The 56,422-nt window shown below is 62.3% G+C and carries 54 protein-coding genes, 1 tRNA gene and 1 riboswitch (1 of these 56 cut by a window edge); of the genes, 35 read left to right on the top strand and 20 right to left on the bottom strand.

Translation table 11 applies throughout. From position 1 onward, the window contains the following. From ppsA to dnaB, 7 genes are all read left to right on the top strand, one after another. On the top strand, window positions 1–2,004 hold the 3' portion of the coding sequence (gene ppsA, locus QN397_RS16495) for a phosphoenolpyruvate synthase (protein ID WP_323496303.1). Its footprint begins 390 nt before the window's first position; only the last 2,004 of its 2,394 coding nucleotides appear in the window; its start codon lies off the left edge, out of view; its stop codon occupies window positions 2,002–2,004. A 203-nt stretch (window positions 2,005–2,207) separates the two neighbouring features. Continuing rightward, window positions 2,208–2,771 carry a hypothetical protein gene (locus tag QN397_RS16490; RefSeq protein ID WP_323496304.1) on the top strand — a complete coding sequence of 188 codons (564 nt, stop codon included), beginning with the start codon at window positions 2,208–2,210 and terminating at the stop codon, window positions 2,769–2,771. A gap of 126 nt (window positions 2,772–2,897) precedes the next feature. After that, on the top strand, window positions 2,898–3,272 hold the full coding sequence (gene rpsF, locus QN397_RS16485; protein ID WP_323496305.1) for a 30S ribosomal protein S6: 375 nt from the start codon (window positions 2,898–2,900) through the stop codon (window positions 3,270–3,272). 10 nt (window positions 3,273–3,282) lie between these two features. Beyond that, on the top strand, window positions 3,283–3,591 hold the full coding sequence (priB, locus tag QN397_RS16480) for a primosomal replication protein N (protein WP_323501425.1): 309 nt from the start codon (window positions 3,283–3,285) through the stop codon (window positions 3,589–3,591). Window positions 3,592–3,609: 18 nt separating this feature from the next. Beyond that, on the top strand, window positions 3,610–3,891 hold the full coding sequence (rpsR, locus tag QN397_RS16475) for a 30S ribosomal protein S18 (RefSeq protein ID WP_068632397.1): 282 nt from the start codon (window positions 3,610–3,612) through the stop codon (window positions 3,889–3,891). A gap of 13 nt (window positions 3,892–3,904) precedes the next feature. After that, complete coding sequence (rplI, locus tag QN397_RS16470) at window positions 3,905–4,357, top strand: 50S ribosomal protein L9 (RefSeq protein WP_323496306.1); 453 nt, start codon at window positions 3,905–3,907, stop codon at window positions 4,355–4,357. Window positions 4,358–4,580: 223 nt separating this feature from the next. Next, window positions 4,581–5,984 (top strand): replicative DNA helicase, encoded by a 1,404-nt coding sequence (gene dnaB / locus QN397_RS16465; RefSeq protein WP_323496307.1) that lies wholly within the window; start codon window positions 4,581–4,583, stop codon window positions 5,982–5,984. A 159-nt stretch (window positions 5,985–6,143) separates the two neighbouring features. Here dnaB and QN397_RS16460 read toward each other — a convergent pair whose 3' ends face one another. The 3 genes from QN397_RS16460 to QN397_RS16450 all read right to left on the bottom strand — a co-directional run bounded on the left by QN397_RS16460 (window position 6,144) and on the right by QN397_RS16450 (window position 9,118). Then, entirely contained in the window at window positions 6,144–7,946 is a 1,803-nt protein-coding gene (locus QN397_RS16460) for a PhoH family protein (RefSeq protein WP_323496308.1), read from the bottom strand. Window positions 7,947–8,133: 187 nt separating this feature from the next. Continuing rightward, window positions 8,134–8,610 carry a peroxiredoxin gene (locus QN397_RS16455; RefSeq protein WP_187052584.1) on the bottom strand — a complete coding sequence of 159 codons (477 nt, stop codon included), beginning with the start codon at window positions 8,608–8,610 and terminating at the stop codon, window positions 8,134–8,136. 121 nt (window positions 8,611–8,731) lie between these two features. After that, the gene (locus QN397_RS16450; protein WP_323496309.1) at window positions 8,732–9,118 is read right to left on the bottom strand and encodes an Mth938-like domain-containing protein; all 387 of its coding nucleotides are present in this window, start codon (window positions 9,116–9,118) and stop codon (window positions 8,732–8,734) included. 99 nt (window positions 9,119–9,217) lie between these two features. Here QN397_RS16450 and QN397_RS16445 point away from each other — a divergent pair, with 99 nt between their 5' ends. From QN397_RS16445 to QN397_RS16390, 12 genes are all read left to right on the top strand, one after another. Further along, the gene (locus QN397_RS16445; RefSeq protein WP_323496310.1) at window positions 9,218–10,441 is read left to right on the top strand and encodes a pyridoxal phosphate-dependent aminotransferase; all 1,224 of its coding nucleotides are present in this window, start codon (window positions 9,218–9,220) and stop codon (window positions 10,439–10,441) included. A gap of 22 nt (window positions 10,442–10,463) precedes the next feature. Next, the gene (locus QN397_RS16440; RefSeq protein WP_323496311.1) at window positions 10,464–11,786 is read left to right on the top strand and encodes a homoserine dehydrogenase; all 1,323 of its coding nucleotides are present in this window, start codon (window positions 10,464–10,466) and stop codon (window positions 11,784–11,786) included. Between the two features lie 8 nt (window positions 11,787–11,794). Beyond that, the gene (thrC, locus tag QN397_RS16435; protein WP_323496312.1) at window positions 11,795–13,222 is read left to right on the top strand and encodes a threonine synthase; all 1,428 of its coding nucleotides are present in this window, start codon (window positions 11,795–11,797) and stop codon (window positions 13,220–13,222) included. 6 nt (window positions 13,223–13,228) lie between these two features. Next, entirely contained in the window at window positions 13,229–13,771 is a 543-nt protein-coding gene (gene mobB, locus QN397_RS16430; protein WP_323496313.1) for a molybdopterin-guanine dinucleotide biosynthesis protein B, read from the top strand. 28 nt (window positions 13,772–13,799) lie between these two features. After that, entirely contained in the window at window positions 13,800–15,017 is a 1,218-nt protein-coding gene (gene glp / locus QN397_RS16425) for a gephyrin-like molybdotransferase Glp (protein ID WP_323496314.1), read from the top strand. Between the two features lie 31 nt (window positions 15,018–15,048). Then, window positions 15,049–15,300 (top strand): MoaD/ThiS family protein, encoded by a 252-nt coding sequence (locus QN397_RS16420; RefSeq protein WP_323496315.1) that lies wholly within the window; start codon window positions 15,049–15,051, stop codon window positions 15,298–15,300. 13 nt (window positions 15,301–15,313) lie between these two features. Beyond that, window positions 15,314–15,835: a molybdenum cofactor biosynthesis protein MoaE gene (locus QN397_RS16415; RefSeq protein WP_323496316.1), complete on the top strand. Its 522-nt coding sequence runs from the start codon at window positions 15,314–15,316 to the stop codon at window positions 15,833–15,835. 156 nt (window positions 15,836–15,991) lie between these two features. Beyond that, complete coding sequence (clpB, locus tag QN397_RS16410; protein ID WP_323496317.1) at window positions 15,992–18,631, top strand: ATP-dependent chaperone ClpB; 2,640 nt, start codon at window positions 15,992–15,994, stop codon at window positions 18,629–18,631. Window positions 18,632–18,639: 8 nt separating this feature from the next. Continuing rightward, window positions 18,640–18,963 carry a hypothetical protein gene (locus tag QN397_RS16405; RefSeq protein ID WP_323496318.1) on the top strand — a complete coding sequence of 108 codons (324 nt, stop codon included), beginning with the start codon at window positions 18,640–18,642 and terminating at the stop codon, window positions 18,961–18,963. 77 nt (window positions 18,964–19,040) lie between these two features. Further along, complete coding sequence (locus tag QN397_RS16400) at window positions 19,041–20,225, top strand: acetyl-CoA C-acyltransferase family protein (RefSeq protein ID WP_323496319.1); 1,185 nt, start codon at window positions 19,041–19,043, stop codon at window positions 20,223–20,225. A 7-nt stretch (window positions 20,226–20,232) separates the two neighbouring features. Continuing rightward, window positions 20,233–20,643, top strand: coding sequence for an alternative ribosome rescue aminoacyl-tRNA hydrolase ArfB (gene arfB, locus QN397_RS16395; protein ID WP_323496320.1), 411 nt, complete (start codon window positions 20,233–20,235; stop codon window positions 20,641–20,643). 91 nt (window positions 20,644–20,734) lie between these two features. Then, entirely contained in the window at window positions 20,735–21,124 is a 390-nt protein-coding gene (locus QN397_RS16390; protein ID WP_323496321.1) for a response regulator, read from the top strand. A gap of 25 nt (window positions 21,125–21,149) precedes the next feature. Here the strand turns inward: QN397_RS16390 and QN397_RS16385 are convergent, their stop codons facing one another. Continuing rightward, window positions 21,150–22,829: a SulP family inorganic anion transporter gene (locus QN397_RS16385; protein ID WP_323496322.1), complete on the bottom strand. Its 1,680-nt coding sequence runs from the start codon at window positions 22,827–22,829 to the stop codon at window positions 21,150–21,152. Between the two features lie 207 nt (window positions 22,830–23,036). Here QN397_RS16385 and QN397_RS16380 point away from each other — a divergent pair, with 207 nt between their 5' ends. After that, window positions 23,037–23,543, top strand: a complete 507-nt coding sequence (locus tag QN397_RS16380; protein ID WP_323496323.1) for a hypothetical protein — start codon at window positions 23,037–23,039, stop codon at window positions 23,541–23,543. Here the strand turns inward: QN397_RS16380 and QN397_RS16375 are convergent. Both QN397_RS16375 and QN397_RS16370 read right to left on the bottom strand, forming a co-directional pair. Further along, window positions 23,518–23,910, bottom strand: a complete 393-nt coding sequence (locus QN397_RS16375) for a DUF2501 domain-containing protein (protein WP_323496324.1) — start codon at window positions 23,908–23,910, stop codon at window positions 23,518–23,520. The genes QN397_RS16380 and QN397_RS16375 overlap by 26 nt on opposite strands. Window positions 23,911–23,959: 49 nt before the next feature. Beyond that, a complete protein-coding gene (locus QN397_RS16370) occupies window positions 23,960–24,769 on the bottom strand; it encodes a helix-turn-helix transcriptional regulator (RefSeq protein WP_323496326.1) in 810 nt (269 codons plus the stop codon). Between the two features lie 161 nt (window positions 24,770–24,930). Here QN397_RS16370 and QN397_RS16365 point away from each other — a divergent pair, with 161 nt between their 5' ends. Both QN397_RS16365 and QN397_RS16360 read left to right on the top strand, forming a co-directional pair. Continuing rightward, a complete protein-coding gene (locus QN397_RS16365) occupies window positions 24,931–26,184 on the top strand; it encodes an MFS transporter (protein ID WP_323496327.1) in 1,254 nt (417 codons plus the stop codon). A 58-nt stretch (window positions 26,185–26,242) separates the two neighbouring features. Next, window positions 26,243–27,499: an MFS transporter gene (locus tag QN397_RS16360; RefSeq protein ID WP_323501424.1), complete on the top strand. Its 1,257-nt coding sequence runs from the start codon at window positions 26,243–26,245 to the stop codon at window positions 27,497–27,499. 48 nt (window positions 27,500–27,547) lie between these two features. Here the strand turns inward: QN397_RS16360 and QN397_RS16355 are convergent, their stop codons facing one another. The 11 genes from QN397_RS16355 to QN397_RS16305 all read right to left on the bottom strand — a co-directional run bounded on the left by QN397_RS16355 (window position 27,548) and on the right by QN397_RS16305 (window position 39,173). Then, window positions 27,548–28,060 (bottom strand): 6,7-dimethyl-8-ribityllumazine synthase, encoded by a 513-nt coding sequence (locus tag QN397_RS16355; protein WP_323496329.1) that lies wholly within the window; start codon window positions 28,058–28,060, stop codon window positions 27,548–27,550. 103 nt (window positions 28,061–28,163) lie between these two features. After that, a riboswitch (FMN riboswitch) is annotated at window positions 28,164–28,319 on the bottom strand. A gap of 107 nt (window positions 28,320–28,426) precedes the next feature. Further along, a complete protein-coding gene (locus tag QN397_RS16350; protein WP_323496330.1) occupies window positions 28,427–29,521 on the bottom strand; it encodes a DNA glycosylase AlkZ-like family protein in 1,095 nt (364 codons plus the stop codon). 105 nt (window positions 29,522–29,626) lie between these two features. Beyond that, window positions 29,627–30,505, bottom strand: coding sequence for a sugar phosphate isomerase/epimerase family protein (locus QN397_RS16345; RefSeq protein ID WP_323496331.1), 879 nt, complete (start codon window positions 30,503–30,505; stop codon window positions 29,627–29,629). 8 nt (window positions 30,506–30,513) lie between these two features. Next, a complete protein-coding gene (locus QN397_RS16340) occupies window positions 30,514–31,713 on the bottom strand; it encodes a dihydrodipicolinate synthase family protein (RefSeq protein ID WP_323496332.1) in 1,200 nt (399 codons plus the stop codon). 13 nt (window positions 31,714–31,726) lie between these two features. Then, on the bottom strand, window positions 31,727–32,890 hold the full coding sequence (locus tag QN397_RS16335) for a Gfo/Idh/MocA family oxidoreductase (RefSeq protein WP_323496333.1): 1,164 nt from the start codon (window positions 32,888–32,890) through the stop codon (window positions 31,727–31,729). Window positions 32,891–32,939: 49 nt separating this feature from the next. Beyond that, window positions 32,940–34,370 (bottom strand): enolase C-terminal domain-like protein, encoded by a 1,431-nt coding sequence (locus QN397_RS16330; RefSeq protein ID WP_323496334.1) that lies wholly within the window; start codon window positions 34,368–34,370, stop codon window positions 32,940–32,942. 54 nt (window positions 34,371–34,424) lie between these two features. Then, window positions 34,425–35,255: a sugar phosphate isomerase/epimerase family protein gene (locus QN397_RS16325; RefSeq protein ID WP_323496335.1), complete on the bottom strand. Its 831-nt coding sequence runs from the start codon at window positions 35,253–35,255 to the stop codon at window positions 34,425–34,427. Then, a complete protein-coding gene (locus QN397_RS16320) occupies window positions 35,252–36,790 on the bottom strand; it encodes a tripartite tricarboxylate transporter permease (RefSeq protein WP_323496336.1) in 1,539 nt (512 codons plus the stop codon). The genes QN397_RS16325 and QN397_RS16320 overlap by 4 nt, the downstream gene beginning before the upstream one ends. A gap of 28 nt (window positions 36,791–36,818) precedes the next feature. Further along, window positions 36,819–37,412 carry a tripartite tricarboxylate transporter TctB family protein gene (locus tag QN397_RS16315; protein WP_323496338.1) on the bottom strand — a complete coding sequence of 198 codons (594 nt, stop codon included), beginning with the start codon at window positions 37,410–37,412 and terminating at the stop codon, window positions 36,819–36,821. Window positions 37,413–37,421: 9 nt separating this feature from the next. Then, window positions 37,422–38,438, bottom strand: coding sequence for a tripartite tricarboxylate transporter substrate binding protein (locus QN397_RS16310; RefSeq protein WP_323496339.1), 1,017 nt, complete (start codon window positions 38,436–38,438; stop codon window positions 37,422–37,424). A gap of 84 nt (window positions 38,439–38,522) precedes the next feature. Beyond that, window positions 38,523–39,173 carry a TetR/AcrR family transcriptional regulator gene (locus QN397_RS16305; protein WP_323496340.1) on the bottom strand — a complete coding sequence of 217 codons (651 nt, stop codon included), beginning with the start codon at window positions 39,171–39,173 and terminating at the stop codon, window positions 38,523–38,525. Window positions 39,174–39,266: 93 nt separating this feature from the next. Here QN397_RS16305 and QN397_RS16300 point away from each other — a divergent pair, with 93 nt between their 5' ends. Further along, window positions 39,267–40,991, top strand: coding sequence for a thiamine pyrophosphate-binding protein (locus tag QN397_RS16300; protein WP_323496341.1), 1,725 nt, complete (start codon window positions 39,267–39,269; stop codon window positions 40,989–40,991). 59 nt (window positions 40,992–41,050) lie between these two features. Here QN397_RS16300 and QN397_RS16295 read toward each other — a convergent pair whose 3' ends face one another. Both QN397_RS16295 and QN397_RS16290 read right to left on the bottom strand, forming a co-directional pair. Continuing rightward, window positions 41,051–41,473 (bottom strand): SWIB/MDM2 domain-containing protein, encoded by a 423-nt coding sequence (locus tag QN397_RS16295; RefSeq protein WP_323496342.1) that lies wholly within the window; start codon window positions 41,471–41,473, stop codon window positions 41,051–41,053. Window positions 41,474–41,655: 182 nt separating this feature from the next. Continuing rightward, window positions 41,656–42,543, bottom strand: a complete 888-nt coding sequence (locus tag QN397_RS16290; RefSeq protein WP_416352163.1) for a DMT family transporter — start codon at window positions 42,541–42,543, stop codon at window positions 41,656–41,658. A 119-nt stretch (window positions 42,544–42,662) separates the two neighbouring features. Between QN397_RS16290 and QN397_RS16285 the strand changes: the two genes are divergently transcribed. The 12 genes from QN397_RS16285 (at window position 42,663) to QN397_RS16230 (ending at window position 54,427) form a co-directional block, all read left to right on the top strand. Next, entirely contained in the window at window positions 42,663–43,172 is a 510-nt protein-coding gene (locus QN397_RS16285; protein ID WP_323496344.1) for a gamma-glutamylcyclotransferase family protein, read from the top strand. Window positions 43,173–43,428: 256 nt separating this feature from the next. Continuing rightward, window positions 43,429–44,748 carry an isocitrate lyase gene (gene aceA, locus QN397_RS16280; protein WP_187052553.1) on the top strand — a complete coding sequence of 440 codons (1,320 nt, stop codon included), beginning with the start codon at window positions 43,429–43,431 and terminating at the stop codon, window positions 44,746–44,748. A 279-nt stretch (window positions 44,749–45,027) separates the two neighbouring features. Beyond that, window positions 45,028–46,935 carry a threonine--tRNA ligase gene (thrS, locus tag QN397_RS16275; RefSeq protein ID WP_323496345.1) on the top strand — a complete coding sequence of 636 codons (1,908 nt, stop codon included), beginning with the start codon at window positions 45,028–45,030 and terminating at the stop codon, window positions 46,933–46,935. Between the two features lie 99 nt (window positions 46,936–47,034). After that, on the top strand, window positions 47,035–47,643 hold the full coding sequence (gene infC / locus QN397_RS16270) for a translation initiation factor IF-3 (protein ID WP_323496502.1): 609 nt from the start codon (window positions 47,035–47,037) through the stop codon (window positions 47,641–47,643). A 153-nt stretch (window positions 47,644–47,796) separates the two neighbouring features. Further along, entirely contained in the window at window positions 47,797–48,000 is a 204-nt protein-coding gene (rpmI, locus tag QN397_RS16265; protein ID WP_007832497.1) for a 50S ribosomal protein L35, read from the top strand. Between the two features lie 24 nt (window positions 48,001–48,024). Then, window positions 48,025–48,384 (top strand): 50S ribosomal protein L20, encoded by a 360-nt coding sequence (gene rplT, locus QN397_RS16260; RefSeq protein ID WP_007832499.1) that lies wholly within the window; start codon window positions 48,025–48,027, stop codon window positions 48,382–48,384. A 120-nt stretch (window positions 48,385–48,504) separates the two neighbouring features. Next, on the top strand, window positions 48,505–49,581 hold the full coding sequence (gene pheS / locus QN397_RS16255) for a phenylalanine--tRNA ligase subunit alpha (protein ID WP_323496348.1): 1,077 nt from the start codon (window positions 48,505–48,507) through the stop codon (window positions 49,579–49,581). Window positions 49,582–49,601: 20 nt separating this feature from the next. After that, window positions 49,602–52,040, top strand: a complete 2,439-nt coding sequence (pheT, locus tag QN397_RS16250; protein WP_323496349.1) for a phenylalanine--tRNA ligase subunit beta — start codon at window positions 49,602–49,604, stop codon at window positions 52,038–52,040. Window positions 52,041–52,048: 8 nt separating this feature from the next. Continuing rightward, entirely contained in the window at window positions 52,049–52,426 is a 378-nt protein-coding gene (locus QN397_RS16245) for an integration host factor subunit alpha (RefSeq protein ID WP_187052549.1), read from the top strand. Between the two features lie 64 nt (window positions 52,427–52,490). Continuing rightward, window positions 52,491–52,952: a MerR family transcriptional regulator gene (locus QN397_RS16240; RefSeq protein WP_187052548.1), complete on the top strand. Its 462-nt coding sequence runs from the start codon at window positions 52,491–52,493 to the stop codon at window positions 52,950–52,952. 26 nt (window positions 52,953–52,978) lie between these two features. Next, window positions 52,979–53,055, top strand: a tRNA-Pro gene (locus tag QN397_RS16235). 127 nt (window positions 53,056–53,182) lie between these two features. After that, window positions 53,183–54,427, top strand: coding sequence for a hypothetical protein (locus QN397_RS16230; RefSeq protein ID WP_323496350.1), 1,245 nt, complete (start codon window positions 53,183–53,185; stop codon window positions 54,425–54,427). A gap of 677 nt (window positions 54,428–55,104) precedes the next feature. On the opposite strand, the gene QN397_RS16225 is transcribed toward QN397_RS16230, so the two are convergent. Continuing rightward, window positions 55,105–56,422: aldehyde dehydrogenase (locus QN397_RS16225; RefSeq protein WP_323501423.1), on the bottom strand; the 1,318-nt coding region annotated here is incomplete at its 5' end.

Genomic DNA, 56,422 nt, shown 5'->3' with positions numbered 1-56,422 from the left:
ACGGCCGAAGACTTGCCCGATGCTTCCTTCGCTGGACAGCAAGAAACCTTCCTCAACGTGGTCGGTGTCGAAGACGTGCTGCACAAGATGAAGGAAGTGTTTGCCTCCCTCTACAACGACCGTGCGATCAGCTACCGCGTGCACAAGGGATTTGCCCATGACGTGGTGGCGCTGTCGGCTGGCGTGCAACGGATGGTGCGTTCTGACCTGGGCGCGGCGGGCGTGATGTTCACCATCGACACCGAGTCTGGCTTCGAAGACGTGGTGTTCATCACTTCGAGTTATGGGTTGGGTGAAACGGTGGTGCAGGGCGCCGTCAATCCCGACGAGTTCTACGTGCACAAGCCGACCTTGCGTGCCGGCAAGCGCGCGGTGATCCGCCGCAACCTCGGCTCGAAGCTGATCCAGATGGAATTCGCCAGCGCCGATGAGAAAAAGGCGAGCGGCAAGTTGGTCAAGACGACCGACGTGCCTACCGAACAGCGCAACCGCTATTCGCTGACCGATGCCGACGTCGAGCAACTCGCCAGGTACGCGCTGGTCATCGAAGAGCACTACGGTCGCCCGATGGACATCGAGTGGGGCAAGGACGGCACCGACGGCCATCTGTACATTCTGCAAGCGCGGCCTGAAACAGTGAAGAGCCAGCAGCAAGGCAAAGCCGAGCAACGGTACAAGCTGCTGGGCAAGGGTGCAGTGCTGGCCGAAGGCCGCGCGATCGGCCAGAAGATCGGCACGGGGCCAGTTCGCCTTGTCTACAACATCAGCGAGATGGACAAGGTCCAGGCTGGCGACGTGCTCGTGACCGACATGACCGACCCCAACTGGGAGCCGGTGATGAAGCGCGCAGCCGCCATCGTGACCAATCGCGGCGGGCGCACCTGCCACGCCGCCATCATTGCGCGCGAGCTCGGCATTCCGGCCGTCGTTGGCTGCGGGGACGCGACGGATCTGCTGAAAGAAGGAACACTCGTCACTGTAAGTTGCGCGGAAGGCGATACGGGCTTCATCTACGACGGCTTGCTCGAAACCGAAGTGACCGAGGTCGAGCGCGGCACGATGCCGGACATCGATCTGAAGATCATGATGAACGTCGGTAACCCGCAGCTTGCTTTCGACTTTGCGCAACTCCCGAACCATGGGGTCGGGTTGGCGCGGCTCGAGTTCATCATCAACAACAACATCGGCGTGCACCCTAAGGCGATCCTCGACTATCCCAACGTCGACAACGACTTGAAGAAGGCCGTCGAATCGGTGGCGCGAGGCCATGCGTCGCCACGCGCTTTTTACGTCGACAAGGTGGCCGAAGGCATCGCCACCATTGCCGCAGCCTTTTGGCCCAAGCCTGTGATCGTGCGACTGTCTGATTTCAAGTCGAACGAATACCGCAAGCTGATTGGCGGTTCGCGTTACGAGCCGGAAGAAGAGAACCCGATGCTCGGCTTCCGAGGTGCCGCTCGCTACATCAGCGACGATTTCCGCGAAGCCTTCCTGATGGAGTGCGAAGCGTTGAAGCGGGTGCGCAACGAGATGGGCCTGGTGAACGTTCAGATCATGGTGCCGTTCGTGCGCACGCTGGGTCAAGCCGAGCGCGTGACCGGCCTGCTGGCAGCCGAAGGTCTCAAGCGCGGCGAGAACGACCTCAAGATCATCATGATGTGCGAAGTGCCAAGCAACGCCATCCTGGCGGATGAGTTCCTGGAGTTCTTCGACGGGTTTTCCATCGGCTCGAACGACCTGACGCAGCTGACGTTGGGACTGGACCGCGATTCCGGCCTGGAGCTTTTGGCGGCCGACTTCGACGAGCGCGACCCGGCGGTCAAAGCCATGCTGAGCCGCGCCATCAAGGCATGTAAGGCCCAAGGAAAATATGTCGGCATTTGCGGTCAGGGTCCGAGCGACCACCCGGACTTCGCGATGTGGCTTGCTGAGCAGGGGATCGAATCCATCTCTCTCAATCCAGACAGCGTGATCGACACATGGAAGCAGCTGGCGGCCCGCTGAGCCTGCCAGGCAGCGCGCGGCTGTTGCGCCTGTGCTGCCAATTTATTCACACTGCTGACGCAATGCCCGCGTCAGTTTCGTGTAATTGCAACCAAATGCTTTTTTGATGTCAAACTCCGAAATCGATGAAGCGCGTCTGGCCGTGTTGGTAGCAACCGATGCGCTGGCGGCAATCGACCATTCACTTCGGGACCATCGAAATCATGATTCTTGTCAAGACCGACTCGGGTCAGCAGACGTTGAAGGACCGTTCGGTGCGGCTGACGCCGCGGCAGCGCTCGGCCTTCATCCTGTGCGACGGCAGGCGTTCGATCGACGACGTGCTCGCGGCCGGCATGGGAATCTCGCAAGAAGATCTCGATCACATGGTTGATTTGGGGTTGCTCGCGCTGCTTACCGGAATGGGCGCGCATGGGATGGCTCGATCTGTATCGGCGGAGCCCGCTCCTGCTCCCAGCCGTCCCGCGCCTGTACAAGCAACCCAGCCGTTTTCACCCGCGCCGTTGTCGTCCCCGGCGGCCGCCCCCGCCTTTCTTGCTGCTGCCCCGTTGCAGCCAACGTCCACGCGCTCGCGCCAACAAAGATATCAGGACGCTTATCCCATTGCGACGCGGCTGACCGGATCACTCGGGTTGCGCGGTTTTCGCTTGAACCTGTCGGTCGAGGGCACCTCCACGTACGACGAGCTCCTGGCATTGGCGCCAAAGATCCGCACAGCCGTTGGCGCGGACAAAGCCGCTGAACTCGACCGCGCACTCGAAGGCTGATGCAGGCACGCGAAGTGCGTCATGGGAGGGGTGACTGCTATAATCGTGGGCTTTCCCTTGCCACACCGCGTCCGACGCTGCGGGTGGCTTTCCCCTCGTTTCGAGGAAAATTCCACAAGGAGTGCTATGCGTCACTATGAAATCATCCTGCTGATCCATCCGGATCAAAGCGAACAAGTTCCGGCCATGCTGGAGCGCTACAAGGGTCTCATCACGACCGGTGGCGGTAAGATCCACCGCGTCGAAGACTGGGGCCGCCGCCAACTGGCCTATCAGATCAACAAGCTCAGCAAGGCTCACTACCTGTGCGTCAACATCGAAGCTGAGCAAACCGTGATGGCAGAACTCGAACACGCGTTCAAGTTCAACGACGCCGTGCTGCGCCACCTGACCGTGGTCAAGAAGAAGGCCGATACCGGTCCTTCGTCGATGATGAAGACGGTCGAGCGCGAAGAGGCTCGCAAGGCCCAACAAGCCGAGTACGCGAACAACAACAACTGATGGTGTGACGGTGACCGATAAAGCGGTCGCGGCCAATCAGCTCCTGCTGACAGCCGTGGTCGCCGAACTCGGTGCCTTGCGATTCACGCCATCCGGCTTGCCCGCCATTGATCTTCGGCTCGACCATGAATCGAAGATCGAAGAAGCAGGGCAGGCCAGGCAGGTGAAGGCGGCTTTGAAGGCCGTGGCGTTCGGCACAACCGCCGAGCGACTCGCAAGTCAGGCGTTGGGAAGTCTCTGGCGATTTCAGGGCTTTCTGGCGACTCCCGGCAACGGTAAGCATCCCGTACTGCACATCCAGGATTTTCAGCAAGATTAATTTTCGAGAGGTCCCATCATGGCCACGTTCAAGAAATTCAACAAAGACAAGCGTCCGAAGCGCAACACCCAGTCGCTGCTGTTCAAGCGCAAGCGTTTCTGCCGCTTTACCGTCGCGAATGTCGAAGAGATCGACTACAAGGACATCGACACCCTGCGCGATTTCATCAGCGAAAACGGCAAGATCATTCCCGCACGACTGACCGGCACCCGCGCTATTTATCAGCGCCAGCTCAACACCGCGATCAAGCGTGCACGCTTCCTCGCAATGGTGCCGTACAGCGACCAGCACCGCGTCTAAGGAGTTCGACACCATGCAAATCATTCTTCTGGACAAGATCGTCAACGTCGGCGCCCTCGGCGATATCGTCAAGGTCAAGGACGGCTACGCACGTAACTTCCTGATTCCGTCGGGCCGCGCTCGTCGCGCCACGGAAACCAACAAGGCCGAATTCGCCGCCAAGCGCGCCGATCTCGAAAAAGCGGCGGCTACCAAGCTCGCCGAATCGCAGGCCCAAGGCGAAAAGCTCGGCGGCACGGCCATCAAGCTCACGCAAAAAGCTGGCGTCGACGGTCGTTTGTTCGGCTCGGTCACCAATGGTGATATCGCCGAAGAGTTGAACAAGCAGGGCTACAAGGTTGCCAAGTCGCAAGTGCGTATGCCCAACGGTCCAATCAAGGTTGTCGGTGACAGCACTGTGAGCGTGGCGCTCCACACCGATGTGGTGGTCGACATCACCGTGACGGTGTACGGCGAAACCGCCTGATCCAGGCCTGAAACCAGGTTGATGGAGCGCACAGAGGTGCGCTGCTGCGAAAGCCGCCTCCGGGCGGCTTTTTCTTTGTCCCGTCGACGGTCACCCAGCTTTTCCATGTTGTTCAGCGCCTGTGCACAGGGTTTTGCACAGCAGATACACAGCACATGCACAGCGTTGTGCATGGACGCTGCGCCCGTCGTGGGCGTAGCATGCCGTTCCAATTCGAGGCCCCATGTCCGCTGTTTTTTCTTTCGCCGAAAACGATTCTTCCGACCGTCAGGTTGCGCAACTTCGCATCCCGCCGCATTCCATCGAAGCGGAGTCGAGCGTGCTCGGCGGCCTGCTGCTCGACAACAACGCATGGGACCGGATGGGCGACCTGCTGGTCGACAGCGACTTCTATCGCTATGAGCACAAGCTGATCTACGCGTCGGTCGGCGCACTCATCAATGCGACTAAGCCGGCGGACGTGATAACCGTCTACGAGCACTTGCAGAACCTCGGCAAGGCCGACGAAATCGGTGGTCTCGTCTATCTGAATTCGCTCGCGCAATACGTCCCGAGCGCGAGCAACATCCGACGCTATGCGGAGATCGTTCGCGAGCGCTCGATCTTGCGCAAGCTGGTTTCGGCCAGCGACGAGATCGCCACCAACGCCTTCAATACGCAAGGCAAAGCCGTCGACAAAATCCTAGACGAGGCCGAGCAAAAGATCTTCAACATCGGCGAGGAAGGCTCGCGCATGAAACAGGGTTTCCAGGGGATGGATTCCCTGGTGGTCGAACTGCTCGATCGCGTGACCGAGATGGCAGACAACCCGAACGACATCACGGGCGTGCCGACCGGCTTTGTGGACCTCGACCGGATGACCTCAGGCTTTCAGGCGGGCGACATGATCGTGCTGGCCGCTCGCCCTTCGATGGGCAAGACCGCCCTGGCGATCAATATTGCCGAGCACGTTGCGCTCAACGAAGGCCTGCCTGTCGCGGTGTTTTCGATGGAAATGGGTGCCTCGCAACTTGCGGTGCGGATCGTCGGTTCCATCGGCCGCATCGACCAGACGCATCTGCGCACCGGCAAGCTGACCGACGAAGAGTGGCCGCGCTTGACCGAAGCCATCGAGAAACTGCGAAACATCTCGCTGCATATCGACGATACGCCGGGCCTCACGACAAGTGAACTGCGCGCCAACGCGCGGCGGCTGGCCCGCACCTGCGGACAGCTGGGCCTGATCGTTGTCGACTACCTGCAGCTCATGAGCGTCTCGACATCGATGAGCGATGAAAATCGTGCCACTGCGGTGGGCGAAATCTCTCGCGGTTTGAAGATGCTCGCCAAGGAGCTGAAGTGCCCCGTGATCGCGCTGTCGCAGTTGAGTCGCGGTGTTGAAAGCCGCACCGACAAGCGTCCGATGATGAGCGACTTGCGCGAGTCGGGCGCCATCGAGCAGGACGCTGACGTGATCATGTTCATCTACCGCGACGACTACTACAACAAGGACTCGAAAGAGCCGGGCGTTGCAGAAGTGATCATCAGCAAACAACGAAACGGGCCAACCGGCACCATCAAGCTTGCGTTCCTGAAACCGATCACCAAGTTCGAGAGTCTGGCGAGCGGCGGCGGGTACGAGTACTAGCGCGGCACCGTATCAACCTGCAGGCGCCGCAACATCGCGGCAAGACTCGGTGATGCTGACGCACGCCTCCTGACAACATCATTGCAACGAGTTTTTTTGTAGACGAAAGAGCCCGCGCAACCATCGGCAGCGCGGGCTCTTTCGGTGATGCGCGTTCGCCTAGAGCACTTCGCTGGCGAAGTCCGCGAGTCGCGAACGCTCGCCGCGCGCCAGCGTGATGTGGCCGCCGTGCGGCCATCCCTTGAACTTGTCGACTGCGAAAGTCAGACCCGACGAGCCTTCGGTCAGGTACGGCGTATCGATCTGCGCGAGGTTGCCCATGCAGATGATCTTGGTGCCCGGTCCGGCTCGGGTGATGAGCGTCTTCATCTGCTTGGGCGTCAGGTTCTGTGCCTCGTCGACGATCACGTACCTGTTCAGAAACGTCCGCCCGCGCATGAAGTTCATGCTCTTGATCTTGATGCGGCTGCGGATCAGCTCATTAGTGGCCGCGCGGCCCCACTCGCCGGCGCCGCCGCCATCGCCCTTGGCCAGGAACTCGAGGTTGTCGTCCAGTGCACCCATCCACGGGCCCATCTTTTCTTCTTCGGTGCCTGGCAAAAAGCCGATGTCCTCGCCCACGCTTACCGTGGCGCGAGTCATGATGATCTCGGTGTAGCGCCGATCGTCGAGCACCTGCGTGAGGCCCGACGCCAGCGCCATCAGTGTCTTGCCCGTGCCGGCGGTACCGGTCAACGTGACGAAGTCGATATCCGGGTCCATCAGCAGGTTCATCGCGAAGTTTTGCTCGCGGTTGCGGGTTGCCACGCCCCACACTGCGTTCTTGCCGGAACTGTAGTCCTTGAGCGTCTTGAGCACCGCGGTCTTCTCCCGGATTTCAGTCACGCGCGCGTACATGCTCGGCTCGCCGGGCGCCTCGAAGTACACGAACTGGTTGATGTACAGGTTGGGCACGATGGGGCCACTGATGCGATAGAAGGTCGTGCTGCCGCTCTGCCAGCTTTCGACCGTCTTGCTCTGACGCGTCCAGAAGTCGAGCGGCAGGGCGAAGGAGCCGGCGTACAAAAGGTCGCCGTCTTCGAGCGTCTTGTCGTTCTGGTAATCATCGACCGCAAGGCCCAGTGCGCGCGCCTTGACGCGCATGTTGATGTCCTTCGACACCAGGACCACTTCCTGCTTCGGCCGACCTGGTGCGTCCTGCGCATAGAGGTCGCGCAGCGCCTGCACCACACCCAGGATCTGGTTGTCCGCCTTGCCTTGTGGCAGGCTGGTCGGCAGCGAGTAATCGAGTGGCGCCGTCTGAAAGAACAGCTTGCCACCCGCACCCCGATGGCCGGTGGCGTCGAGCTTCAGCCCCTTGGTGATATCGGCATCCTTGGCGCCGGCCAGTGCGTCCAGCGTGCGGCTGGTCTGGCGGCCATTGCGCGCGACTTCGGTCGTGCCTTTCTTGTGACTGTCCAGCTCTTCGAGCACGATCATCGGCAGGAAAATGTCGTGCTCTTCGAAGCGAAACAGACACATTGGATCGTGCAGAAGCACGTTGGTGTCCAGCACGAACAGCTTGGCCGGGCCTGATGACTTTGCGCGGCGCGGCCGCGCGCTGTCCTGCGGTGCGCGCTCTGGCCGTGCACGTGTAACCGGCGCGGGCGCAGGCACTGGCGTCTGAGCCGGCGAAGGCGTGCGTTCGGCCCTGGCTTGCGTCGGTTCGGGTGACAGTTCCGCCCTGACGACGGGGCGTGGCTTCGTCTCGATTTGCTGGGCCGGTCCGGTGTTGGACCCGCCGCCTGCGTCGGCAGGGCGGCGATCTAACAATTCCAGCGGCTGCGTGCCGGCGACCGGCGCTTCGTCAGCGTGGCGGCCGCCACCGCGTCGGGGCGCCTTTTGCGATGAATGCGCCGGCGCGTCCAGCGCGTCGGGAGAGAGCAGGGCGGCGCGTTTCGTAGGGGCAGGAGGCAAGGGCATGTGGAAGTTCGCTCGCAGGATAGGGGGAACCAGAAAACGAAAAAGCCGCCTTAAGGCCAAGGCGGCTTTGTTCGAGGAATGCGGTCGTGGACCTCAACGGCATGAGGCCATTATGCACACCACGGATGACGCATCCGAAGCCGTTCGTGTTGCGGCTGCAACAGTCAAACAGCGACGAACCGCATTTTCACGCGGCTTTTTTCAGGGCCTTAACGGCCTTGAGCACGTCGTCGACATGGCCTGGAACCTTGAGGCCGCGCCATTCGGCCTTCAGAATGCCATCGGCGCCGATCAGGAAGGTGCTGCGCTCGATGCCCTTGACCTTCTTGCCGTACATGATCTTGTTCTTGACCACGCCGAACATGTGGCACATCTTCTCTTCGGTGTCGGCGATCAGCTCGAAAGGAAGCTCGAGCTTGGCCTTGAACTCGTCATGCGATTTCATGTTGTCGCGGGACACGCCAAACACAGTGGCACCAGCCTTCACGAAGTCCTTGAACCGGTCGCGGAACTGCATTGCTTCAGTCGTGCAACCAGGGGTGTTGTCTTTGGGGTAGAAGTACATCACCAGTACGTGACCGAGATGCGAAGTGTTCGAAACCTTGAGGCCACCAGTGGCATTGGCATCGAATTCAGGGATGGGTTTGTTGACAACGATCGCCATGAAACTTGTTTTCTCCGTTGGGTTTCACTTGCGAGCACACTCGTCGAAGTGAAGGATTGGTCGTTGCTAACTGAGGGCAGCTCGCCGTGTCGCAACCCGCGATTTTACCCCGAAAAGAGAACTATCCGGCACCGTCGGGCGGCTCGACCAGCAGGGCGGCCACCACGTGGCGCCCTTCACCGGCCAGGATGTTGTAGGTGCGACAGGCAGCGGGAGTGTCCATCGTCTCGACGCCGGTGCGCTTTGCCATCAACGGCTGAAGCCACGCCGCTTGCGGGAACCGGATGCGCTTGCCGCTGCCGAAAATGATGAGCTCGGCCCCCAGCGCAGCGAGTTGGGCAAAGTGCTCGGCACCGATCTGGTCGAAGCTGGTGCAGCCCCACTCGAAGCGCTCGCCGCGCGAGCCCACCACGATGCTGCCCTCGACTTTTTCATTGTTGATCGCGACCCAGCCAGGGCCGTGCGCGGTGAGAGTCTGAACGTCGGATTTATCGGGCTGGAGCTTCATCTGGCGGGGGTGCGAACTGTGGTCAAATTATAGGTTTTCTCCAGTGACACGAGGCCCCGCAGGGCCTTTCGAGCAACCCGCCCGGGAGGGCTTTCCGTTTTGAAGCAAATCAAGAAATCGGCCAAGCTGGCCAACGTTCTCTACGACATCCGCGGTCCGATCATGGACGCCGCCAAGCAGATGGAAGAAGAGGGCCAGAAGATCATCAAGCTCAACATCGGCAACCTCGCCATGTTCGGCTTCGACGCACCTGAGGAGGTGCAGCAAGACATGATCCGCAATCTGCCGGCGTCGGCGGGTTACTCGGACAGCAAGGGCATCTTCGCAGCGCGCAAGGCGGTGATGCACGAAACGCAAAAGCAGGGCATCGCCGGCGTCACGCTCGACGACATCTATCTGGGCAACGGCGCAAGCGAGCTCATTGCCATGGCCACCAACGCACTGCTGAACGATGGCGACGAGCTGTTGCTGCCGGCGCCGGACTATCCGCTGTGGACTGCGGTGTCGAGCTTGTCCGGCGGTACGCCGGTGCACTACCTGTGCGACGAAGCGAACGGCTGGATGCCCGACCTGGACGACCTGCGTTCCAAGATCACGCCGCGCACAAAGGGCATCGTCGTCATCAACCCGAACAACCCGACCGGCGCACTTTATTCCGACGAGATTCTGAAGGCCATCGTCGACATCGCGCGTGAGTATGGCCTGGTGCTGCTGGCCGACGAGGTCTACGACAAAGTGCTGTACGACGGCGTCAAGCACACCGCCATTGCCAGCCTGAGCACCGACGTGCTCACGCTCACCTTCAACTCGCTTTCCAAGAGCTATCGCTCGTGCGGCTACCGCGCAGGGTGGCTGGTGGTGTCGGGCGACAAGAAGGAGGCGCTCGACTACATCGAGGGGCTCAACATGCTCTCCAACATGCGGCTGTGCGCCAATGTGCCGGGCCAGTGGGCGATTCAAACCGCTCTCGGCGGCTACCAGAGCATCAACGATCTGGTGGGAAAGGGAGGGCGCTTGCGCCGCCAGCGCGACCTGGCGTACGAGCTGATCACCGCCATTCCCGGCGTGACCTGCGTAAAGCCGGTGGCTGCGCTCTACATGTTTCCCAAGCTCGACCCGAAGGTCTACCCGATCGACGACGACCGGATTTTCTTTCTCGAGTTGCTGAAGGAAACCAAGGTGATGCTGGTGCAAGGAACCGGCTTCAACTGGGCCACGCCAGACCATTTCCGCATCGTGTTTTTGCCGCATGAAGAAGACCTGCGCGAAGCGATCAACCGCATCGCCAAGTTTCTCGAACGCTACCGCACGCGCAACGCCTGATTTTTCGACGAGATTTCCAAGAATGAAACCCATCCAAGTAGGCCTGCTCGGCATCGGCACGGTAGGCAGCGGCACCTTCAAGGTGCTTGAGCGCAACCAGCAAGAAATCAAACGCCGGGCCGGCCGCGGTATCGAGATCACGATGGTGGCCGACCTCGACACCGAGCGCGCCAAAGCCGTCGTCGGCGACGCCGTGCAGGTCGTGAACGATGCGCGCGCCGTCATCGCCAATCCGGACATCGACATCGTGGTCGAACTCATCGGCGGCTACGGCGTTGCAAGGCAACTCGTGCTCGAGGCCATTTCGGCCGGCAAGCACGTGGTCACCGCCAACAAGGCGCTGCTCGCAGTGCACGGCACCGAGATTTTTGCGGCTGCACACGCCAAGGGCGTGATGGTCGCTTTCGAAGCCGCAGTCGCAGGCGGCATCCCGATCATCAAGGCGCTGCGCGAAGGGCTCACTGCCAACAGCATCCAGTGGATTGCCGGGATCATCAACGGCACGACCAACTTTATTCTGTCGGAGATGCGAGACAAGGGTCTCGACTTTGCAACTGCGCTACAGGATGCGCAACGCCTCGGCTACGCAGAAGCCGACCCGACCTTCGATATCGAAGGTGTCGACGCGGCGCACAAGGTCACGCTGATGAGCGCGATCGCTTTCGGCATTCCGGTGCAGTTCGACAAGGCGCACGTCGAGGGCATCACCAAGCTGTCCGCGCAAGACATCAAGTACGCCGAACAACTCGGCTACCGGATCAAGCTGCTCGGCATCACCAAGCGCATGCCCAACGGCATCGAGCTGCGCGTACACCCGAGTCTGGTGCCGTCGAAGCGCCTTCTGGCGAACGTCGAAGGCGCGATGAACGCCGTGCTGGTCAACGGCGATGCGGTGGGCAACACGCTGTACTACGGCAAGGGCGCGGGCAGCGAGCCTACCGCCAGTGCGGTGATCGCCGACCTGGTCGACATCACGCGCCTGCACACGGCCGACGCCGCGCACCGCGTGCCGCATCTGGCTTTCCATCCCGACGCGATGAGCGACCTCAAGGTGCTGCCGATGACCGAAGTCGTCACCAGCTACTACCTGCGCCTGCGCGTGGCCGATCAGGCCGGCGTGCTCGCCAAGGTGACCGGCCTGCTGGCGACCGCCGGCATCAGCATCGACGCCGTGCTTCAGCGCGAAGCCGACGAGGTGGGCGGCGAGGGCTCGACGCAAACCGACCTCATTATCCTCACGCACGACGCGCGTGAGGGCACGGTCAACGACGTGATTGCCGAGCTGCAGGCGCTGCCGACGGTGCTGGCGCCGATCGTGCGGATTCGCAAAGAAGAACTGAGCTGATCGAATCGATGAACTACCTGAGTACGCGCGGTCACCCCGATCGCAAACGCTTTTGCGAGATCCTGCTTGAAGGCTTGGCACCTGACGGTGGCCTGTATCTGCCCGAGCACTATCCGGAGGTCGATTCGGCCATGCTGGCGAAGTGGCGCGATCTGCCCTATGCCGAACTCGCATTCGAGATCCTGTCGCTCTACATCGACGACATTCCGCCGGCCGATCTGAGAGCGCTCTGCGCTAAGACGTACACCGCTGAAGTCTTTGGCAGCGACGAGATCGTGCCGCTGCGCGAGCTCGAAGACGGCGTGTACCTCGAAGCCCTCTCGAACGGCCCGACGCTCGCCTTCAAGGACATGGCGATGCAGTTGCTCGGCAATTTGTTCGAGTACGAACTGGCGCGCCGTGGCGCCGAACTCAACATCCTTGGTGCGACCAGTGGCGACACTGGCAGCGCGGCCGAATACGCGATGCGCGGCAAAAAGGGCGTGCGCGTTTTCATGACGTCACCCGAAGGCCGCATGAGCCCGTTTCAGCAGGCACAAATGTTCAGCCTGCAAGACGCCAACATTCACAACATCACGATCGCCGGCGTTTTCGATGATTGCCAGGACATCGTGAAGGCGGTGTCGAACGACCTCGCTTTCAAGCGCAAGTACAAGATCGGCACGGTCAATTCGATCAATTGGGCGCGGCTGCTGGCGCAGGTCGTCTACTACTTCGCTGGTTATTTCCAGGCGACGCCGGCAGCGAAAGATGGGAACGACAAGCAGGTGAGCTTCGCGGTGCCCTCCGGCAATTTCGGCAACGTCTGCGCTGGGCACGTCGCGCGGATGATGGGCCTGCCGATCCACACGCTGGTGGTCGCCACCAACGAGAACGATGTGCTCGACGAGTTCTTTCGCACCGGCGTCTACCGTGTGCGCGCGGCCGCCGACACGCACGAAACATCGAGCCCGTCGATGGACATCAGCAAGGCCAGCAACTTCGAGCGCTTCGTGTTCGACTTGCTGGGCCGCGACGCGAAGCGTTTACACAGCTTGTTCGACACCGAGCTCGCACGCACTGGCCGTTTCGACCTAAGCGACGATCCGGCGTTCGCACTGACGGCCACGCGGTTTGGTTTCAAAAGCAGCCGCAGCACGCACGCCGACCGGCTCGCCACGATTCGCGACACCGACAAGCGCTTTGCAACGCTCATCGACACGCACACCGCCGACGGCCTCAAGGCTGCGCGCGAACACCTCACGCAGGGCGTGCCGATGATCGTGCTGGAGACGGCTCTGCCGATCAAGTTCGCAGCAACGATCGTCGAGGCACTGGGTCGTGAGCCGGAGCGGCCGGCCGGCTTCGAAGGCATCGAGGCATTGCCCAAGCGTGTCGTCAAATTGCCGGCCGACGCGGAAGCCATCAAAGCCTACATTGCGCAAAACTCGGACTGAGTCGGCATGAAAGCGATCGGCTTTTCCGGATATTCCGGCGCGGGCAAGACCACGCTGGTCGAGCGCTTGATACCGGTGTTGAGGCGACAGGGCCCACGCGTCTCGGTCGTCAAGCATGCGCACCACAAGTTCGATGTCGATCGTCCGGGCAAGGACACCTACCGTCATCGTGAGGCGGGCGCCTTCGAGGTAGTAGTGGCGTCGGACAAACGGCTCGCGTTGATGCGCGAGTTCGAACAGCCGACGCAGCTTTCGGTCCATGACCTCATCGCCGAACTCGATGCCCGAATCGACTGGGTTTTTGTCGAAGGCTTTCGGCATGCCGACCTGCCCAAGATCGAGGTCTGGCGTGCAGCACAAGACGGTGAGCCGGCACGCACCGCGCACTACATTGACGATCGCTTCATCGTCGGCATCGCGACCGACGACGCGACCCGACTGCCTGCGCCCACGCCGCTGCCGGTGTTCGACCTGAACGATGCCGAAGCACTGGCGCGTTGGCTGATCGACAGCGGCGATCGCTTCGAATACAACCAGCACCATGCCTGAATCCGCGCCAACCTCACGTCCTTCTTTGATGCCGCTCGACGAGGCGGTCGCCAGCCTGCTTGCCAAGGCCGCGCCCGCGGTCGGCACTGAAAGCGTCCTCACCTTCGAAGCAGACGGACGCGTGCTGGCGCAAGACGTCGTCTCGGCGCTGACCGTGCCGCCGCGCGACAACAGCGCGATGGATGGCTACGCTGTGCGAGCAGCCGATTGCGCCACCGCCGATTCGGTTTTGCAGGTGACGCAGCGCATTCCTGCTGGCACTGTCGGCTCGGCGCTCGCTGCCGGCACCGCCGCCCGGATATTCACTGGCGCGCAAATTCCCGAGGGGGCTGACGCGATCGTGATGCAGGAAGACACGTCGACGTTGCCGCAGGAAGGCGGGCTCGGCAGCGTGTGCATCAACGTCGCGCCAGACGCTGGCCAGTGGATTCGCCGAGCCGGCGAAGACGTCGCCGCCGGCGATGTCGTGCTGGCGCGCGGCGAACGCCTGACGCCCGCAGCGCTCGGTCTCGCAGCCAGCGTCGGCTTCGATCGGCTGACGGTTTCAAAGCGCCCACGCGTCGCGCTGCTGTCGACCGGCGACGAGCTCGTGATGCCTGGCGACGTGTCGCCCGAGGCGATGAAGCCGGGCTCTATCTACAACTCGAACCGCTTCTTCATGCGAGCGTTGCTGCATCGCCTCGGCTGCGAGGTCAACGATCTCGGCATCGTGCCCGACCGGCGCGATGCGACCATCGATGCGCTGCGCACAGCAGCGGCAAACAACGACCTCATCATCACGACAGGGGGCGTGTCGGTAGGCGAAGAAGACCACATCAAGGCCGCCATCCAGGCACTCGGCGAACTTCAGCTCTGGTCGCTGTCGATGAAGCCGGGCAAGCCGTTTGCCTACGGCAACATCAACGGCACGCACATCACCGGGCTGCCCGGCAATCCGGTGTCGAGCTTCATGACATTTCTGTTACTGGTGCGGCCCTTCATCCTCACCTTGCAAGGCGCGGCGCGCGTGGCGGTGGAATCTGTCGCGATGCGTTCAGACTTCGACTGGCCCCGCCCCGACCGGCGCCGCGAGTTCCTTCGCGCACGTCGCAACGCCGACGGCGGACTGGATCTGTTTGCAAATCAGAGCTCCGGCGTGCTGACCTCCGCCGTGTGGGGTGATGGCGTCGTCGACACGCCGGCCGGCCAGCCGATCAAGAAGGGCGATACCGTGCAGTTCATTCCGTTCGCTTCGCTGATTGCATGAGCGCTCGATGACCGCCGCAACAAAGACGCACATGAAAATCTCGATCCGCTACTTCGCCTCGGTCCGCGAAGCTCTTGCGAAGTCCAGCGAGTCCGTGGAGACGAATGCCGAAACGCTCGCTGTGTTGCGGGACGAATTGATCGCGCGGGGTGCTCCCTATGCCGAAGCGCTGGCGCGCGGCAAGGCAGTCCGCATGGCGCTGGATCAGGTGATGAGTGTAGAGAGCGCTGTGCTGCTGGACGGCGCTGAAGTGGCGTTCTTTCCGCCTGTCACCGGCGGCTGAAGGCGACCGGCACATGTCCGCCAGCGCATCTATCGGCGCATCCGTGAGTGCATCGGTGAGCGGTCCGCCGCGCGTCTTCGTTCAAACCGCAGACTTCGATCTCGCGGCCGAGATCGCTGCTCTGCGCGCAAGCAATTCGGCCATCGGCGCCGTCTGCAGTTTCATCGGTACGGTGCGCGATCGCAACGACGGGGCCGACGTGGCGTCGATGGAGCTCGAGCACTACCCTGGCATGACCGAGAAGGCCATCGAGGCCATGATCAACGAAGCGCACCGTCGCTTCGACATCCTCGGCGCCCGCGTGATCCATCGCATCGGCCTGTTGCAGCCGCTCGAGCAGATCATGATGGTCGCGGTGGTGTCGGCGCATCGCGGCGAAAGCTTCCAGGCCTGCGAATTCCTCATGGACTACTTGAAGACGCAGGCTCCGTTCTGGAAAAAAGAACAGACGCCCGACGGTGCGCGCTGGGTCGATGCCCGCGTTGCCGACGACAAGGCACTCGCGCGTTGGGGCATCGCCGCGACCAACGGCTGATCCCTCCTGATTTCTCGTTTGCTTGCGCCTGCGCAAGGCCCGACAGCCCTGCGGCGTCTACAAATAGGGCAACGACGCCGGGCAATGGCCGTGCTCGAACATCCGTCCGCCCTTGAAGGCCGTGCAAACGACCTTATTTCGAATGCAGGAACCTATATGCGCCAAGACAAACTCACCACCAAATTCCAGGAAGCGTTGAGCGACGCCCAGTCGCTCGCGCTCGGCAACGACAACGCCTACATCGAGCCCGCCCACCTGCTGGCAGCGATGCTGCGGCAAGACGAGGGCCCGCGTGCACTGCTCGAGCGCGCTGGGGTCAACGTGCCCGGCCTGTCGCAAGCGGCCGAGGCCGCCATCAAGAAGCTGGCGCAAGTGCAGGGCAATGACCAGGTTCAGGTCGGGCCGGAACTCGGCAAGCTGCTGCAGGCCACCGAGAAGGAAGCCATCAAGCGCAACGACCAATTCATCGCGGGTGAATTGTTCCTTCTTGCGCTGGCCGACAGCAAGGCCGACATCGGCAACCTTGCGCGCAGCAACGGAGTCACGCGCAAGTCGCTCGAAGCTGCCATCGAGGCAGTGCGGGGCGGGCAGGGCGTCAACAGCGCGGATGCCGAAGGCCAGCGCGAGGCGCTCAAGAAATACTGCATGGACCTGACCGAGCGCGCGCGCCTGGGCAAGCTTGACCCGGTCATCGGCCGCGATGAAGAAATCCGTCGTGCCATCCAGGTGCTGCAGCGCCGCACCAAGAACAACCCGGTGCTCATCGGCGAGCCCGGTGTCGGCAAGACGGCCATCGTCGAAGGCCTGGCCCAGCGCATCGTCGCCGGCGAGGTGCCCGACTCGTTGAAGGGCAAGCGCGTGCTGTCGCTCGACATGGCCGCGCTGCTGGCCGGTGCCAAGTTCCGCGGCGAGTTCGAAGAGCGCCTGAAGACCGTGCTGAACGAGCTCGCGAAAGACGAAGGCCAGACCATCGTTTTCATCGACGAGCTGCACACCATGGTCGGCGCTGGCAAGGCCGAAGGCGCGATGGACGCCGGCAACATGCTCAAGCCCGCGCTGGCGCGCGGCGAACTGCATTGCGTCGGCGCGACCACGCTCGACGAATACCGCAAGTACATCGAAAAGGACGCCGCACTGGAGCGTCGCTTCCAGAAAATCATCGTCGGCGAGCCGTCGGTCGAAGCAACCATCGCGATCCTGCGAGGGCTGCAGGAGAAGTACGAAGTGCACCACGGCGTGCAGATCACCGACCCGGCGATCGTGGCCGCGGCCGAGCTCTCCGACCGCTACATCACCGACCGCTTTTTGCCCGACAAGGCGATCGACCTGATCGACGAGGCGGCTGCCAAGATCAAGATCGAAATGGACTCCAAGCCCGAGGTGATGGATCGGCTGGACCGTCGCCTGATTCAGCTGCAGATCGAGCGCGAAGCCGTGCGTCGCGAGAAGGACGAGTCGTCGCAAAAACGCTTTGGCCTGATCGAAGACGAGATCACCAAGTTGCAAAAGGAAATCGCCGACTACGACGAGATCTGGCAAGCGGAAAAGGCGCAAGCCCAAGGCTCGAAGACGGTGATGGAAGACATCGACAAGATGCGCTTTCAGATCGCCGAGTTCACGCAGAAGGGCGACTTCAACAAGGTCGCAGAGCTGCAGTACGGCCAACTGCCGGCGCTCGAAAAGCGTTTGAAAGAGGCGCAGGAAAGCGAGACGAGCAAGGGTAAATCGAGCGTTCCGACGCTGTTGCGCACGCAGGTCGGTGCCGAAGAAATTGCCGAAGTCGTGGCGCGCGCCACCGGCATTCCGGTCGCCAAGCTGATGCAGGGCGAGCGCGACAAGCTGCTGGTCATGGAAGGCAAGTTGCACGAGCGCGTGGTCGGCCAGGATGAGGCCATCGGCGCGGTCGCGAATGCGATTCGCCGTTCGCGCTCGGGCTTGTCGGACCCTGGCCGTCCGACCGGTTCCTTTTTGTTCCTGGGCCCCACGGGCGTCGGCAAGACCGAGCTGTGCAAGGCGCTCGCGGGCTTCCTTTTCGACAGCGAAGACCATCTCATCCGCGTCGACATGAGCGAGTTCATGGAGAAGCATTCAGTGGCGCGCTTGATCGGTGCGCCGCCCGGCTACGTCGGCTATGAAGAGGGTGGCTATTTGACCGAAGCGGTGCGCCGCAAGCCCTACAGCGTGCTGCTGCTGGACGAAGTCGAGAAGGCGCATCCGGACGTATTCAACGTGCTGCTCCAGGTGCTCGACGACGGGCGCCTGACCGACGGCCAAGGCCGCACCGTCAACTTCAAGAACACCGTGATCGTGATGACCAGCAACATCGGCTCGCCGATCATCCAGGCGATGGTCGGCAAGCCGAACGAGGAGATCAAGGAAGCGGTGTGGGACGAGTTGAAGAACTACTTCCGACCGGAGTTTCTGAACCGCATCGACGAGACGGTGGTGTTCCATGCGCTCAACGCCAAGAACATCGAATCGATCGCCGCGATCCAGCTCAAGGTACTGCAGGCGCGCGTCGCCAAGATGGACATGGCGCTCGAGGTCTCACCTGCGGCGCTGGCCGAGATCGCCAAGGTCGGATTCGACCCGGTGTTCGGCGCGCGGCCATTGAAGCGGGCGATTCAGCAGCGCATCGAAAACCCGCTGTCGAAGTTGCTGCTCGACGGCAGCTTCGGGCCGAAGGACACGATCCATGTGACGACCGATCCGATCCATTCGCCGGGCAAGTTCGAGTTTGCCCGTACCGTCCGCACGGGTGATGTCGGGGAACCAACGACGGAGACGGTGGCCTAATCGCGATGATGAACTTCATCCTTCGCTTGGTTCTCTTCATGTTGGGGCTGGTCTTCGCGGCCAGCCTCGCCGTCGCGGTGCTGTTGTTCGGTGCGGCGTGGGGACTGCGCTATGGTTGGGCACGACTTACCGGCCGGCCGATTACGCCGTGGGTCATGCGCTTTAACCCTGGTGCCGGCTTCAACCGCTTCCGCGCGGCCAGCGCGCCGGCCGAGCCGTCCGCGGGCGACGTGGTCAGTGCGCGTGCGCTGGGCGAATCTTCGGAACGCCCAGTACGTGTGCATGGCGTGGGTGGCGGCGTGACCGACGTCCAGCCCAAGTCGGCGCCCTAAGCACGCCGCGCTGAACCCCGTCAAAATCGACCCTCCGCGTCCGCCGCCGAATGTGGCACCACCCTGGAGAGATTGAAATGACCCAACGCGACATCTTCGTGGTCGGCACCGCCCGCACCGCCATCGGCACTTTCGGCGGCTCGCTGAAAGACGTGCCCAACACCCAACTGGCCACCACCGCCGTCAAAGCGGCCCTGCAACGCAGCGGCGTGGCACCCGACGCCATCGGCCATGTCGTGATGGGCAACGTGATCCCGACGGACGTCAAGGACGCGTACCTGAGCCGGGTCGCCGCCATCGATGCCGGCTGCCCGATCGAGACGCCCGCCTTCAACGTGAACCGGCTCTGCGGCTCCGGCCTGCAGGCGATCATTTCGGCGGCGCAGGCGATCCAGCTCGGCGATTGCGACATCGCCATCGGCGGCGGCTCGGAGTCGATGAGCCGCGGCCCGTACTTCGATACTTCGGCCCGCTATGGCGCGCGCATGGGCGATGCGGTGCTGGTCGACTACATGCTCGGCATCCTGCACGACCCCTGGGAAAAGATGCACATGGGCATCACCGCCGAAAACGTGGCAGCGCGATACAACATCTCGCGCAGCCAGCAGGACGAGCTGGCGGTCATGAGCCAGCAGCGCGCTGCTGCGGCCATCGCGGCCGGTCGCTTCAAGGAGCAGATCGTTCCGGTCGAGGTCAAGACGCGCAAGGGCATCGTGCTGTTCGATACCGACGAGCACGTGCGCGCCGACACCACGATGGATACGCTGGGCAAGATGAAACCGGCCTTCAAGAAGGACGGCCTGGTGACGGCAGGCAATGCGTCGGGCATCAACGACGGCGCTGCCGCTGTGGTGCTGGCCGAAGGCTCGCGCGTGCAGGCGCTCGGCCTCAAGCCGCTGGCCCGGTTGGTCGGCTACGCACATGCCGGCGTCGAGCCCGCTTACATGGGCATCGGCCCGGTGCCGGCCACGCGCAAGGTGCTGGAACGCACCGGCCTGAAAGTGAGCGACCTCGACGTGATCGAGTCGAACGAAGCCTTCGCGGCGCAAGCCTGCGCCGTCATCCAGGAGCTGGGTTTCGACCCGGCCAAGGTCAACGTCAACGGCTCGGGCATCTCGCTCGGCCACCCGGTCGGTGCGACCGGCGCCATCATCACGACCAAGGCCATCGCCGAGTTGCACCGCACCGGCGGGCGCTACGCGCTGGTCACGATGTGCATCGGCGGCGGGCAGGGGATCGCGGCGATTTTCGAGAGAGTTTGAGCGGACGATGCCGCTGCGCAAGCCGATCCTTGTCGACGAAAACGAAGTCGAACTAACTGCCATTCGTGCGCAGGGTGCGGGCGGCCAAAACGTCAACAAGGTTTCGAGCGCGGTGCATCTGCGCTACGACATTCCGGCAAGCTCTCTGCCGGACGACGTCAAGGAGCGACTGCTGTCCTTGCGCGACAACCGCATCACGCAAGAAGGCGTGCTGGTGCTCAAAGCGCAGCAGCACCGCACGCAGGAGATGAATCGCAACGATGCGCTGGCGCGTTTGCAGGAGGTGGTCGACGGCGTGGCCGCGGCGCCCCTGGTGCGTCGGGCCACCAAGCCGACCTATGGTTCGAAGCAGCGACGACTGCAAGGCAAGAGCCAGCGCTCGGAAATCAAGAACCTGCGGGGACGTGTGCAGGACTGAGCCTGGTCTGGCCGCGAAGCCGCACGATCTGCAGTGCGACGCTCCGACAACGCCGCGGCGTGGCATAAACTGGCGACGCTCATCATCCGCCATGTCGCTCATCACCTTTATCGTCGAAGACAACCCCACGATTCGGGAGAACCTCATCCCGACGCTGGAAGATCTGGCAAATGCCGAGGTGGCCGGCTTCGCGGAATCCGAGGCAGAGGCGATCGACTGGCTCGCTTCCCATCGCGACGATTGGCACCTGGCGGTCGTCGACCTGTTCCTCAAGCAGGGCTCCGGCCTGGGCGTGCTGGCCGCATGCAGACAGCGCGGGGAACAGCAACGGGTCGTGGTGCTCAGTAACTACGCGACACCCGAGATGCGCAACCGCTGTACCGAGTTGGGCGCCGATGCGGTGTTCGACAAGTCCAACGAGCTCGACGCGTTCTTCGACTTCTGCAATACCGATCGGCCTTCGCAGTTTTCGGCGTTGTAGCGGCCGCGGGCCGCGGCCCATATGCCTAGCCCGCTGGCGTCGATTGCGACTCGTTGCGCGCGCAGTTCGTCATCAACGCTTGCAGCGCATCGGCATCGGTGCGGTAGTTGAAGAGCAGGGGTCCGGGCACGAGCAAGCCCGCACGGTCGAGCACTTGCTGCGCCGGTAATTTGAGGCCGCTGAGGTGCAACCGCACGCCCTTGCTCTCGAGCAAGCGACGCAGCGAGCCGAACACCTCGGCGCCGCTGATATCGATGCGGTTGATGGGATGCGCGAAGAGACAAACGTCGGTGACTTCAGGCCGCGCTGCAAGCACTTCTGCAATCGCGCGCTCGAGCGTGCCCGCAGAAGCAAAGTCGAGCTCCGCATCCATGCGCAGCGCGTAGAGAGCGGGCGCCAGCGGTGGTAACTGCCACAGGTGTCGGTCGCGCAGGCTGCCGTCGCCGTGCAAGCCGACTTCAATGATGCGCGGATGCAGGTGGCGGTACATGTAGTTCGCGAGGCTCGCCAGCAGCCCGCCGAGCACGCCCCAGTAGATCGAAGGCGCGGTCGCGATGGTGAGTGCGAAGGTGCCGATGCCGATGCCGGCCTCGATGCGCGACACACGCCACAGCACCGCGAAGCTGCGCGGCTTGATGAGCCCGACGATGGCCGTCATAACGACTGCGGCCAGCACGGCCTGAGGCACGTGATAGAGCAGCGGCATCAGCCACAGCAATGTGAGCGCCACCACGCCGACGCTGAACAGCGTGGCCCAACCGGTCTGCGCACCCGCATACAGCGTGATGGCCGAACGAGAGAACGACGAGCTGGTCGGAAAAGCACCGGTCAGGCCCGACGCCACCTTGGCGAGGCCTTGGCCGATCAAGTCCTGGTTTTCGTTCCACAGCGTGCCGGCGCGTGCGTTGTCGATCTTGGCGCTGGAAGCCGTTTCGAGAAAGCTCACCAGCGTGATCGTGAGCGCGGGCAGCAGCAGCATGCCGAGCGTGTGCAGCGTGCCGCCTGGCAGAGCGCTTGGCCAATACAAGGACGGCAAGCCCGAAGGCAGTGCGCCGACCACGGCGCCGCCGAGGAGCGCATAGCTGAGCGACCAGCTCAACGCCGCTGCGCCGGCGACGAGCGCCATGGTAGTGGGGAAGCGAGGCAGCCAGCGCTTGCCGGCCCACAACACGGCCATGCTGCCAAGGCCGAAAGCCATCGCAGTCCAGTCCGGAGGCGAGCCACCGCGCAGTACCTGCGGCACTGTACGACCAGTGAACCCGAGCAGCGAAGGCAGCTGCGACACCGCGATCAAAATCGCCGCGCCCTGCGTGAAACCGGTGAGCACCGGCGAGTTGACCAGTCGCAGTATCCAGCCGAGTCGCCCGGCACCGATCAGAATCTGGATGCCACCCGACAGTAGCGTCAGCCACACCGCCATCGCCACCCACTCGGCGCTGCCCGCGACCGCAAGGGGCGCCAGCGAAGCACCGACCAGCAGACTGGTGAGGGCAGTCGGCCCGACCGACAGGCGCTGCGACGAACTGAACAGTACCGCGACCAGTGCGGGCCACAGCGCCGCGTACACGCCGGTGACCAGCGGCATGCCGGCGAGGGCCGCGTACGCAACGCCTTGCGGGATCACCATCAGCGCGACCGTGATTCCGGCGAGTGCTTCGCCTTGCAACAGTGCGCGACTCGGACGCGGCCATGCGAGGCAGGGCATCCAGCGGGCGAGCCGCTGCCGCAAAGAAGGCGTGGTTGCTATCAAAACCGTAGCTTGGAGTGGCGTCTTGGCGCGCCTCTCGATTGTTTTTGATTGAGGATGACAGGCGAGTATAGAGGCGTGACTCACAGAGCAATGCGTCGAAAATCGCATCACGATTCAGACTGCGCCTACATCGCAAACCGATTGCTTCAGCGACTCTTGGACATGAATAAGTGGTTACGTCCATTCGCCGATCTCCGGAGTTGGCAGACCCGACGCTCGTTCGATCGCTTCGACCGGTTTGGTCCGTACCGCCTCACAGTGCATGCGTTGCCTTTGACGGCAGTACCGCTGGCCCATGCGCTGGTGCATTCGGTCACCGGGATCGACGATGACCTTCGTCGCTGGCTCGACGTCACGCTCGCCGAGCGTGCGCGGCCCGCTTTGGGCCAGCCTGCGTCGCGTGCGACGGTATCGGTCTGGTACGCGCTGCAGGACGCGCAGGCGACCGGCCTGCCGCTGGCCGCCGAAGCCGACTGGGCGCTGCTGAAAGCGATCGGCCGCGAAGACGCTGCAATGGAGGCGATGCGCTTTCTGCTGCGCATCTATCTGACGACAGTGCAGCTCTGGTTGCCCGGTGCGGCCGAAGCGGTGCGCACGCTCGACTCACCAGCCATGCGCTGGGCGGACGGCGTCGGCGCCGACGCTAGATCAACGACTTCGCGTTTTTAAGCACGTAGTCGCAAGCCTTCGTTTTCACTTTGCCAGACACCGACTTCAAGTCGATCGACTTGCCGTCGCCCTGTAACAACCCTTTGGCACCGTTGGCAAAGCCGGTCTGTTGCTGGGGCTGACCGGTCACCTTGGCGAGCAACTTGTCCTTGATCGACGCCGCATCGCCGCCGAGGTAGTTGTTCTTGACGCAGTACTGCAGCACGCCGGCCGCATTGCCTACCGTGTTGCCGCCCATCGCCGGCATCGCGTAGTTCCCGGCCTGTGACTTGAGCGAGTCGAGCAGGTTCGACGCGCCAGCGGAGGTACCGACCGATGCGCCGATGGACGCCAGAAGAAGTGAAGCGAGAGCGGTGCGTGTTTTCATGGTGGCTTCCCTTTGAAGATGAGTTGGGTGGTGTGGATGAGGGCGATGTTTACTGTCGTTTCTTGTGCTGGAACGCGGTCGGTGATTGCCCGGTCGCGGCCTTGAACATGGCGCAGAACGCGCTGTCCGTGGCGTAGCCGCTGGCCGCTGCGACACGACTCACCGCCATACCACGCGCTAGCAAAGGAAGGGCATGCGCCATCACGGCTTGCTGTCGCCATTGCTGCCAGCTGGTGTCGAGTTGAACCCTGAACAGTCGCGCCACGGTGCGCTCGCTTGCGCCGATGGCGGCGGCTCGTTCCGCCAGCGTTGCGCGATCGGCCGGGTTGCGCAGCAACGTCTCGCAGAGCTGCCGCAGTCGCTTGTCGTTGGGCAGCGGCACATCGATCTGAATCTGCGTTGCGCGTTCCAGTTCGCTGATGAGCAACGGCGCGATCATGCGTTCACGCGGAGCGGCTTCGGCATCGACCGGCGGCAGGCCATCTGGCGTGGTGTCGAGCGCCAGCATCAATGCGCGCAGCAGCGGGCTGATCTCCAGCACCTCGCATTTCTCCCAGCTCGGCGCGAGCCAGGCATGCAGGTAGACGGTGCGCAGCTCAGCATCTTCGATGAGCGTGATGCTGTGCTGCATGTCGGCCGGCACCCAGAGCGCGCGCGACGGCGGAACGATATAGCTGCCGTCTTCGGTGCTGAGCCGGATTACGCCGCGTGTCGAGAAGGTCAGCTGTGGCCACGGATGCGCATGGAGCTCGACCAGCGTGTCGGCCTTGAGGAAATGCTCTTTGGCGCGCAGCGGCCGCACGGCATCAGGCGCATAGAGATGCGGTGTGAGCGAGCCCACGCTGATCGACGGTGCCATCGATGGTTGCACGACGGTCGCTGATGGCGGCGATGCTGGAAGAGCGGCAGGTATAGAGGCAGTGGCTGGCATGGTTCCGACAAATGTTGTCGCTGTATCGTCATTCTGACGGTAGCTGGCGACATAGGATCAGGGTCCGCCCGTCATATTTGTAGCAATCCATGTCGTCTTCAGTCACAGCAGTTTCATCCTCGACGCCCACCTTGCGTGCCGACGCCCAGTTGATCGGCCTGGTGGGCCTCGCGCATGCCGTCAGCCACTTCAGCCAGTTGGTGCTGGCGCCGCTGTTTCCGTGGCTGAAAGATGCTTTCAACGTGAGCTACACCGAGTTGGGCGCGGTGTTGACCGTGTTCTTCGTGGTCTCTTGCCTGGTGCAGGCGGCGTCGGGATTCATCGTCGACAAGCTCGGCCCGCGCCCGGTGCTGTTCGTCGGACTCGGCGCGTTGGCGCTGGCGGCCTTTGGCTACGCGATGGCGACGAGCTACTGGATGCTGCTGGCCTTCGCGGTGCTGGGCGGCATCGGCAACGGCGTCTTTCATCCGGTCGACTACACGCTCTTCAACCGCAAGGTCGCGCCAACGCGGCTCGGCCATGCGTACAGCGTGCACGGCATCACTGGCAGTCTGGGCTGGGCGTTGGCGCCGGCCTTCGTGGTGCCGATCGCCATCGCGTATTCATGGCGCGTGGCATTGGCATCGGCCGGTGTACTCGCCGTGGTCGTGCTGCTGGTCCTTTGGATCTATCGCAGTGTGCTGTCGCTCGACGTCAGGACGGTGCAGAAGGCCACCGGGCAAGGCGGCGCTGCGCCCATCGGCGGAGAGTTCGATTTCTTGCGCATTCCGGCGGTGTGGATGTGCTTCGCTTTCTTCTTTTTCTACGCCGCCGTCATCAGCGTGGTGCAGACCTTCGCGCCCGTCGCGGCCGGCCATCTGCACGACGTGCCGGTCGCCCTGGTCGCGGTTTGCCTGACGGTCTACATGGTTGCGAGTGCCGCGGGCATGGTGTTCGGCGGCTTTCTCGCGTCGGACCCGACACGCTGTGCGCGCATCGTCGGTGCGGGCTTTGGCGTCGCGGCGGCGCTGGCGCTGGTGCTGGCCTTTGGAGACTTCCCCGGCATGCTGGTGCCGGTGATCTTCGGGGCGATGGGCTTCGCGTCCGGCATCGCGGGGCCTTCGCGCGATCTGCTGGTCAAGCGCTCGACGCCGCCCAATGCGACGGGACGCGTCTATGGCGTTGTCTACGCCGGTCTCGACATCGGCCAGGCTCTGGCGCCGCTGGTGTTCGGCCGGTTGATGGACAACGGCCAGTACATGAGCGTGATCGTCGGGCTGGCAGTGGTGCAGGGTGTGTTGATTGCAAGCGCGTTCAATGTGACGCGTGTGCGGCGCACGTCGCTGGTTGCCGCGACTGCTTGAGCGCGGCGGCCGCAGTGCCCGCGCTGCCGTTGCAGGGCCGGCGCGCACACTGAGCACCATGTCGACCAACGCCTTGCAACGTCATCAGCCCGATTCGCGATACGCGATGCTGCGGCTCTTCGTCACGCTGCTGATCATGACGGTCGGTAGCTGCGGCATGTATGTCGTGTCGGTGGTGTTGCCGGCAATCCAGTCCGACTTCGGCGTGGCGCGGGCCGAGGCCTCGCTGCCCTACACGCTGTTGATGATCGGCTTCGGTCTTGGCGGAATCGTCATGGGCAAGCTGGCCGACCGCCATGGCGTGATGTGGCCGCTGCTGCTGGGCGCAGTGTGCGTGGGTGTCGGCTTCGTGGCCTCCAGTTTCGCGACCGGCATCGTTGCTTTTTCTGCGGTGCAGGGAGTGTTTGTCGGGCTAGGCAGCGGTGCGGTGTTTGCGCCCCTGGTAGCCGACACCTCGTTGTGGTTCGTCAAGCGCCGTGGCATGGCGGTGGCCGTGTGCGCTAGCGGCAACTACCTCGCGGGAGCGGTGTGGCCGCCCATCGTGCAGAAGTTCGTGGAGGCCTCCGGTTGGCGAGCGACCTATGTGGGCCTGGGCCTGTTTTGCGGGCTGGCGATGGCAGGGCTGTCGCTGTTCATGCGAACGCGGCCGCCGGCGACCGTCATGGATGCGCCGCCCGCGGCGGTTGCGGGCCGCGCTGGTATCGACGCGGTGGCACGCCCCTTCGGCTTCAGCCTGGGGATGGCGCAAGGGTTGCTGTGCGTAGCTGGCACCGCCTGTTGCGTGGCGATGGCGATGCCGCAGGTTCACATCGTCGCCTACTGCACCGACCTCGGCTTCGGCGCTGCACGCGGGGCCCAAATGCTGTCGTTGATGCTCGCCTGCGGCATCGTGAGTCGCCTTGTCTCCGGTGCCCTCTGCGACCGCATCGGTGGCTTGCGCACGCTGTTGCTCGGATCGATGCTGCAATGCGTCGCGCTCTTCATGTTCCTGCCGTTCGACGGCATGGTGCCGCTCTTCGTGGTGTCGGCCATGTTCGGCTTGTTCCAGGGCGGCCTCGTTCCGTCGTACGCGATCATCGTGCGCGAATACTTTCCGCCGGCCGAGGCCAGCGCGCGCGTGGGCACCGTCATCGGCTGCACGTTGCTGGGCATGGCGCTCGGTGGCTGGATGTCGGGCAAGGTGTTCGATCTCACCGGCAGCTATCACGCGGCCTTTATCAACGGCATCGCTTGGAACCTGCTCAACATGTCGATCGCGGCGATGCTGTTGCTGCGAACCCGTCGGTTGCACGGCGCTGTGCCCGCAGCAGTCTGAGGTCTTTCACCTCGCGTCATCCACCTCGCGTCCTCTAGCCCGCGTCCTCTAGCTCGCCAAGAGCGCGTCGACTTTTCGCAACCCTTCGATCGTTTTCACGCAGGCTTCGGCAGCCTCTGTTCCCTTGACCGCGAAGTGGCGGTGGAAGTACTTGCGGTGTTCCGCATGCTCATGGAAGTGATGGGGCGTGAGCACGGCAGACAAGATCGGCACGCCGGTTTCGAGCTGCAACGCCATCAGGCTGTTGACCACGGTGGTCGCGACGAACTCGTGACGGTAGATGCCGCCGTCGACCACCAGCGCGCAGCCGACGATGGCGGCGTACTTGCCCGAGTTGGCCAGCCGCTTGGCGTGCAGCGGGATCTCGAAAGCGCCGGGCACATCGAACACATCGATGGTGTCGGCAGGCACGCCGAGACGCCCCATCTCGGCAAGAAAAGCGTCGCGTGCCTGATGCACGATGTCGGCATGCCATTGCGCTTCGACGAAGGCGATACGGTTGCCGTGTGGCGCATCGGTGGCGGCCGTGACAGAAAGGGGAAGGTCGTTGATCTGACTCATGGTGCCTCTGGTGCCTTTTGAAAAAAAGCAGGTTTCCTGAATCAGGGCGCACGAAGGCGACAGCAACGCCACGCGACGTAACGCGCGTGGCAATGCAGACGGTTCGCGCTCTCTTGCATCCGGACTGTGACCGTCGGCTCCGGAATCGCACCGAAATCTGCTGACCCCGACCTTCGTGGAAGACCGGGCGCTCGCGGGCTTGTGCGAACGAGTCGCCATCACCGCCGGTGGGGAATTGCACCCCGCCCTGAGAACGCTTGCCCCGACTTGCATCGGAGCGAGTTGGATTCTAGAGACGAGCGCAGGGCCGCGCTGTCACGCACGAGCCAAAACCCCACGGCGAGTCGTGCTGCGGTTTCGGGACCTTCAGCGCGGCGCCATGAAGGCCGTCATGCGTTGAAACTCGTCGTCGAGGGCCGCACGAAACGCAGCGCCGTTCGGCTTCTTGTCGACATAGCCGAAGCTCGGCTTCAGCCGTCCTGTCGTGGTTGTCACGTTCGCCCAGCCGATCACGCGGTCGTGCCACAGCAATGGCAATGCGTAGTAGCCGAACTGGCGCTTCGGCGCTGGCATGTAAGCCTCGAACTTGTACGTCCAGCCCCAGAGCAACTCGAAGCGGCGACGGTCCCACACCACCGGATCGAACGGCGCCAGCAGCCGAACCGCATCGTCAGGCGCGTGACGTTTGGAAGCGGGGTTCTCGTCGACCGGCCAGTACCAGGTCGTGCCGTCGATGCGGTTGCTGGCGAGCACTTCGCGTGCTTCACTCAGCGCGGCCTGGGTGTGCGTGCTCAGATGTGGCGCGCCGTAATTGAGCAAGCGCACGAGGTAGGTAAGGCTCGCGGCTGGCAGCGGGGCGTACTTGCGCACGATGAGTTCGAGCAGTGCCGCAGCACGCAGTGCGCGACCGGTCGGGCTGTCATCGATCGGTGGTGCATGGTCGACCGCTTCGTAGACGCGCGTGCCGCTGTCGCGCCGAGCTACGCGCAACATGCCGCGGTAGTGCATGCCGTCGAGCAGGTGCGTGCTCGCGTTGCTCGATCCGCCCCAATAGTTGGTCATGCGGCCGTGCGAGAAGTGCGCATCGACATCACGCGGATGCACTTGCCCGCGCTCGCGCACGAAGGCCAGCACGTCCGCAGCCTTGCGCCCAGTCTCCGCATCCCAAGCCAACTTGGGCTCACGCGGGTGCATCAACGCCAAATGTTCGCGCGGCAGAAAGCCGTAGTTGACGAGGCTGTCTTCTTCGATTGCAAGTCTTGGGTATCGCGCTTCAAGATCGCCCGCACGGTAGTCCTTGACGCGATGACGCAACGTGAGGTCTTGCGCTCTTGCGGGTGCGCGAATCGGGTCGGCTTGCACGAATCCGAGACGCTGGATTGCGCGCGGCAATGTGGTCGGTTTGAAGAGGGTGCGGGCTACGGCGTAGCGGCGCAGGTCATCGATGGTCGGGGCTTGCATGGACGCTGATTTCAGCATGGTGCTAACGGCGGGACGCGGTTGTGTTCGTGGCGGGGCCGAGGGCGCCGGGTGACCCCATTCCGCTCATGTCCCCCGCCTTCGTGTTCACACCACAGTCTTGTGCCGAGCAATGCAAACGTCGAGCGTCTCTTCCCCTGTACGTTGCCACCAGTCAAGATTGGAAAAAATCTCCACTTCGCTGAATCCATCGAAGCCCGCAGCCTCCATCCAGCCGCGAATCTTCTCCAACTCCACCACCCCATCACCCATCATTCCGCGGTCGGATAACAGGTCACGCGTCGGCGTCAACCAGTCGCACACGTGGTACGCCAGCAAGCGCGATTTGCCTGCCCGTTCGATCTGCTGCTGCAGCTTCGGGTCCCACCACACGTGATAGATGTCGAGCGCCACACCCAGCGCGCCGGTTTTGCCAGGGTCGAGTTCGTCGCACAGGTCCAGTGCGTGTTCGAGCGTGTTGATGCACGCGCGGTCGGCGGCCTGCATCGGGTGCAGCGGCTCGATGCCGAGCGGCATGCCGACCTTGCGTGCGTACTCCAGCGAAGCCGCGATGCCGTCGTGCACCTCGTTGCGCGCGCGGCCGATGTCCTTGTAAGCCGCCTTGCCTTCGAGCGCGCCGGGCAGCGCGCCGACCACGAGCACGAGGCACGGTGCGTCGAGCGTCTTCGCTTCGTCGATCGCGCGGCGGTTATCGTCGAGTGCGGCTTTGAGCCCAGCCGCATCGGGTGCCGGAAAGAAGCCACCGCGGCAGTAGCCCGAAAGGCCGATGCCATGCGCCTTGAGTTGCTTGGCGAGCTTGTCGATGCCCACCGCTGCGACCTGATCGCGCCATGGACTGATCGCCCTGATGCCGCGTTCGGCGCACTGGTCGACGATGCGGTCGAGCGGGACTTCGACGCCGCGTTGTTTGCGCACCGTCGCGGTGTTGATCGACAGCCAGTCGTGGTTCAGCGAGAAATCACGCATCCGTCGCCTTAGGCTTCGACGCCATGCATTGTGAGCAAGGTCTTCATGCGGCGCACGGCCAACTCCGGATGCTCCAGCAGATCGGCCGCATCGGCGAGGCGGAACAACTCGGCCAGATGCTGCAACGACCGTGTGCTCTGCTGGCCTCCGACCATGGTGAAGTGCGACTGGTGGCCGTTGAGCCACGCCATGAACACGACGCCGGTTTTGTAGAAGCGCGTGGGCGCCGCGAAGATGTGGCGCGACAGCGGCATGGTCGGGCCGAGGATGGCGTGGAACTTGTCGACATTGCCCAGAGCCAGCTCACCTAGCGCCGCGCTGGCCGCCGGCGCAATCGCGTCGAAGATGCCCAGCAGCGCGTCGCTCTGGCCGTGCGTCGCGTCGCTGCCAAAGCCATCGCCGGCAATCAGCTCGGCATAGTTGAAGTCGTCGCCGGTGTACATGCGCACGCCCGGCGGAAGCCGTCGCCGCATTGCGATTTCCTTGTCCTTGTCGAGCAGCGAAATCTTGATGCCGTCGACCTTGTCCGGGTGCGCGGCGATGATGCCGAGCGCGGTGTCCATGGCCTTGTCGACATCCCCCGATCCCCAGTAACCGGCCAGCGCGGGGTCGAACATCGGACCGAGCCAATGCAGCACCACCGGCTGCTTCGCCTGCGACAGCACGCGGTCGTACACGCGCTCGTAGTCGGCCGGGCTCTTCGCGACGCGGGCCAGTGCGCGGCTCGCCATGACGATCAGCTTGCCGCCGAGCGCTTCGATGGCGGCCATCTGTTCTTCGTAGCCGCGAATCACATCGTCGACGTTCTTGACGCTGTCGATGTCGAGATGGTCGGTGCCGCAGCCTGACGCGACGAGCGCGTTGCCGTCTTTCGAAGAGAAGTCCTTCGCCGCATCGAGCGAGCGGCGGATGAGCTCCAGCGAGGTCGGCCAGTCGAGGCCCATGCCACGTTGCGCGGTGTCCATGGCCTCTGCGACGCCCAGGCCCAACGACCAAAGATGACGGCGGTAGCCGATGGTCGCGTCCCAGTCGATCGCGCATTGCAGCCAAGGATCGATGGTGGCTAACGGATCGGCGACGACGTGTGCTGCCGAATAGGCGATGCGGTTGAACGCGACGCCGGCCACCGGCTTGGTGGGCATAGCGCCGCGCAACGAATAGGCTGATAGCGCGCCGTCGGCGGTCGGAAGGGTGAGGGTTAACGCCATGCTGCCGGCCTCGTCAGATGCTTAGCGCCGGCACGTCGACCCAACGGCGCTCGCCCCAGCTTTCGAGCGCGGCTTCGACCAACTGCACGCCCTTGACGCCTTCGGGCAACGTCCACTTGTAAGGCGCGTTTTCGACGACGTGGCGGATGAAGTGTTCCCACTGGATCTTGAAGCCGTTGTCGTAGACCTGCGAGTCCGGAATCTCCTGCCATTGGTCGAAGAAGTTCATCGTCTGCTTTTCGTCCGGGTTCCATACCGGGCGCGGCGTGGCGACGCGCGACTGCGCACGGCAGCTTGACAGGCCGGCCACCGCAGAGCCATCGGTGCCATCAACATGGAAGATGACGAGATCGTCGCGGCGCACGCGCGTGACCCAGCTCATGTTGATCTGCGCGATGACCGGCTCGCCGTTGTGTCCGACCAGCTGGCAGGTGGCGTAGGCCGCATCGTCTGCGGTGGCTTCGTAGGGTTCGCCGGCCTCGTCCCAGCGCTTGGGAATGTGCGTGGTGCCAAGGCAGCTGACCGACTTCACCTCGCCGAACAGGTTGTCGAGCACGTAGCGCCAGTGGCACATCATGTCCAGGATCATGCCGCCGCCGTCTTCCTTGCGGTAGTTCCAGCTCGGACGCTGAATCGGTTGAAGGTCGCCTTCAAAAACCCAGTAGCCGAACTCGAGGCGCACGCTCAGCATGCGGCCGAAGAAGCCGGCGCGACGCAGCATGTCGAGTTTGCGCAGGCCGGGCAAAAAGAGCTTGTCCTGCACCGCGCCATGCTTCAAGCCCGAGCTTTGCGCAAGACGTGCGACTTCGACTGCTTCGTTCAAATTGGTCGCGATCGGCTTCTCGCAATACACGTGCTTGCCGGCGCGGATCGCCTTGGCCAGCAAGGTGGGGCGCATCTGCGTGGTGCCTGCGTCGAAGAAGATCGTGTCGTCCTTGTTCTCCAGCGCGAGGTCGAGGTCGGTGCCCCAGCGTGCGATGCCGTGGGCTTTGGCCAGCGCCTCGATCTTGTCGGCATTGCGTCCGATGAGGATCGGGTCGGGCATGACCTTGTCGCCGTTCGAAAGCGTCACGCCGCCCTGCGCGCGAATGGCGCAGATGGAGCGGATCAGATGCTGGTTCATGCCCATGCGGCCGGTGACGCCGTGCATGATGATTCCGAGTCGTTGGGTCGCCATTTCAGAGGTCCTTTTTTTTGCGATGTTCTTGAGGAGGTCTTGTGTGGGCTCAACTGCCGGCGAGCGGCTGGAGCGTGGCCCAGTCGGGTTGCGCGCTGGCGGCAAAGCCGGGCGCAGCAAGCGACGTGATGTCGAGCATCCCACCGTGCACAGAGAGCCGCACCTTGTCGCCGCTTGCTTCGTAGAGCCCAGGTTGCGCCCGCAAGAAGCCTTGCGCTTCTGTTGTGCTGCCGCCCTGGCCGCTGAAGCCGTCGACGTAGTGATGGCCGTTGCGCTCGACGTGCGTGAGCCCGATCAGGTTGACCAGTGCGAGGTCTTGCTGCACGGCGAGGCCGGCTTGTGTGGTCAGGTCTTCGGCCGACATGAAATAAGCGGCCGGTCGGCCTTCGGAGGCGGCTTGCAGGTTGAGTTGCCGGCAACGCGCTGCGTTGAGCAACGAGCGATAGATGCCCTTGCAATCCTTGCTCGACACGCCCGTGTAGCCGCAGGTCAGCGCCTGCGGAAACGCATCGAGCGTGCCGTCGGACTCATCGATCAGCACCGGGCGCATCGCAGCGAGCGCGCGCACATCGCTTTGCAATGCGGTTGCGCGTGGCAATGGTTGCTCGATGTAGAGGGTTGCCGCTGCGAGGCGATGTAACGCGGGCGTCGCCTGCACTCGTTGCCAGAAGCGCGCGGCGGCTTCGGCATCGGCGAACTGCTCGTTGCCGTCGAGCGTGACGACGTAATCGGGCACGCGCTCGATGACCTCGGCAATTCGCGTCAGCCGGGCCAGATCTTGCTCCGCGTTGCCGGCGACCTTGAGCTTGAAGTAGCGGCAGCCGGTGGCTGCGACGACTTCTTCCAGCGTCTCGGGCAAGCCGTCGCCCACGCATTGCTGTACGTCGGCTGCCGTTATGGCGTCGACCAGTCCGACGGTGTGACGCAGCGCGATGCGGTTCGCTGGCGCTAATGAGCCGAGGAAGCTGGCGAAGTCGAACGCGTCGAGGTCCGGCGTCAGCGTCGCATCGATGCCGGGCAGATTGCGTTGCACCGCTTCATAAAACGAAATACCTTCGGCGCGACACAGCGCATCGAGCAGCGCGCGGTCGATCAAAGCCGGACCGAAGCAGGCGATGAGCGGGTTGAGTTGCTGCGCCGCCGCGGCGTCGATTTGCGGCTGGTAGTTCGCTGTGAAGTGCGCGAAAGCAGGGCGCGATTTGCCATCTGCAAGATAGGCGGCCTTCGCCAAACGAAGCGAGGTGCGCAGCTGATCGAAGTTGTCGTCGTTGCTGAGCGCGAGGTTCTTGTCGAACCACTTGGGCGCGAGTAACTCGGCTGAAGCGCCTTCGGCTTCAACGCCATTGTCTGTGCGGATGCGAACGCGCACGAAGGCCTGCGGGCAAGCCGTCAGCGTGACGACGCCGAAGCGGAACGGCATGCGCATCTTCACGCCGCGTTCGAAGAGCTGGATGTCGAGGATGCGGAACGGAATGGACATGGCGACCGGTAAAAGACCTGCGAAAAGGATGCGGGAAAACGATTCGGGAAAAGGTCAGGCCAGCTTTTCGCGCAAGCCCTTCAGGTAGCCGGCCGAGAACGCGGCCACGCCCGGGCCGTCGGGCACGTAGTCGAAGGGTTCGACGCCGATCGCGCCGGCGTAACCATGGCGCTTCAATGCCGCGAAGATCGGCGCGAACTGCATCGCGCCTTGACCCGGTCCGCGGCGGTTGGGGTCGTTCACCTGAATGTGGCCGATGAGCCCGGTCGGCAACCAGCGGTCGATCAGGTCGGGCACGCTCTCGCTTTCACTCAGGCCGGCGGCGCTGCAATCGATCATCGTGCGCAGGTTCGGGTGGTCGATGGTGCGCACCACCTCTGCCGCCTGGGCCACGGTATTGAGCATCGATGTTTCGTGCGGCGACAACGGCTCGATGCAGTAGATGACACCGTTGGCGGCTGCCGATTCCGCGACGCGCGCCAGGCCGTCCTGCAGACGCGCCAAGGCGACGGCGTGGCTCTCTCCGTCAGGGATCTGCCGCTGCTTGGGCGAGCCGTGCACCAGCACCATGCCGCCGAGTTCGGCGCACAAGCCGGTCAGGCGCGACATCACATCGAGCGTGCGGGCGCGCAGGTCGGCGTCGGGGTGGGTCAGCGACAAACCTTCGGGCTTGACCAGCAGCCAGTGCAGGCCGGTGACGATGAGGCCGAACGATTCGATGGTGGCGCGAATGCGTGCCGCTTCGCCCGATGTGATCTTTTCCGGCGCGTCGCTCAGCGTGAAAGGCGCGACTTCGAGCCCGTCGTAGCCAAGTGCCGCGGCGACCTCGCATTGTTTCTCCAGCGACATGCCGGCGAGCACTTCGTTGCACAGAGCGATCTTCATGAGGGTTGCCTTGAAACGAGCGACTTCAGCGTGCGGCTGAAGCCACCGGTGATGCTCTGTACCAGCGCTTTGAAGGCCGGCACATACAGAAGAATCGTGAAGATCGTGACCGTCGCAAAACCGATGCAGATCGGACGTGTGAAGAAGGGCGACAGGTCGCCATCGGACAAGACCAGCCCGCGGCGCAAGCTCTTGTCGAGCAGCGGACCGAGCACCAGACCGAGAACGAAGGGCGCCATCTGGTAGCCGCGGCGCCGCAGAAAGAAAGCGCCTATGCCGATGACCAGCATGCAGTAGATGTCGAACAACCGCGACGCGCTGGCGAAGGCGCCGACAGTGCACAGCAGAAAGATGATCGGCATCAGCACCGTGCGCTTGATGCGCAGCACCAGCAGCAGCGGCTTCACCAGAAACAGGCCGAAGATCAGGATGCTGACGGTGGCGAGCGAGGTCATCGCGACCACGTCGTAGACGAACTGGGGGTGCGAGATCATCATCATCGGACCGGGCTGGATGCCGTGGATGATCATCGCGGCCATGAGCACGGCAGACGGTGCTGAACCTGGAATGCCGAGCGCCAGTGCCGGAATGATGTGGCCCGGAATCGACGCCATGTCGCCAGTCTCGGCGGCCATCAAGCCATCGATCGAGCCCTTGCCGAAGAGCTCCTTTTCTTTGCTCGCCGCCTTGGCTGCGGCGTACGACATCCACGCACCGGAGTCTTCGCCGACGCCCGGCATCAGCCCGGTGAGCACGCCGATCACGCCGGAGCGCAACACGGTGGGCCAGTACTGCACCACCTCGCGAAAGCGCGGCAATACCGAGTCGCGTAACTCGACCATCTTCTTCTCGACCGGGTCGGCCAGTGTCGTCAAGACCTCGGCAAAACCAAAGGCGCCGACCAGTGCAGGAATGAGCGAGATGCCGCCCGAGAGCTGGTCCCAGTCGAAGGTGAATCGGTTGTACGCGTACAAGCCTTCTTGCCCGATCTGCGCGACGAACAGGCCGAGCGCGCCCATCAACCAGCCCTTGAGCGGATCGTCGCCGACGATGCTGCCCGACATTGCGACACCAAAGAGCGCAAGCCAGAAGAACTCGTAGGCACCGAACGACAACGCGACTTCGGCCAGCAACGGCGTGAAGGCTGCAAGGCAAAGCACGCCGAACAGCGTCCCCATGAAGGCGCCCGAAGTGGCAATGCCGATGGCTCGACCGGCCTCGCCGCGGCGCGCCAGCGCATAGCCATCGGCACACGATGCCGCGTTGGCAGCGGTGCCGGGAATGTTCAGCAGGATGGCCGTGCGAGAACCACCATAGAGGGTGCCGACATACGAACAGATCAGGATCAGGATCGCATCGTTGGCCGGTAGCTTGATGGTGAGCGTCGTCAGCAACGCGATGCACAGCGTTGCCGACAAGCCCGGCAGGCAGCCGACGATGATGCCGATCAACGCACCGCCGAGACCAAAGGTGATCGACGTGATGTTGAGGAAGCCGAGGTAGGCGTGACCGAGGAGCGCGAGGCCTTCGAACATGGTGGTCTTGCTGAGCTCAGAGAGTTGCTTAAGGCAGATGAACCAGGAACAGTTCCTGGAACACGAGCGTGATGACGATGCCGGCACCGAGGCCGATGGCCAGCGTCTTGCAGAAGATCGGCAGCGTGAGCGACTCGCCTGCTGCCTTGCGTTGCACGTGCTGCAGGCTCAGGATCGCGATGGTCACGAACAGCGCGGCCGCCGCCCAGAAGGGCAGTCCGTGCCCCACGAGCCCGACCGCGAAGACGACGCACAAGCCCACCACCAGCACGATGCGTTTCTTCTCGACGCTGCTGGTCGCAGGCGTCGCCACTGCGGCTTCGCCGGAATGCGCAGAGAGTCGACGCCAACTGCGCAGCGCCAGCAGAAACCCCAACAACACCGTCACGATGCCGAGCAAGCCTGGCAAAAGTCCGGGCGCGGTATACGGATTGATGTCCTGCTTCTCGAGCCGGTCCATGCGAAGCGAGCCGATGAGCACCGCCGCGCCGAAGATCATCCACGCGAAGGCGGCGATCAGGTCGGAGCGCGGGCTGACGGTTCGGGCTTCTTCAACCGGCGTCGTCGGGAGTTCGGACGACTGCTTTGGCTGTGCAGAGGTCGAGGTAGCGGGAGGCGTCATGGAAACGAATCAAGGCTTCGGAATGCCAACGGTGTCGGGCGACACCTTGGCCTTGCCTGCCCCGAACAGCATCCACGCATTCGCCTGCACAGCCGGCATCACCGCCTTCTGCGCAGCCTCGCCGGAGGTCGGCAAAAACAGGGCGCCGCGGCTGCTCGCATACTTCTTCAGCGCTTCGCTCTTCGGGATGTTTTCTTCCCAGATCTTCTGCACCGTTTTCACGACCTCGTCAGGCACGCCCTTGGGGATGAAGATGCCGAAGTAGTTGGCCGGCGCGGTAAAGCCGGGAATGGTTTGGGAGAGCGGCGGAATGACGCCGAAGCCTTCGAGGTCGAGCGGCTTGTCGCTGACCGTGGCGAGCGGACGCAGGCGCTTGCCACGGATCATGTCCGCCTGTTCGACGGCCAGTTGCGTGGTGACTTCGGCCTCGCCCGACACGGTGGCCACCACCGCAGGATTGCCGCCGTCGTACGGCACTTCGCGGTACTTGACGCCGGTAGCCGCGGCGATGAAGTCCATCGCGTTGTGGCCTGCGGAGGTGACGCCTGCCGTCGCCACCGTGATCTTGCCGGGCTGAGCCTTCATGGCGTCGATCAGGTCCTTGGCTGTCTTGTACGGCGTCGCCGGATTCACGCCGATCACCTGGATGTTGGCGACCGTCAGGAAGATGTTCCAGTCGCTCATCTTCGTTTGCAGCGAGCCGAGCGTTTCGTAGGTGCCCAGGTCTTGTGCGGCACCGGCCGTCCACGTGTAGCCATCCTTTGCAGCATCGAGTGCGCTCTTGGTGCCGATCGCGCCTGATGCACCCGGCTGATTGATGATGACGACGGTTTGGCCGAGTGCTTTTTCGATCTCGCCTGCAGTGACGCGCGTGACCTGATCGGTCGACCCGCCTGCCGCCCACGGCACGATCAAGTTGATGGGGCGAGACGGCTTCCACTGGGCCAGCGCGCCGGACGCAGCGGCAGACAAAACGGCGACGACAAACACCCGGCGAGCCAGGTTGCGAACGGAATCGGCATGCATCACGAAGGTCTCCAGTTATGGTTTTAATTCACCAGCGGGTGAATTCTGACTAGCGCGAACCAGAGCGTCAACGGACCACGCCAGTCAGTCCCTCAGGACATACCCTAGGATCACATCGCACATGTGAGAGAGGCGTTCGCTGCGCGCTTTGCGCGTCATGAGGTCGCGCCCGAAGATGGCTGACAGCGTGTAGTTGTTGGAAAGATAGAAGTACGCGATGCCGGCGATCGAGATGTAGAGGTGCACCGGATCGACACCGCCGCGAAACACGCCTTCCTTCCGGCCACGTTCGAGAATGTCGCCAAGCGTCTGGATCACCGGCGAGTTCATTTCCCGCACGCGCTTCGACTTCTCCAGATGGCGCGCTTGGTGCAGGTTGGCGCTGTTGAGAAGGGTGATGAACTCGGGATGTTCGAGGTAATAGTTCCAGGTGAATTCCATGAGTCGGCGCACGGCTTCGGCCGGCGGCAGGTCAAGCAGATGCAACTCTTTTTCAGCCTCGCGAATGTTGGCGTAGGCGCTCTCCAGCACTGCCAGAAACAGGTCGTCCTTGCTGCTGAAGTAGTAGTAGATCAGTCGCTTGTTGAGGCCCGCACGTTCCGCGATGCTGTCGACGCGCGCACCGGCCAGTCCCAGCAGCGCGAACTCTTCGCGCGCGGCGTCGAGGATCGCTTGCTGCGATCTGTCGGCGTCTCTGAGGCGCGGTTCGGGTGCGATAGCTGCAACGGATTTCATGCGTTCTTTTAACTGTTTGGTGAATTAAAGCCAACCCGATTTTTCCCTGACGATAATCGGCGGCATCTCTTCATCTACTCAATCGGGCGTGGCATGCAAAAGCAGCAGACAGCGGGGCACTTGATCGTCGAATGCCTTATCGAACAGGGCGTCGAAATTGCATTCGGCGTGCCGGGAGAAAGTTTTCTCGCGGTGCTCGACGGCTTTCATGCGTACGACGACCGCATTCGCTTCATCGTGAACCGGCAGGAGGGTGGCGCGGCCTTCATGGCGGATGCGCATGGGCGGCTCACCGGGCGGCCTGGCATCTGCTTCGTGACGCGCGGCCCGGGAGCCACCAACGCATCGATCGGCGTGCACAACGCGTTTCAGGATTCGACGCCGCTCGTGCTTTTCGTCGGCGACGTCGGCAGCGATTTTCGCGATCGTGAAGCCTTTCAGGAGGTCGACTACGGCAGCTTCTTCGGGCCAAGCACCAAAGGGTTTGCCAAGCGCGTCGAGCGCATCGACGATGCGAGTCGCATTCCCGAATACATCGCCCGCGCGTTCTCGACCGCGATGAACGGCCGCCCCGGCCCGGTCGTGCTTGTGCTTCCGGAAGACATGCTGAGGTCGACCACGGCGGCACGCCCACTCGGCCGCGTCGAGGCCGTGCAACCGTGGAGCGATCCGGGATCGCTGCGTACCTTGCGCGAACTGCTGATGAAGGCGCAGCGCCCGTTCGTGATCGCTGGCGGCAGTGGCTGGACGACGCAATCCGCGCAGGCGCTGCAGCGCTTTGCAGAGAACTGGAAGCTACCGGTCGGCAATGCGTTTCGCTTTCAGGATACGTTCGACAACCACCATCCGCTGTATGCGGGGGACGTCGGCATCGCCATCAATCCCAAGCTCGCCGCGCGAATCAAAGACAGCGACCTCGTCATCGCGATCGGGCCACGCTTGGGCGAGATGACCACCGGTGGATACACGCTGCTCGAAGCCCCGAAGGCGAAGCAGACGCTGGTGCACATCCATGCCAGCGCCGAAGAGCTCAATCGCGTGTACCAGGCCGACCTGGCCATCAATGCAGGCATGAGCGCCGCGGCGCGCAGCCTGGAGGTGCTCAGTGCCCCGCCTGAAGTGCCATGGGAAGAGTGGACGTTTGCTGCCCATGCCGACTATCTCGCGAACCTCGTGCCGCAACCCTTGCCCGGCTTGCCCGCCGACATGCCTCGTGGCGCAGTCGACCTAGCCGAGGTAGTGGCGTTGTTGCAAAAGCATCTGCCGCACGATGCCGCCATCACCAACGGTGCCGGCAACTTCGCGAGTTGGGTGCATCGCTTCTTTCGCTACCACGGTCTTGCCAAGGGCCATAAGACGCAGCTGGCGCCCACCAGCGGCGCAATGGGCTACGGCGTGCCGGCTGGCATCGCGGCCAATCTGACGACCGGCCGCATCGCCTTCACGATTGCTGGCGACGGTGACTTTTTGATGAACGGACAGGAGCTGGCGACGGCGTCGCAGCACGGTGGCAAAAGCATCATCGTGCTGCTGAACAACGGCATGTTCGGGACCATCCGCATGCATCAGGAGCGCGAGTACCCCAACAAGGTCAGCGGCACCGCGCTGCGCAACCCAGACTTCTGCGCGCTTGCCAGGGCATACGGCTATGCGGCTGAGAAAGTGACTGCCACGTCGCAGTTCGAAGGCGCGTTGCTGCGGGCGCTGGAAGCCGACATTGGCACGCTGATCGAGATACCACTCGACGCGGAGATCATCTCGACGCGCGGCACGTTGTCGTCGATCACCAAAGCAGCGCAAGCGCGGCCTTCACCTTGAACGAAAAAAAGCCGGCATGAGCCGGCTTTCCAGTTTCAGGTGCACGAAGCACCCGAGGCTTACTTGACGTGCTTGCCGATCAGCGCAGCCAGTTCGAACATCGACACTTGCGGCTTGCCGAAGATTTCCTTCAGCTTGGCGTCGGCGTTGATGTTGCGCTTGTTGGCCTTGTCTTGAAGATTGTTCTTCTTGATGTAGTCCCACAGCTTGCTGACGACTGCGGTACGCGGCAGCGGCGTGGAGCCGACGACAGCAGCGAGTGCCGGGCTGGGGGTCAGGGCCTTCATGAAGGCAGCGTTGGGCGTGCGCTTCTTGGCGGGAGCAGCCTTCTTTGCAGCAACCTTCTTCGCAGGAGCAGCCGTCTTTGCGGGCGCAGCCTTTTTCGCAGGAGCAGCCTTCTTTGCCGGAGCAGCTACTTTCTTCGCTGGAACAGCCTTCTTTGCGGGAGCCTTTTTGGCCGGAGCCTTTTTTGCAGTTGCCATGGTTTGATTTCCTTTTTTTGGTTGGACATTCACCAATGAAAAACAGCGTCTCCACTGGCACTGCGGATGCTAAAGGAGAAAAAACGCGTTTCCAAGTGGAAAAGAGACTTTTTCATTGGGGGCTGTTGTTTTTTCAGAGGAGAAACAGAGGGGAATGCGGGGGAGAGCCGAGAGAGGGCGCCCTACGGTTTCGCCAAGCGGGCAGGCCAGGTCGCGAGCATCACGCCCATGAGTGCCGCGGCGAACGCCACAAGCTGCAGCATCGAGAGGCTTTCGCCGAGCACCAGCACGCCCACCAACGCCGCGCTCACAGGCAGCATCACGGTGAAAACGCCAGCCTGCGATGCGGGCACATTGCGCAGGCCCGTCATCCACAACCACACCGTCCAGATGCTCGCGGCCATCGCATAGACCACGAGCAAAAGCCAGGTGCCGACATGCACTGAGGCGAAGTCGAACCGCCATGCGAACCAGAGGCCGAACGGCGTCGAGAGCGCGAAGCCCCAGAGGTTGATGAGCGACGAGATGCGCTTGGGTCCGAGACGTCCGGTAAGCGACTTGCCGATGACCGCATACGCCGACTCGCACAGTACCGCGCAGAACACAAGCAGGTTCCCGAGCCAAGGCATACCGCTTTGCACTGCGCCTGATGTCGGCGCTGTCGCTGCAGTCGATGTCACATGCACGGGCGCGAACGCCAGCAGTGCGATGCCTCCGGCGGCACAGCCGATGGCGCCGGCTACGCGCAGCGTGATGCGCTCGCGCAGGAAGATCCAGCTGGTCAACGCGACCACCGCCGGGATCGACGCCATGATCACGCCGGCCGACACCGCGCTCGTCATGCTCACGCCAAAGAGCATGCAGATCGAGAACATGAAGTTGCCGAGGAACGATTCGAGAAAGACGAGGCCGCGCGTGCGTCGTGTCATTGGCGGTTCGTCGGCCGGGCGCTTCAGCCAGTGCGGCATGGCCAATGCGGCGATGCCGAAGCGCATCCATGCGAGTAGCAACACCGGCAGTGCGGCGACGAGTGGCTTGGAAAGAGCGACATAGCTGCCGACGAGCGTCATGCTCAAGGCAAGGCAGGCATAGGCAACGAGACGGCTAGATGCTGGCGCGGCGGACACCGTGGATGCCGCTGATGCAGGTGGGTTCACTAGACTGGCACGATTGAATCGATGGATCGATGATGCCCGATGAAGTTGTCGTGCCTGGCAAGACGGGCGCCGCGTCCCCTGACGCCGAAGCCAATGGCTTTGTTCGTCACGTCTTCGTTTACGGCACGTTGCGCCGCGGCGGCAGCAACGACATCACGCGTTGCCGGCCGTTGCCGCAGTTCGTCGGTCATGCGCACATCGCGGGCACGCTCTACGACCTCGGCGCATATCCAGGTGCTGTACTGGGTGTACTGGGCGATGCGTCATGCGGTGGCAAACAGCGCGCCGATCATGGCGGGCTGGTTCACGGCGAGATCTATTGCATCACAAAAGCTGTGGAAGCAGAGCTCGACTTGCTCGAAGAAGTGCGCGACGACGGCGGCGGCGAGTACGTTAAGCGAGAGATCGAGTTGGTGCTGTCCGGATCAGGCCCGCGAACCGAAGCAGGCGCGATGACGTTACGTTGTCTTGTCTACGAGATCCATCCGTCGCGTGTTACCGGGCGCGCCGTCATCGAAAGTGGCGACTGGTTTCGAAGTTGATGAAGGCTGCTGTCACAGTTTCACTAGCGAATACTTGATTGCACATCGCAAAATTCGGCTTTGGTGCAACGCAATAATTTTTCTCAATATAAGAAAAACTATTCCGCATTGAGAAAAGTCTCTGTAAGTGGTTGATTTTGCTTCAGTATTAATATGTCTTCTATAAGACATAAGACTCCGGCTTCGCGTTAAAGTTTGCCCCATGGCGGAAGCGCCCAACCGATCCAAGTCAACCAATCAACCTCACGGAGTGCACATGCCCCAGACCCTGACAGAACAACTGAGCCGAGAACAACAGATCGCCGCACTCGAAAAAGACTGGGCGACGAACCCGCGCTGGAAGGGCATCAAGCGCGGCTACAGCGCCGCCGACGTCGTGCGGTTGCGCGGCTCGGTACGGATCGAGCACACGCTGGCCCATCGTGGTGCAGAAAAGTTGTGGGATCTCGTCAACAGCGAGCCTTACGTCAACTGCCTCGGCGCACTCACTGGCGGCCAGGCCATGCAGCAAGTCAAGGCCGGCGTGAAGGCAATCTACTTGTCGGGCTGGCAAGTGGCCGCAGACAACAACAGCTACGCATCGATGTACCCGGACCAGTCGCTGTACCCGGTCGACTCGGTGCCGACAGTGGTCGAACGCATCAACAACACGTTCCAGCGCGCCGATGAAATCCAGTGGTCGAAGGGTACGAATCCTGGCGACAAAGGCTACATCGACTACTTCGCTCCTATCGTGGCCGACGCCGAAGCCGGCTTCGGCGGTGTGCTGAACGCCTTCGAATTGATGAAGGCCATGATCAAGGCCGGCGCCGGTGGCGTTCACTTTGAAGACCAACTCGCATCGGTCAAGAAGTGCGGGCACATGGGCGGCAAAGTGCTGGTGCCGACGATCGAGGCGGTACAGAAGCTGATCGCCGCACGCATGGCGGCCGACGTCTGCGGCACGCCGACTTTGGTGATCGCACGGACCGACGCTGAAGCGGCCGATCTCATCACCAGCGATTACGACGAAAACGACAAGCCGTTCATCACCGGCGAACGTACGGCCGAAGGCTTCTACCGGACTCGCAAGGGCATGGACCAGGCCATCAGCCGCGCCGTCGCCTATGCCCACTACGCCGATCTGGTGTGGTGTGAAACCGGTACGCCGGATCTGGCCTTTGCCAAGAAGTTCGCCGACGCCGTGCACAAGGTTCACCCCGGCAAGATGCTGGCGTACAACTGCTCTCCTTCGTTCAACTGGAAGAAGAACCTCGACGACGCGACCATCGCCAAGTTCCAGAAAGAGCTGGGCGCCATGGGCTACAAGTACCAGTTCATCACGCTGGCGGGCATCCACTCGATGTGGTTCAACATGTTCGATCTGGCGCAAGACTACGTCGCACGTGGCATGTCGGCCTATGTCGAGAAGGTGCAAGAGCCCGAGTTCGCGGCGCGTGAGCGTGGCTACACCTTCGTGTCGCACCAGCAAGAAGTCGGCACCGGCTACTTCGACGAAGTGACGACCGTGATTCAAGGCGGCAAGTCGAGCGTGACGGCGTTGACCGGTTCGACTGAAGAAGAGCAGTTCCACTGAACCTGCGTTCACGACAAATGCGAACGTGAACGTGACCCCAAAGCCCGGCCTTGGCCGGGCTTTTTTGTGCGCGCGGATAGAATCTCCGGTCCGATCCGCAACCAGGGCGAGAAAGGCATTTTGGTTATGACACCGCGAACTACGCCGCAAGCCATCAGCGGTCTTTTCCTGAAAGGACGAGACCGGTAGCCCGCGCACGCTGGATTTCTCCGGCAATCAAGCCAATGCAAAGCGCGGTCGATCACCGCGCTTTTTTGTTTTCTGCCCCGAGGTTTTCACATGATCCAGATCACGCTTCCCGACAACTCGCGCCGCGAGTATCCAGGCCCCGTTTCGGTCGCCGAAGTCGCTCAATCCATCGGCCCCGGCCTGGCGAAAATGACCGTGGCCGGCAAGGTCGACGGGCTGCTGGTCGATGCCAGCGACATCATCGATCGCGACGCCAAGCTGCAGATCATCACGCCGCGCGATGAAGAAGGGCTGGCGATCATTCGTCACTCGACGGCGCACCTGCTGGGCCATGCGGTGAAGCAGCTGTATCCGACGGCGATGATGGTGATCGGCCCGGTCATCGACGAAGGCTTTTATTACGACATCTCGTACGAGCGGCCGTTCACGCCCGACGACGTGGCGGCCATTGAAGCGCGGATGCGCGAGCTGATCGCGCAGGACTACGACGTCGTCAAGAAAATGACACCGCGTGCGGAGGTCATCGACGTCTTCAAGGCGCGCGGCGAAGACTACAAGCTTCGCCTTGTCGACGACATGCCCGACGAGCAGTCGATGGGTCTCTACTACCACCAGGAATACGTCGACATGTGCCGTGGCCCGCACGTGCCGAACACGCGCTTCCTGAAGGTTTTCAAGCTGACGAAGCTGGCGGGCGCGTATTGGCGCGGTGATGCGAAGAACGAGCAACTGCAGCGCATCTACGGCACGGCGTGGGCCGACAAAAAGCAGCTGGATCAGTACATCCAGCGCATCGAAGAAGCGGAGAAGCGCGACCACCGAAAACTCGGCAAGGAACTCGACCTGTTCCACATCGACGAGGTGGCGCCGGGCGTCGTGTTCTGGCACCCGAAGGGTTGGGCGATGTGGCAAGAGGTCGAGCAATACATGCGTCGCGTCTACCGCGAGACGGGCTATCAGGAAGTAAAAGGCCCGCAGATCCTCGACAAGAGTCTGTGGGAGAAAACGGGCCATTGGCAGAACTACCGCGAAAGCATGTTCACGACCGAGTCGGAAAAGCGCGAATACGCACTCAAGCCGATGAACTGCCCGGGCCATGTGCTGATTTTCAAGAGCGACTTGCGTAGCTACCGCGACCTGCCGATCCGTTATGGCGAGTTCGGCCAATGCCATCGCAACGAGCCCTCGGGCGCGCTGCACGGGATCATGCGTGTTCGTGGCTTTACGCAGGACGACGGCCACGTCTTTTGCACCGAAGACCAGATCCTCGACGAATGCGTGGCTTACACGGCCAAGTTGCAAAAGGTTTATGCCGACTTCGGTTTTGGCGAGATTTTGTACAAGGTGGCGACGCGCCCCGAGAACCGTGTGGGCGCCGAGGAGTTGTGGGACAAGGCAGAGCACGCCTGCATGGAGGCACTCCGCAGGTCGGGCGTGGACTTCATCATCTCGCCCGGCGACGGCGCCTTTTACGGCCCGAAGATCGAGTACACGCTCAAAGACGCGCTGGGCCGGCAGTGGCAGTGCGGCACGATGCAGGTCGACTTCAACACGGCAGAGCGCCTTGGCGCCGAATACGTGACCGAAACCAGCGGCCGCGCCAGCCCGGTCATGCTGCACCGCGCCATCGTCGGTAGCCTCGAGCGCTTTATCGGCATGCTGATCGAACACCATGCCGGCGCGATGCCCGCCTGGATTGCGCCGGTGCAGGTCGTGGTGCTCAATATCAGCGAAGGGCAGGCGGATTACGCTGCGGAAGTGGCTAAAACGCTGCAGGATCAAGGGGTTAGGGTCCAGCTCGACCTGCACAACGAGAAGATCACGTATAAAATACGCAAGCATTCGTTGCAAAAGCTCCCTTACATCCTGGTCGTAGGCGACAAGGAAAAGGAAGCCGGTGCCGTCGCAGTGCGCGCCCGAGGCAATCAAGACCTCGGTGCAATGTCCCTCGAATCGTTTAAACAACGGCTCTTTCAGGACATTGCCGACAAGCGTTGATTTGTCCCTGAAGCACCCCATCTGCTTCTGGTCAAACGTACCGCTTGTCCGCGAGGGCTGAACGGTGTTCGCTACAGATTCTGTAGCAAATTTTGAAGGATTCTGACCATCGCTACTGCATTTCGCGACCGCCGCCACCGCGAGGAACGCCAACACCGCCTTAACCGGGAAATCATGGCCCCGGAAGTCCGCCTGATCGGCCCGGAAAACGAGCCATTGGGAGTTGTGAGTCTTGTCGAGGCCTTGCGCCTGGCCGGTGAACAAGACGTGGATTTGGTAGAGGTCGTGGCTGCGGCCAACCCGCCGGTCTGTCGACTGATCGAGTACGGAAAATTCAAGTACCACGAACAGAAGAAGGCTGCCGAGGCGAAGTCCAAGCAGAAGGTCATCGAGGTCAAGGAAATCAAGTTCCGGCCCGGTACCGACGATGGTGACTACAACATCAAGATGCGCAATATCAAGCGCTTTCTTGAAGAGGGCGACAAATGCAAGATCACGCTGCGCTTTCGCGGCCGCGAGATCACGCACCAGGAACTCGGTCTGGCTCTTTTGCAGCGTATTCGCGATGAACTGGCTGACCTGATCATGGTCGAGCAGTTTCCGAAGCTTGAAGGCCGCCAGATGATCATGATGATCGCACCCGGCCGCAAGAAGGCGGGAGCACCGGTGAAGCCGGCGGCGGAATCCGTGGCACCCGCAACGGCCTAGGTCCGACCGATTTGAAGTTTTAGCTAGTTGCAGGAATTTCGTGAATGCCGGCGCTGAAAGGCGCAGGCAGCAGCGAGATAAAGAAGTGTCTCGGGGCCAACAAGTTCGTGGAATATCCGCGGCGCCTCACGAGCACAATTAAAGGAGCATTACATGCCCAAAATGAAGACCAAGAGCAGCGCGAAAAAACGTTTCCGCGTTCGTCCAGGTGGCACCGTCAAGCGCGGTCAAGCCTTCAAACGTCACATCCTGACCAAGAAGACCACCAAGAACAAGCGTCACCTTCGTGGTGCAGTCGCAGTGCATGAAACCAACATGGTTTCTGTCGCCGCAATGCTGCCCGGTCGTGGCATTTAACCCAGACGAACAAGGAGTACACACATGCCTCGCGTCAAACGTGGTGTAACGGCTCGCGCCCGCCACAAAAAAGTTCTCGCACTCGCCAAGGGTTTCCGCGGTCGTCGCGGCAATGTCTTCCGCGTCGCCAAACAGGCGGTGATGAAGGCAGGCCAATACGCCTACCGTGATCGCCGTACCAAGAAGCGTGTTTTCCGTCAGTTGTGGATTGCGCGTATCAACGCCGCCTCGCGTGAATTGGGCCTGACCTACAGCCAGTTCGCCAACGGCATCCGCAAGGCCGGCATCGAGATCGACCGCAAGATGCTTGCGGACATCGCAGTGCACGACAAGGCCGCTTTTGCCGGCATCGTGGAGCAGGTCAAGGCCAAGCTGGCCGCTTGATCCTGCACAGCGAACCAGCCGTCCCCCGGGACGGTGGTCCGCACCCACGGTACAAGGGCTGGCGCTTGAAAAAGCTCCAGCCCTTTTTTATTTCCCCGCGCCAAGTAATTCAAGAATTCCATGAACGAGCTGGACACCCTGGTCGACAACGCCCGCACTGCATTTGCGGATGCCAAGGCCCCCGCGGATCTCGAGAACGCCAAGGCACTGTTTCTTGGTAAATCTGGGCGCATCACCGAACTGATGAAGGGCATGGCCCAGCTCGCCGTCGACGAGAAGAAGTCGCGTGGCGCAGCGATCAACATTGCCAAGCAGGCCATTGAGGCTGCACTGACCGAACGTCGGCAGCAACTTGCCGATGCCGAGCTCGACCTGCAACTGAAGGCCGAAGCGCTCGATATCAGCCTGCCGGGCCGACGTCGCACCGGTGGTGGTTTGCATCCGGTGACCCGCACGCTTGAGCGCATCGAAGCGATCTTTTCCAGCATGGGCTTCGACGTGGCCGACGGCCCCGAGATCGAAAGCGACTGGCACAGCTTCACCTCGCTGAACAACCCGCCGAACCATCCGGCGCGGTCGATGCAAGACACCTTCTATGTAGACATCGACGGTGAAGACGGTGTGCCGTACAACCTGCGGCCGCACACCAGCCCGATGCAGGTGCGTTACGCGCACCAGCACATCAAGAAGCACGCTGCACTGTTCGAGGCGGCGGCCAAGGACACCACCGGCACCGTGCACGCACCCGAGATCCGCGTCATCGCGCCGGGCCGTACCTACCGCGTCGACAGCGATGCCACGCATTCGCCGATGTTCCACCAGTGCGAAGGGCTGTGGCTCGGCGCCAATGTGAGCTTCAAGGATTTGAAGGTCGTGTTCACCGACTTCTGCCGTACTTTTTTCGAAACCGACGATCTGGTGTTGCGCTTCAGACCGAGCTTCTTCCCGTTTACCGAACCGAGTGCTGAGATCGATATTCAGTTTCAAACCGGCCCGTTGGCCGGCCGCTGGCTGGAAGTGTCCGGAGCGGGTCAGGTTCATCCGAACGTCGTGCGCAATATGGGACTGGACCCGGAGCGCTACATCGGCTTTGCGTTCGGCATGGGGCCTGACCGGCTCGCGATGCTTCGCTACGGCGTGAACGACTTGCGCCACTTCTTCGACGGCGACCTGCGCTTCTTGTCGCAGTTCCAATAAACAGAAACGAGTACGACGAGATGCAATTCCCCGAGTCCTGGTTGCGCGAGTTCTGCAACCCGCCGCTCAGCAGCGTTGAGCTGGCTGACACGCTCACGATGGGCGGTTTCGAAGTCGAAGAGCGTCGGTCCGCCGCACCTGCCTTCACGAAAATCGTGGTCGGCGAAATCAAGGAAGCGACGCAGCACCCGAACGCCGATCGCTTGAAGGTTTGCCAGGTCGATGTCGGGCAGGGAACCTTGCTCAACATCGTCTGTGGCGCACCCAATGCGCGCGTCGGCATCAAGGTGCCGTGTGCGCTCGTCGGTGCAGAACTGCCGCTTGGTGAAGATGGCAAACCCTTCTTGATCAAGCTCGGCAAGCTGCGTGGCGTGGAGAGCCAAGGCATGCTGTGCTCAGCGCGCGAGCTTCAGCTCAGCGAAGACCACGGCGGTCTTCTCGAACTCTCTGCAGACGCGCCAATTGGCGTCGACGTGCGCGACGTGTTGAAGCTCGACGATGTGCTGCTCACCCTCAAGCTCACACCGAACCTGGCACATGGCCTCAGTGTCTACGGGGTGGCGCGCGAACTGTCTGCATTGACTGGCGTGCCCCTCAAGACGCCGGCGACACCCGCCGTCATGCCGACGCACCACAGCAAGCTCGCAGTGAAGGTCGATGCGCCTGAACTCTGCGGCCGCTTTTCGGGCCGCGTGCTGAAGGGCGTCGACCCTGAAGCCAAGACTCCTGCGTGGATGATCGACCGGCTGGCGCGTTGCGGTCAACGCAGCGTCACGGCGCTGGTCGACATCTCGAACTACGTGATGTTCGAGTACGGGCAACCCACGCACATCTTCGACCTCGACAAGATTCATGGCGGCCTTACCGTGCGTTGGGGTCAACCCGGCGAGCAGCTCAAGCTGCTCAATGGCAACACCGTGACCGTCGACGACAAGGTCGGCGTGATTGCCGATGAGCGCGAAGTCGAATCGCTTGCCGGCATCATGGGCGGCGACGCCACCGCCGTGTCCGACGGCACGCGCAACATCTATGTCGAGGCCGCGTTCTGGTGGCCTGATGCGATCCAGGGGCGCTCGCGCCGCTTCAACTTTTCGACCGATGCCGGTCATCGGTTCGAGCGTGGCGTCGACCCGAGCCGCACCGTGCAGATCATCGAACGCATCACGCAGTTGATCGTTGATATCTGTGGCGGCCAGCCAGGGCCGACCGACGACCAGACCCTGCACCTTCCAGACTTGAAGCCTGTTACCTTGCGCGTTGCACGCGCGGCGCGCGTCATCGGCATGCCGTTGACCCAGGCGCAATGCGTCGATGCGTTGAGCCGACTCGGCTTTGCCTTGATCGAAGGCGACGGCACATTGATCGTCACGCCGCCGCCGCATCGGTTCGATCTTGTCATCGAGGAAGACCTGATCGAAGAGGTCGCGCGCCTCATCGGCTACAACAACCTGCCTACGACTCCGCCGCTCGCGCCAATCACCGCGCGCGTGCAGACCGAGGCGCAGCGCAGCCGCTTCGCGGTGCGGCATCGGCTCGCTTCGTTGGGCTACCAGGAGACCATCAACTTCAGCTTTGTCGAAGCCGATTGGGAGCGTGACCTGGCCGGGAATGCGAACCCGGTGAAGCTGTTGAATCCGATTGCCAGCCAGATGAGCGTGATGCGTTCGTCGTTGCTCGGCTCGCTGTTGCAAGTGCTCAAGTTCAACCTCGACCGCAAGGCGCCGGCCGCACGCGTCTTCGAAATTGGCCGCGTTTTCATGCGTGATGCGTCTGTTGCCACGACCGACACCACCGTCAAAGGCATCCATCAGCCCATGCGCGTCGCGGGTCTCGCCTGGGGCGATGCGCAGGCGGCGCGTTGGGATGCCAAGCCGGCGCGCGCCGACTTCTTCGACGTCAAGGGCGATGTCGAAGCGTTGCTGGCACCCTTGGCGCCGACATTCGAACGCACTGAACATCCGGCGCTGCATCCGGGCCGCGCCGCACGCGTGCTCGTCGATGGAAAAGCGATCGGTGTGGTCGGCGAGTTGCATCCGCGATGGCGTCAGCAATGGGAATTCGCGCAAGCGCCAGTGCTGTTCGAACTCGATCTCGACGCGGTGACCGCGCGCCCCGTTCCGCTCGCCCAACCCGTGCCTAGGCATCAGTCTGTGGAGCGCGATATCGCAGTCGTGGTGGCCGAGGCCGTCAGCTTCGCAGCGTTGTCCGCTGCGATCGATTCGGCATCGACCGGTGGCCTGCTGCGCGACGCCGCATTGTTCGACATCTATCGGCCGCAAGCCGGACGCGACGGCACGGTGCCGGCGTCTCCAGGGCTCGCATCGGGCGAGAAGAGCATGGCGGTTCGCCTGACTTTTCATGACGACAGCGCGACACTCACCGACGAGCAGGTCGACCCGGCGGTACGCGCCATCGTCGATCAACTTTCTGCCAAGCTCGGCGCACGTTTGCGTGGATGATCGACGCCATGGAATTTACGTTTGAAGCGCTCGAAACACCGGCCCTGACCAAGGCGCATCTGGCGGACCTGTTGTTCGAGCAGATCGGCCTCAACAAGCGCGAATCCAAAGACATGGTCGAAGCGTTTTTCGATCTGGTCGCCGGCAGTCTGATCGAAGGCACAGACGTCAAGATCTCGGGCTTCGGCAACTTCCAGATCCGGGTGAAGGCGCCACGGCCCGGCCGCAACCCGCGCACCGGCGAAGCGATTCCGATCGGCGCGCGCCGGGTCGCCACCTTTCATGCGAGCGCCAAGCTCAAAGAGCAGATTCACGGCAGCATCGTCCCTGCCGAAGACGAAAGCAGTGGCGCAAAAGAGGTTGAGTGGAGCGTTGGCGCCGAATAGTTCTTGTGGCTCTGCGTGCACGTGGGGTAACCTCTGAGCTTCCCCCGGCACCGTCTTGATTTCAATGGAGAAAACGCTCCCGCCTATTCCTGTCAAACGCTACTTCACCATTGGTGAAGTCGGCGAACTCTGTGGCGTCAAACCGCACGTGTTGCGCTACTGGGAACAGGAATTCACGCAACTTCGGCCGATGAAGCGTCGCGGTAACCGACGCTATTACCAGCACCACGAGGTGCTCATGATTCGCCGCATCCGCGACCTCCTGTACGACCAGGGTTTCACCATCAGCGGCGCCCGCAACAAGCTGCAGGAACTGGTGCAAAACGAGCGCGACAAGCGCAAAGCCGGCGAGGTGCCGCTGGAGGGCATGGAGGCAGTCGAAATCGATCAGGAAGAGTTCGATGCTGCTGTCGTGCTGCAACAGGCACTCGATACCAACCCGCCCCGACAGGTCGACCGCGCGCAGCTCATCTTGCTGCGCCGTGAGCTATTCGAAATTCGCGAGCTTCTCTCCGTCGGACGTTAAAACGGCCCCGCTATAATTTGAGACTTCGGTGTGTGGCGCAGCCTGGTAGCGCACTTGCATGGGGTGCAAGGGGTCGAAGGTTCGAATCCTTTCACACCGACCAGTATTGACGGGGGTTAGCAGCTTAGTGGTTGCTAACCCCTTTGTCATTTTGGCTTGCCTTGTCCTTGATTTGTCCTAAACCGCTGAGTCTCGACGGCACTTCAACGCCTCGAACAACCGGAGACGTTATGCGCGCCAGCGAAGTTTTCACGCCAAACAAGTTGCCAGACGTGACGTTCATCGACGATCACCTGAAGGAGGCCACCAAGACACTAAGACAGGCGCTGGAAACGGGCGCTGCCGTGGTCTCACTATCCGGGCCTTCGAAATCGGGCAAGACCGTCTTCATTGAGAAGACGCTCGGCAAGGAGAATCTGATTCAGGTGACGGGCGCCGGCGCCGACAGTCCGGCCAAGCTATGGGATCGGGTGTTCGGAATCATTGGGACGCCCACAAGGGGCTCGACCACGGGCGGGAGTGGGTTCACCGGGACGATTGGGGCTAAGGCGGCGACCGGTGTGCCGCTTGTGGTGTCCGGGGAGGCGTCGGCATCTGGCGCGTGGGCCAAGACCGAGGCGACCTCGACCGACTATGCGCCGGACTACCTTCAATTGCTGATCAAGGAGCTTGGCGGCACGGACTTCGTTGTGTTCATCGACGACTTCCATTACATCCCCACCGCCGTGCAGCAGCAGGTCGCGAACGAGATCAAGGAGGCGATTCGTGGCGGCGTCCGGTTCATTTGTGCGGCGGTGCCGTATCACTCTGATGACGTGTTGCGCGCGAACTCCGATTTGCGCGGACGGATATTCAAGCTCGATTTCGATTACTGGTCGGTGCCCAACCTAAAGAAGATCGCCGCGTTGGGCTTCGAAGCGCTGAATGCGACGGCATCGGATGCACTCAGTGAAGCCTTCGCGCGGGAGGCAGCAGGATCGCCGCAATTGATGCAATCGCTGTGCCTCAGTGCGTGCTTCGAACTGGGCTTGGAAGATCGGTCGACCGAGCCCATCACCATTCAGGCGGACCTCGACCTGATTTCGCGAAGCTGTCGCCGCACGATGATGACCACCGACTACTCGTCGACGGTCGAAAAATTGAAAGAGGGGCCGAAGACGCGCGGCACGATCCGCAACTCGCATCGCATGCTCGATGGCACTGTGAAAGACGTGTACCCCATCATCCTTGGCGCGATTGCCGCCAACCCGCCCGAACTCACAATCCGGTATCAAAATCTTCAAGTTCGCATCGTAAGCGTCTGCGAAGGCGACCCGCCCAGCGGATCAAGCGTCACAGGAGCCTGCGTTCACATCTCAGACATCGCCAACGATGCAGAGAACCGGCAGGTCATCGAATGGGACGCGGCAAACGATGTGCTCGATATCCGAGATCCCTACCTTTTATTTTTTCTTCGCTGGGCCGACTGGAAGTAACCGAGCGCCTTACGACAATCCGCTTCGCGCAGGCGCATTCGTCGGTTCACCTTTTCAGCGCCAGCCGTCTCAACATGCGGAGTCGTTTGGCGATCGCTGGTCCCCGTCGCGCTGGTCGAGGCCGCAGTGGTCGACACAGCAGCAGGCATCGAAATTTGGCCAATTCCTCATATTTGATGAATTACTGAACCAGCGAAAGTATGGTCGTTTCGATCGGCCTATCGCTGCCCTGAGCGAGTCGCAGAGTGCACGCATCGAAGCTGGCGAACCTGTGGGCGCATCGATCGGCCGGTAACTTGGCAAATTTGCCGAATTGCTCGCCTGTCAGCCAGACCGGCTCATGAACGGCCGATGTCGTCGCCTAACCTTATGACGGCACTCAGATCAATGGGAGTGCAAGCAAGGTTGAACACGAAACTGGAGGCTGCCGGAAAGGCAAGAAACGGTTCATGTCTGTCTCCTTCGAAGGCTACCTGGAAGGCGCCTAATCTCTGTTTAAGGGGCAGACAATCATTGCGTCAACGTCGACATAATCCAATAGGATGTGCGAAATACAGAACATAGATTCTGCGAATAGCCGACTCTGAAGCAGCCATCGTTGCTACCCCAGAAATGTCGATCGCCTGATCTTGAAAAACGGGTCCAGCGCGTTGCGCGTGGACCCGGCCGCTGGTGCGCTACACAGGATATTGCTGACCCGCCGGTTCGATCGTGATCCACTTCAACTCTGTGAATTCGTCAATCACGGCACGGCCGTCGAAGCGGCCATAGCCACTGTCTTTGGTGCCACCGTAGGGTGCCTGTGCCTCGTTTTGTACCGTCGCTCCATTCACGTGGCACGCGCCGGTGTCGATCTGCAGCGCGACGTTCAACGCGCGCATCACGTCTTTGCAGAAGACGGCTGCCGACAGGCCGTAGGCCGTGTCGTTCGCGGCGGCGATGGCTTCAGCGTCACCATTGACTCGGACGATCGTCGTCACCGGTCCAAACGTTTCTTCGTCGAAGATTTTCATTTGACGTGTCACGTGATCGACGATGGTCGCCGGCATCGTGGCGCCATCGGCACGGCCGCCGCAGGCTAACTTGGCGCCCTTGGCCAGAGCGTCGTCGATGAGAGCGTTCAGTCGAGGGCCGGAGTCCTTGGACATCATCGGTCCGATGACGCACTGCGGATTGGTCATCGGATCACCGCTGGGCAAGTTTCGCGTTTGGGCTGCGAACTTCGCGACGAACTCATCGGCGATGGATTCATCGACAACGATCCGCTCGGTCGACATGCAGATCTGACCTTGGTACAAGAAGGAGCCGAAGACCGCGGCTTTGACAGCGTCGTCGATGTTGGCATCTTTGAGCACTACGAGCGGCGACTTGCCACCGAGTTCCAACAGGCAACGCTTCAGATGAACCGCAGCCTTCTGCGCAATGATGCGTCCGACTTTTGTTGACCCGGTGAAGTTGATGCGCCGTACCGCCTTGTGGGCGATGAGCGCGTCGATCACTTCCGGCGCATCCTGCGGCGCGTTTGTCAGAAAGTTCAACACGCCCGGTGGAAGCCCGGCTTCGACGAGCGCTTCCGCGACGAGCATGTGGGTCCGCGGGCTTGCTTCCGATGCGCGAAACACGACCGCGTTGCCGCACATCAGCGGGTAGGCAATGGCGCGTGCGGCCAAAACGACCGGCCCGTTCCAGGGGACGATGCTCAAGATCACGCCGACTGGTTGACGCACAGTCATCGACAGAGCGCCGGGTTTGTCCGTCGGGATGGTCTCTCCCTGGATTTGCGTTGTCATCGATGCGGCTTCGCGAAACGCGGTTGCGGCAAGGAACACATTGAAGCCTGCCCAGAGCGCCGAGGCGCCGATTTCTGCAGCCATGGTTTCAATGAACTCTGGAGTTTTGCCCTCGAGCGCATCGGCCGCTGTCGGCGCCGGTTGAACTTTGACCCACCCTGCCGGTTGAACTTTGACCCGGGGATGGAAGCCGGCATCGTGGATG

The organism is Variovorax sp. RTB1 (assembly GCF_035018765.1).
Classification (GTDB): domain Bacteria; phylum Pseudomonadota; class Gammaproteobacteria; order Burkholderiales; family Burkholderiaceae_C; genus Variovorax.
Note: the sequence above shows the minus strand (reverse complement) of the source record. Positions and strands in the feature narration are given on the sequence as shown.

Excerpts from the sequence above, each read along its gene's own strand:
- QN397_RS16490 (WP_323496304.1), top strand. The coding sequence starts at position 2,208 with ATGATTCTTGTCAAGACCGACTCGGGTCAGCAGACGTTGAAGGACCGT.
- rpsF (WP_323496305.1), top strand. The coding sequence starts at position 2,898 with ATGCGTCACTATGAAATCATCCTGCTGATCCATCCGGATCAAAGCGAA.
- rpsR (WP_068632397.1), top strand. The coding sequence starts at position 3,610 with ATGGCCACGTTCAAGAAATTCAACAAAGACAAGCGTCCGAAGCGCAAC.
- rplI (WP_323496306.1), top strand. The coding sequence starts at position 3,905 with ATGCAAATCATTCTTCTGGACAAGATCGTCAACGTCGGCGCCCTCGGC.
- dnaB (WP_323496307.1), top strand. The coding sequence starts at position 4,581 with ATGTCCGCTGTTTTTTCTTTCGCCGAAAACGATTCTTCCGACCGTCAG.
- QN397_RS16460 (WP_323496308.1), bottom strand. The coding sequence starts at position 7,946 with ATGCCCTTGCCTCCTGCCCCTACGAAACGCGCCGCCCTGCTCTCTCCC.
- QN397_RS16455 (WP_187052584.1), bottom strand. The coding sequence starts at position 8,610 with ATGGCGATCGTTGTCAACAAACCCATCCCTGAATTCGATGCCAATGCC.
- QN397_RS16450 (WP_323496309.1), bottom strand. The coding sequence starts at position 9,118 with ATGAAGCTCCAGCCCGATAAATCCGACGTTCAGACTCTCACCGCGCAC.
- QN397_RS16440 (WP_323496311.1), top strand. The coding sequence starts at position 10,464 with ATGAAACCCATCCAAGTAGGCCTGCTCGGCATCGGCACGGTAGGCAGC.
- thrC (WP_323496312.1), top strand. The coding sequence starts at position 11,795 with ATGAACTACCTGAGTACGCGCGGTCACCCCGATCGCAAACGCTTTTGC.
- mobB (WP_323496313.1), top strand. The coding sequence starts at position 13,229 with ATGAAAGCGATCGGCTTTTCCGGATATTCCGGCGCGGGCAAGACCACG.
- glp (WP_323496314.1), top strand. The coding sequence starts at position 13,800 with ATGCCGCTCGACGAGGCGGTCGCCAGCCTGCTTGCCAAGGCCGCGCCC.
- QN397_RS16420 (WP_323496315.1), top strand. The coding sequence starts at position 15,049 with ATGAAAATCTCGATCCGCTACTTCGCCTCGGTCCGCGAAGCTCTTGCG.
- QN397_RS16415 (WP_323496316.1), top strand. The coding sequence starts at position 15,314 with ATGTCCGCCAGCGCATCTATCGGCGCATCCGTGAGTGCATCGGTGAGC.
- clpB (WP_323496317.1), top strand. The coding sequence starts at position 15,992 with ATGCGCCAAGACAAACTCACCACCAAATTCCAGGAAGCGTTGAGCGAC.
- QN397_RS16405 (WP_323496318.1), top strand. The coding sequence starts at position 18,640 with ATGAACTTCATCCTTCGCTTGGTTCTCTTCATGTTGGGGCTGGTCTTC.
- QN397_RS16400 (WP_323496319.1), top strand. The coding sequence starts at position 19,041 with ATGACCCAACGCGACATCTTCGTGGTCGGCACCGCCCGCACCGCCATC.
- arfB (WP_323496320.1), top strand. The coding sequence starts at position 20,233 with ATGCCGCTGCGCAAGCCGATCCTTGTCGACGAAAACGAAGTCGAACTA.
- QN397_RS16390 (WP_323496321.1), top strand. The coding sequence starts at position 20,735 with ATGTCGCTCATCACCTTTATCGTCGAAGACAACCCCACGATTCGGGAG.
- QN397_RS16385 (WP_323496322.1), bottom strand. The coding sequence starts at position 22,829 with ATGCCCTGCCTCGCATGGCCGCGTCCGAGTCGCGCACTGTTGCAAGGC.
- QN397_RS16380 (WP_323496323.1), top strand. The coding sequence starts at position 23,037 with ATGAATAAGTGGTTACGTCCATTCGCCGATCTCCGGAGTTGGCAGACC.
- QN397_RS16375 (WP_323496324.1), bottom strand. The coding sequence starts at position 23,910 with ATGAAAACACGCACCGCTCTCGCTTCACTTCTTCTGGCGTCCATCGGC.
- QN397_RS16370 (WP_323496326.1), bottom strand. The coding sequence starts at position 24,769 with ATGGCACCGTCGATCAGCGTGGGCTCGCTCACACCGCATCTCTATGCG.
- QN397_RS16365 (WP_323496327.1), top strand. The coding sequence starts at position 24,931 with ATGTCGTCTTCAGTCACAGCAGTTTCATCCTCGACGCCCACCTTGCGT.
- QN397_RS16360 (WP_323501424.1), top strand. The coding sequence starts at position 26,243 with ATGTCGACCAACGCCTTGCAACGTCATCAGCCCGATTCGCGATACGCG.
- QN397_RS16355 (WP_323496329.1), bottom strand. The coding sequence starts at position 28,060 with ATGAGTCAGATCAACGACCTTCCCCTTTCTGTCACGGCCGCCACCGAT.
- QN397_RS16350 (WP_323496330.1), bottom strand. The coding sequence starts at position 29,521 with ATGCAAGCCCCGACCATCGATGACCTGCGCCGCTACGCCGTAGCCCGC.
- QN397_RS16345 (WP_323496331.1), bottom strand. The coding sequence starts at position 30,505 with ATGCGTGATTTCTCGCTGAACCACGACTGGCTGTCGATCAACACCGCG.
- QN397_RS16340 (WP_323496332.1), bottom strand. The coding sequence starts at position 31,713 with ATGGCGTTAACCCTCACCCTTCCGACCGCCGACGGCGCGCTATCAGCC.
- QN397_RS16335 (WP_323496333.1), bottom strand. The coding sequence starts at position 32,890 with ATGGCGACCCAACGACTCGGAATCATCATGCACGGCGTCACCGGCCGC.
- QN397_RS16330 (WP_323496334.1), bottom strand. The coding sequence starts at position 34,370 with ATGTCCATTCCGTTCCGCATCCTCGACATCCAGCTCTTCGAACGCGGC.
- QN397_RS16325 (WP_323496335.1), bottom strand. The coding sequence starts at position 35,255 with ATGAAGATCGCTCTGTGCAACGAAGTGCTCGCCGGCATGTCGCTGGAG.
- QN397_RS16320 (WP_323496336.1), bottom strand. The coding sequence starts at position 36,790 with ATGTTCGAAGGCCTCGCGCTCCTCGGTCACGCCTACCTCGGCTTCCTC.
- QN397_RS16315 (WP_323496338.1), bottom strand. The coding sequence starts at position 37,412 with ATGACGCCTCCCGCTACCTCGACCTCTGCACAGCCAAAGCAGTCGTCC.
- QN397_RS16310 (WP_323496339.1), bottom strand. The coding sequence starts at position 38,438 with ATGCATGCCGATTCCGTTCGCAACCTGGCTCGCCGGGTGTTTGTCGTC.
- QN397_RS16305 (WP_323496340.1), bottom strand. The coding sequence starts at position 39,173 with ATGAAATCCGTTGCAGCTATCGCACCCGAACCGCGCCTCAGAGACGCC.
- QN397_RS16300 (WP_323496341.1), top strand. The coding sequence starts at position 39,267 with ATGCAAAAGCAGCAGACAGCGGGGCACTTGATCGTCGAATGCCTTATC.
- QN397_RS16295 (WP_323496342.1), bottom strand. The coding sequence starts at position 41,473 with ATGGCAACTGCAAAAAAGGCTCCGGCCAAAAAGGCTCCCGCAAAGAAG.
- QN397_RS16290 (WP_416352163.1), bottom strand. The coding sequence starts at position 42,543 with ATGACGCTCGTCGGCAGCTATGTCGCTCTTTCCAAGCCACTCGTCGCC.
- QN397_RS16285 (WP_323496344.1), top strand. The coding sequence starts at position 42,663 with ATGCCCGATGAAGTTGTCGTGCCTGGCAAGACGGGCGCCGCGTCCCCT.
- aceA (WP_187052553.1), top strand. The coding sequence starts at position 43,429 with ATGCCCCAGACCCTGACAGAACAACTGAGCCGAGAACAACAGATCGCC.
- thrS (WP_323496345.1), top strand. The coding sequence starts at position 45,028 with ATGATCCAGATCACGCTTCCCGACAACTCGCGCCGCGAGTATCCAGGC.
- rpmI (WP_007832497.1), top strand. The coding sequence starts at position 47,797 with ATGCCCAAAATGAAGACCAAGAGCAGCGCGAAAAAACGTTTCCGCGTT.
- rplT (WP_007832499.1), top strand. The coding sequence starts at position 48,025 with ATGCCTCGCGTCAAACGTGGTGTAACGGCTCGCGCCCGCCACAAAAAA.
- pheS (WP_323496348.1), top strand. The coding sequence starts at position 48,505 with ATGAACGAGCTGGACACCCTGGTCGACAACGCCCGCACTGCATTTGCG.
- pheT (WP_323496349.1), top strand. The coding sequence starts at position 49,602 with ATGCAATTCCCCGAGTCCTGGTTGCGCGAGTTCTGCAACCCGCCGCTC.
- QN397_RS16245 (WP_187052549.1), top strand. The coding sequence starts at position 52,049 with ATGGAATTTACGTTTGAAGCGCTCGAAACACCGGCCCTGACCAAGGCG.
- QN397_RS16240 (WP_187052548.1), top strand. The coding sequence starts at position 52,491 with ATGGAGAAAACGCTCCCGCCTATTCCTGTCAAACGCTACTTCACCATT.
- QN397_RS16230 (WP_323496350.1), top strand. The coding sequence starts at position 53,183 with ATGCGCGCCAGCGAAGTTTTCACGCCAAACAAGTTGCCAGACGTGACG.